This is a genomic window from Nostoc sp. JL31 (assembly GCF_017114965.1).
GTDB classification, from domain to species: Bacteria; Cyanobacteriota; Cyanobacteriia; order Cyanobacteriales; family Nostocaceae; genus Nostoc; species Nostoc punctiforme_A.
On the sequence record NZ_JABXKO010000081.1, the window covers coordinates 1 to 43,805 of the forward strand.

Sequence of the window (43,805 nt, forward strand, 5' to 3'; positions counted from 1 at the left end):
CGCACGGATCTAACTGAGAGGTGCGGGGAATAATATCCCCCATCGACTCAACCATCAAGATAGCGAAAATGGAAACTGGGGCGATCGCAGCTAAAATACTCAAAATTAATTTTCAGACTAAACCGTTTAGTTTAAAATAGTGATTAGTAAATTTTTGACTTACTTATAACTAATAATTTCTTGAGAAGTTACGATGAAATCACAATCGAACTTTAGTTAAGATATTTCCTTCCCAGGCAAATAAAAACATCAAACAGCAATGCCTCTTCCGTCGAATTTTACCAATTTATAGTAAATCTCACTTAGCAAATCCCATGCCACATCGTCATTATCCTCCCGCTTACTTACGCTATCTCAAAGCCAGGTTATGGAATCTAGGGCGGCCTGGTTTTTGGGGAACGGCGATTTTTTTATCTGTAGTTGGGCTAGCAACCTGGGAATACTGGTCAAACCCAGATATTTTCGTTTATAAGCAAAAAAAACCAGTCGTTTTACAAAAGTCTGCTGATTCTTCCCTGTCAGAAGAAAACAAAGCTATTGCAGCAGATATTGATAACCTACCAGTTTTATTTAATGACTTTGAGCAAGGAACTCTCTCATCAACGGCAAATGCGCCTGAACAACAGACTGAGGCAAAAAAGAGCAAAGACTCATTAGATGATGTAATTAACAAACAAAAGTCTGCTAATAATACCAAATTAAATCCTGGTTTAGTTGTTAACGGCGACACCTCCCCAGCCGCGAAAAATCCCTTTGTCCAACAAACAGACAATTTATTGCGTACTGGAACAGTTGATAGTAATAACCCGTTTCTAGGTCTTAAAACCTTAAATACGGCATCTGAACCAACAGGGGGAGACCAAACATCTTCTAGCTTGGGTGTTGGATTCACTAATCAAACCAATAAGAATCAAAATTCTCTCTCTATCAACCCTCTGCAAGCAGCGCTTAATCAATCGACAAACCAGAAATTGTCTAGCTTCAGTAGTAACACTGCAACTCAGACAAATGCTGTAGGGCAAGTCTCCGCTCCAGGAACAACCTTAATGCCACCCATCAATAGCTCAACCAGTCAGAATTCTCTACCAAACACTCGGTTAACTACTGGGACAGGTAACACATCAACGGGTACGAACTTACCACAAAATCCCTACAGTAATTTAAATAACGGTCAAGTAGTGCCTAATAATGGGTTAACTACGGGTACAAACTTACCACAAAATCCCTACAATCCCTACACTAATTTAAATAACGGTCAAGTAGTGCCTAATGTAGCACCAAGTAGTACTGTACCTTACTCTAGCCAAAGTCCGAGTCAAAGTGTTGTCACACCCACAAACCCTGTAGGGTATGGGAATTATGGCTTGCAGCAGCCGATGCAATCACCACAATCTACCTATGGGAATTATGGCTTGCAGCAACCGACGCAACCACCGCAATCTAATTATGGGAATTATGGCTTGCAACAACCGACACAACCACCACAATCTAATTATGGGAATTATGTGTTGCAACAACCAACACAGTCTAATTCCTTATATCTTCTTCGCCAACTTCGAGACAAGTATAAAAATCCGGGTCAAAACTGATTTTAAGTACGTTGGTTAGAAAAAGTCTAGCTAAGGTGATTGTGGGCTATTTGGAATCATCGGAACTTCTGGTGTTTCGGGTTGTTGCTGTTGTCGTTGCAAATATTTACTCAATACATAAGCCATATCCCCACGGGTTACGGGTTTTAATGGGGAAATATTGCCTTGAGCATCTGTATTCAGAAATCCCTCAGTAGCTACTGTAGCGATCGCTTTTCTAGCCCAAGTTGGGATAGACTTTTCATCTGGATGTGAAGCTAGAATCTCATTCACAGCGGCATCAGGAAACTGAAATACACCATAAGCCTGGGCAAAAATAGCCAAAGCTTCTGCCCTTGTCACCTTTTGGTTAGGGAAGAATTCATTGCCCCGATAGCCTTTCATGATGTCAGTTTTTAAGACTGTCTGTATATCATTAAATGCCCAATAAGAACGAGGAACATCTGGAATAGTTAAATTTTCTTTGGTAACAGCTTCTCTTTTATCTAGGCGAAATGCTTTTACCATAATCGAGGCTAATTCTGCCCGACTCAGTAACCTTTCTGGATAAAATTTGCCATCGGGAAAGTTTGTCATCCATTTGACAGCAGTTACTTGTTGAATGGAATCAGCTGGGATTCCAGAAGTAGATTCTGATACTTGAGCAATTGCTGGCAAGCTTTGTAGTACTGCCATTAAAGAGAGAGTAATTGAAAGCTGACGCATCATAATAACCACTTTTAGCTGCTAACGTGAATTTAAAAAACTACGTTACTGAGGTTAACGCAAAATTTAATCTCATTTAATTAATGACGAATTTTGGCTAGGCGATGTTGCATAGCTACGTAATGCGTTAGCTGGTTTTCATCATCAAGGGAGTAGAAATCAGTAAAAACTTGTTTTTTACCTTTGATGTTTTGACGTTATCCGCCCACTACTATGGACTATAGTCAGTTTTTCAGGAGTTTTGGGAATGACAACAACAGATCCCGTAAAGTTAATGAAGCAAGAAGTTGGCAAAGCCGCCGCCGCCCTAGTCAAATCGGGTTCCATTGTGGGGTTGGGTACGGGGTCAACTACAGCATATACGATTCAGTTTTTAGGCGATCGCCTCAAGTCGGGCGAACTCAAAGATATCATTGGTATACCTACCTCGTTTCAGTCAGAAGTGCTGGCGAAGCAGTATGGTGTCCCTCTCGCCACCTTAGATGCTATTGACCACATCGATATTGCCATTGATGGCGCAGATGAAGTCGATCCGCAGAAGAATTTGATTAAAGGCGGTGGTGCAGCACATACCCGCGAAAAAGTCGTAGACTACCTAGCAGAACAGTTCATCGTCGTGGTAGACAGTGGCAAGTTAGTAGAACGCTTAGGTTCTAGTTTCGCTGTACCCGTGGAAGTGATTCCAATGGCGATTACCCCTGTCACCAATGCCATCAAAAAACTTGGTGGCAAACCAGAACTCCGTATGGGTGTAAAAAAAGCTGGGCCAGTAATCACTGACCAAGGCAACTTTGTCTTAGATGTCAGATTTGACTCTATTGAAGATCCAGCCGGACTAGAAAAGACGTTGAATAACATTCCCGGCGTTCTGGAAAATGGTATCTTCGTTAACTGTGTCGATTTAGTTTTAATTGGTGAAGTCAAAGATGGTCAGCCATTAGTGCGGCAACTGTAAGAATTTTGGATTTTAGATTTTGGATTTTAGATTTCAGAGACTTCTAAAATCCAAAACTAAGCAAGATTCCAGTGAGTTTAAACAGAAATTTCCCAAAATTCGCCAGTTGTATTAATTCATTCTGAATTCTGACTCCTGAATTCTGTTTTGACAGTGAACTACCTACAGTGACGCTTCGCGTACACAGTAGGCTTCCTGCCCAACAGAAAGCGCAGTAGTGGATTTCTTGCGTCCTCCCTTACTGTGACTTACATCTGGGCGACAGGCTTTATCCCCCGTTCCAGAGGTCAAAACTTGTACTGAGCTTGTCCTGAGCGTAGTCGTTGGCGCAGCCTCTTGTAGAGAAGGGCGCAGTTGAAGTATTCGTAGACCCTTATCTCTGAGGTTAATACTTGCGTTCACATCTAAGTTATATAGAATAATTCATTGTAAACAACAACAACAACAAGACTAGCATGGTGTTTACATCGTGTACAGTGTTCTCATGGTAGAAATAAAATGGGAACGATATCCGCTTGTGGCTGAATCTACACAAGCTCGACTTTGGTTACAGATTCAATCAGATTTAGGTTTAGCAGCTAACACAGTAGAAGCGTATGGCAGAGGTCTAGAAGACTACATTTTATTTTGCAAGATTTCAAGACTCGTACCAGAAACAGCAACGAAAGAACACATTGCCGCTTATGTACGCTATTTGACTAAACGTCCTAATTCTCGTGGAGTCAATGTGATTTCTATGGATTCTGGAGTGGGTTTAGCAAACGCTACTATGCAATTACGAATAACAGTTTTGCGATTGTTTTATGACCATTTAATTGAAGAAGGTGTTCGGGAGAATAATCCAGTTGGCAGAGGTCGATACACCCCAGGTAAAGGGTTTGGTGGTCATCGTGACCGTAGCCTAATTCCTAGATACAAAAAGCTTCCTTGGATTCCCACTAATGAACAGTGGCAAGCAATTATTGAAGCAGCAAAAGAAGAACTACTTAGAAATAAATTGATGTTAGCAATGTCTTATGATGCTGCTTTAAGAAGAGAGGAATTATGTGCATTAACAACAAGTGACATAGATCCAGCTTTTAGGTTGATAAGCATTAGGGCAGAAACAACTAAAAACCGACAAGAAAGAATTATTCCTTACTCGGTAGCTACAGGAGGTTTATATAGCAATTATTTAGGATATCGTCGTCAGTTAAGTAAAGAACGAGGTGGATTATTCCTTTCCGAGTCAAAACGAAATCAAGGTCAACCTATCTCTATCTCCACTTGGTCAAAAGTAGTAGAACGAATAGCTAAACAAGCGTGTGTGCATCAATTTACTACCCATACATTTAGGCATTTATGTTTAACAGATTTAGCTCGTGCTGGATGGGATTTGCATGAAATAGCTAAATTTGCGGGACATCGCAGCATGGAAACCACTCAAATCTATATCCATTTAAGTGGACGTGACTTAGCTCAAAAACTTGAAACTACCATGAGTAGTGTTCATGCTTGGCGTATTGCAATGATGACAGAAATACTAAAATGAAAGCTCAAAAGAAAGTAACAGTAAGGCAAACACAAAGTAATAAATGGGAACTTCCTATAAACCCTAGTTATTATGACAAAACTCATGAACTAACTCAATCTGAAAAAGATGAGATTGCTTTTGTTGTAGAGAATAATTCAACATGGTATTCCAAAAGCTATGAAACCTTAAAAATATTATTAGATCCTCTTTATAATGCTTTAGATATAACAGGGGCTAATAAAACTACTCGTTCAAGCGTAATTAAAGTAATTATTCATGAAGCTCATAACCGCAAAATAAATTTCTGGGCTTGGAGCGAAGAAGATTGGAGAGAAATATTTTGCTATAGTGGTACTTGTTTTTTCAAAAAATATAAAGTTCCTAAAGATACGAGGAATCATTTAATAAGCATTGTTTAGCTTTTGGGAATTTTCCATAACCATCGTCCTTCAGGTAGTAGGATTTGTGCATATTCAGTAGCAACTAAAGTTTTTGGGGAAGAATTGGTTAACCAAGCTTGTGACAGAATTTTAGAAGCATACCTAGAACTTGGATATGGTAAAGATAGAGCTAAAGTTAGAATGCTTGGTTGTATTTGTGACCTATTATTAAAAAATCGAAGTCCATATATTGAAGACTTAACAATTGAAATTTTTAAGTCTTTGAGGAATGATGATAATTTACCAGTTTATATTAGAAGGGATTTATTACCAACATCTTGTGCTTTAACAAGTTTAGGAATTATTACTGAACCATTAACATCTAGAGTTAAAGAAGGAGAGCGTTTTGGCAATCATGACGCTACAGAGAATGTTCCACAAATTTGGCTTGAATATTGTCGGCGTTGGTACGATACATCTACTTTATCACCACGAACTCGACAAACTGATTATTATCAATTGCTAAAGATCGGACGCTGGTTATTTAAGAAGCATCCTGATATTATTAGTCCTGAGAAATGGACTCGTGATTTAGCCATAGAATTTATTGCAGATGTAGTCAAAATGAAAGTAGGGGAATGGGCAGATGCAACTAAAATGTACGAAAAAAATCTTGGTAAACCTCTTTCTCCTAGATCAAAAAACGCGCTCATTGGAACTGCAAGAAGATTTTTTATAGATTGTCAAGAATGGGGATGGATTAAAAGACATTTTAGCCCAGAGAGAGCTTTTGCGACTCCTCGTTCAATTAAAGGTTTAATTAGTCCAAATCCCAGGGTAATTTCTGATGATATTTGGGCGAAGCTCTTGTGGGCTGGGCTAAATTTTACTGAAGAAGATTTACCTCACTCCCAGTATCAAGATTTAAGTAATCGTGTTCCTTGGTATCCATTAGAAATGGTAAAAGCCATAGTAATTGTATGGCTATTTGCAGGGTTAAGATCCGATGAAATTTACCGCTTACGAGTAGGTTGTGTACGTTGGCAGAAAAATGATGTAATTATACCAGGGACTAATCAATTAGTTTCTAAAGATGCTGTTTGTTATTTAGATATACCTGTTCATAAAACTGGCACTGCATACACTAAACCTGTAGACAGATTAGTAGGCGAAGCAATTGAAGAGTGGGAGAAATTTCGCCCAAACCAACCTCCAATTATAGACCATAAAGACGGTAGTATTGCCCACTATCTTTTTTTTTACCGTGGAAGAAAAGTTGGGAAAGCTTACATAAACCATTCTGTTATTCCCATGCTTTGTAAAAAAGCAAATGCACCTGAAACAGATGCGAGAGGTAATATTACTAGCCACCGTGCTAGGTCTACAATTGCATCTCAGCTAGCTAATGCTAAAGATCCTATGACATTGCTTGAATTGAAAGAGTGGCTGGGACATAGGGATGTTGGGTCTACAATAAATTACACAAAAGTATCCCCTACTAAATTAGCTAAGTCATATCAAGACGCTGAATATTTTAAGCGTAATCTCCGCACTATTGAGGTATTAATTGACCAAGATGCTGTAAAAAATGGAGCATCGTCCAATGGTGAAGCGTGGAAGTTTTATGACTTAGGACATGGATACTGTAGTTATGATTTTTTTGACCAATGTAAGCATAGAATGGCTTGCGCTAAGTGCAGTTTTTATATACCAAAAGATTCTAGTAAGGCACAAATTTTAGAATCTAAAACCAATCTTCAGAGAATGCTACAAGAAATTCCCTTAACTGAAGAAGAACGTGCTGCTGTTGAAGAAGGTATAGAAGCTATGTCAATGCTAAGTGCCAAATTAACTGATGAACCAACGCCATCTGGTCAAACACCAAGGGAATTGGGTAACGTATAACTTACTGAACCACTATGTTAAAACGAAACACATCAGGATTACAGTCACACGCTAGGCAGAAACGAGATTCTGCTCTGATACGTACAGAGCAAGCAATTCAAAAGTTACATAAGGAAAACAAGAGTATTAACTTTGGTGTTGTGGCGCAAGAAGCGGGAGTATCAAGAACCTGGCTGTACAACCAAATAGAAATTCGAGAGAGAATTGAAGAATTAAGAGATAAACAATTAGTAAAAAAAACTAATATTCAGAAATCCACGCCAGATAATCAAATAGAATCAAGTGTCTCTAAAACAAATATAATCATTGAACTGCAACAACGTATCAATAAATTAGAAACTGAAAATTTGGTACTCAGACAACATTTAGAAGTGGTATATGGAATGTCTAATTCGGAGTTAGTCAGAACTGTCGAAGTGTTACAAATAGAAAAGGCTGAACTGAAAAGGCAACTTCAAGAACTTAGCAATAATAACGACGCTACTGCTGTATCCGAATTAATAAATCGTCAACTACATGAACGAATCTATACTCTAGAATCTGAGAAAGCAGAGATGTTACTTCAACATAAACAAGTAATTCAACAACTAGATAAATTGAATAGTGATTTGAATAACCAGGAGAATCTTAAGCTAACTAATCAAAAACAGACTGAAGATATTAAAAAACTTCAAACAGCGTTGGAGTCTACCAAAAAAGAATTAACAGAAGATCGACAAGGTTTAAACACCACTCATGCTAAACTAACTTCCATTGAGGAGGCTAAGAAAACTTTAAAATCTAATAATGTTCTCGACAGCAAGGTACAAGATAAATGTTCTGAATTAGGGATTAAACTAAATAAAAGCCTCATTGATTTGATTAAGTCTAAGCCTTATGAACAAGTTATTAACGCTTTATCAGTAGTCGAAGAAAGACTAGCTGTAGGTAGTAAAAAAGTTCGTTCCAAGTCTTCCCTATTCAGAACTGCTTTAGAAAATGGCTGGGAACCTAACGAATCTGACGTAGAACGAGAGGCTTACACGATTAAAACTAATTTTTTTGAGTGGTATGATCTAGCACGAAATTATGGGATTGTCCAACAGTTTAAAGAAGAAGAAGAAATGATTATAGTACAAGATAATACTGGTCAATGGATAAAATTTGAAATTATGTCTGCAAAATGGACGTTAGATTATCTCCGTCGGGTAGCACAGCCAAAATAAATATAATGTTTTTATTTTACTCATCTTGTATATCTTCTAAACATATTTCACAGAATCCATGCTCATACCAATCGTCTGAATTTTGGATTGTGAATTTTTCTCCAGGCTTAAGTGTTTGAAGGGAATAGCTTATTGATTCGCAACGCAAACAGCTTTCTTGAAAGAAGGAGTAACTAGTATGGCAAAGAAAACAATGAACTGAATCATCTTGAGTGGTAGGGTCAGGAATAACAACAGTTTCCTCTTCACAGTTTGGACAAATAACAAAGTCTGTACCGTCTAATCCTTTATATCTAGGATGTAATTCTATACCATTTTCAAGCATCCTTTTAATATAAAATAGATAGGCTCTCGATAAAGTTTCGTAAACTCCTTCCTCCACTGCATCTAGTTCTTTTTTAAGACTAATTTCTAATTCTGTTTTAAGAAATGATTCTAAAAAGTACATTGCTTGACCAACATAATTTATTATATCTTCACGATTACCGGAAAAACGGTAGTGTTCAATTTGATTTCTAACTACCTGTAAAGCATCTAAATTATTTTTATTAACTGTTGAAAAAATGATACCTTCTTTTTCCAAACATTCTCTTGCTTTGCTAACTGAGATAGTAAACCGAGATCCATCCTTCCTTTGCTTTTCAAAAATTAGTTCTGGATCTATCTTTGCTAACCTTGCTTTCAAAAATAGCTCAACAGCATGAAAAACATGAAGGATAGCATACTTGAGATAAGTTGGTCTTTCTTCGTCTAGAAAATGTTCAACAGCATGAACTAGGGAATCTATAGCATTACCCTCAAGTGTTAAAACAAAGTTATTTTCTTGGGAATAACTGTTCATAGCAAACCTAAATCTGTAATGCTATTATCCTTTAGTCAGTTTCGATTGAGTGTGATTGAAAACACAAGTATCCTTAAATTGAGCATACGGTAGTAGTATCCGTAGCCACAATAGTAATTTGGATTATATGTTAGCTATGTAAAAGGCTATACTGATAAGATTCTTAGTATATTAACTTAGTTTACAGGCTTCTTATCATAAATCTTTGTTTAACGTTATTAACATATAAACAATGTCAAATAGTGACTATACAAAAATTTATGCTGTTGTTGTTGACAAAAGTTTTAATTCCATATAATCCCTATCATGTTTAGTTTGGCATTTTTCACAAGCCCAGAATCTTACATCCAGTGGTAAACTACCAACTTGATTAAGACATACATGACAGGTCTTTGAACTAGGGAAAAATCTATCAACTTCTAGATAAATTTTCCCTGACATTTCTGCCTTGTACTTCAACATGGTGCAAAACATTCCCCATCCAACTTGATGGATGGCTTTAGAAAGTTTTCTATTTTGCATCATGCCTTTAACGTTGAGATTTTCAAGCACTATGACTTGATTTTCGTTAACTATCCTACGAGATAGCTTGTGCAGAAAATCTTCTCGGCAGTTAGTAATTTTTCTGTGAACTCTAGCAACTTTATTTCTAGACTTAATGCGGTTATTAGAGCCTTTTTGTTTTCTAGATAGTTGTTGCTGTTTAAGCTTTAAATTTTTCTCGTGTTTGTTGAGAATTCTGGGATTGTCAAATTTAGATCCATCACTAGTAACAGCAAAGTGAGTCAACCCCAAATCGATACCTATCGCTTTACCATCTGCTTTTGGCTCTGGTTTATCCTTGCCATCATCAAACAGAATAGCTGCAAAGTATTGATTAGAGCAGTTTTTAGATACAGTCACAGTTTTGATTTTACCCTCAATCGGTCTATGAATAATTGCTGAAACATCTCCTATTTTTGGAAGTGTTATAAACTTCTAGCCTACTTTTCTATAAAACCTCAAAAATAGCCTTAGAGGGTGTTTGAAAAGTCTAAATTATTACTAGCCTTGGCGACTAGAAGTCACGGCTACACAGACAAAACCCACCTACGTGGGTTAAAGAGTTTGATTTTGTGTTAGTCCGCGCAGGTGGTCACTGAGCCGGTCGTTGTGCGGACTTTGCTTGTGTAGCCGCGATTTCCAATCGCCCAAAACTTTTCAAACATCCTCTTAGCCCGTCTTCTGCTTTAAGCTTGCCGCACTCCCGCGTTATCATCTGAGAAAGATAAAACTGTTGTGATCGTGGGGAGGTCTTTCTCACTTCAGGAATTCCAATAACTAAATCATCCCGTAAAATAGACAGGCAAGAACCCTGCCCGATAAAAATATGGGAAAATTTTTGGGAAATCCCTCAAGACTCAGGACTCGCTACTTATCTGCTCACTCAGGACTCAGGACTCTTTATGTTAGCAGGCACAATTTTGCAGGATGGAAAATATACCCTAATTCAAGAAATAGGGCGGGGTGGCTTTGGCATTACCTTTAAAGCTACGCATCACTACTTGGGTCAGGAGGTGGTGATGAAAACCATCAATGAACGGCTGCGACAACATCCTGATTTTGCCAAATTCGAGCGCCAATTCCAAGATGAAGCCAGACGATTAGCTACGTGTATTCACCCAAATATAGTCCGAGTTAGTGACTTTTTTGTAGAAGCTGGACTGCCTTACATGGTGATGGAATACATTCCTGGCGAAACCTTGGGAGACGCATTTGTATTGCCAGGGATAACTCTGCCAGAAGCCACAGCAATTCATTACATCCGCCAAATTGGTGCAGCATTGCAGGTAGTACACAACAACGGCTTGTTACACCGCGATGTCAAACCGGATAATATTATTCTTCGTCAAGGAACACAGGAAGTAATACTAATTGATTTTGGCATTGCCAGGGAATTTAATGGCGGTGTCAGACAGACTCACACAGGTTTGGTTTCTGAGGGTTATTCTCCCATTGAGCAGTATATGACGCAAGCGGCGCGTACACCCGCCACTGATGTTTATGGTTTAGCAGCGACTTTGTATGCACTGTTGACAGCCCAAGTTCCCATGCCAGCATTATTGCGCGATCGCGAACAAATGCCTTCCCCCCGCGAACTGCAACCACATTTGAGTGCTGCTGTCAACCAAGCGGTAATGCGCGGTATGGCGGTAGAGTCTCGTTTTCGGCCAGCGACAGTTGCTGACTGGCTGCAATTGCTACCTGGAAATGGGGTGAATGGAACACCGCAAGTTTTACCCACTTACGCAGTGCCAACTGTCAATTTATCTGCGCAGCAAGCAGCAACTATAATTGGGAAAACTGCCCAAAATTCTATTTATAGACCATCTGTGCTGGCGCAACCCAACCCAGGCATCGCTAAGGAAAGTGTACTGGCTAAAAAGCTGGGATCATCTCAGGTACTTATTGGTATAGGTGTAGCCTTAGTTGCTGCTACAGCAGGTTTTGGGATCACAAGCATATTACCCAAATCTCAGCAGCAGCCGACTGCCAAGCCACTGGTTGAAAAGCCAACTCAAGAATCAGGCGCGAAAGCACCTAATTTTGATAGTACATCTTCACCCAGAGGTGAAGAGACTAACACTACCTCAAGAACCGAAACAGCACCTGGCTCTAATTCCAAGCAGCGTCGCCGCAATCGTCGTTCTTCTCAAGAAGAATCTACCAGCAGCCCTACAAGAGAATCACAAAGCGGTGATTCCGAACAATCCACACCTTCACCTAGCGTTTCCCCCACGCCTTCCTTAGTGGAGAAACTACGGGCAATCCGCTCATCTCGAAAAGCTTCCCCCGCACCATTGCCATTCCCACAAAATAACTTACCCGCTTCTAGTCAAAATCCTGCCTCCCCTCAACCCGTAAGTCCATCAAAACCTCTACTTATACCACCAGCAGCATCAACAGAATCCAAACAATCAGATCCTTCTGCTGTGGTAGTACCAACACTGGAAAAGCAAAATTCACCGACTAATAGTCAACCCCAGAATGTTCAGAAGTTCGAGGAAAAGCCACAAGATGACAATAACTAGTACCGCAAGGTGGAATTCAAAAGCTGTGATTGCCCAAGCCGGATAATGACTCCTATACTAATACCCAAATATAAACTAATGCTGATAAAACTAAATGAAAATACTCGCCCCAAGCTGCGATCTACCATCGTTCACTCCTCACACGATTGGCATTAGTTTATCCCAAAAATCTGTGTTGGCGGTGTATATTTTAGTGTTTTTTGATAAATATCGGACTACGTAAATATTGAGCGATAATCCTATCTCACTTGCAAATAAACACACAAGTTGCTCAATACCCTTTCTAAAGTTAGGCAAATTTCAGCCACATTGTAGTAAATTTTTAGTAATCTTTTGAACGGAGAGGGGGGGATTCGAACCCCCGTTGGGTTTCCCCAAAACGCATTTCGAGTGCGTCACCATGAACCGCTCGGACACCTCTCCAACTATTTATTCAGACATTTGAGTATCTATTGTACATTCAAATGCTGTAAAGTTAGGGAAATTTTGCTCCATTCCCTATACTACTATAGCATTATCGCTTTTTTTGCGTAATGCAATCTTCCAAGAACACCAATGGCAAATTAAGGTCTGTAGACATCGAAAAAGACATCACAAGATTCATGTTACTTACATTAGCATGGCTTAAAAATAACAGTACTCATATTATTCTGTGAAATATTTTTTCATCAGCATCCTCTTATCTCAACTACTCCAATAAAAGCGATCGCACTCCCGTTAATCCTTGCCTTCTATCGCTTAAACTACTGCTGTATCTACTTTCTACACTTTAACTCTTTTGTTAAGAAAGATGAAACTAATGCATATATCTTGAAACTAAAAATCCCACCAATCAAAAGGTGGGATGAGTTAAGTATTGAATTGGGTACAGGGACAGGCAGAGTAAAAATCTTAAATCTTTACTGTACTTAAATATTTAGCACTTTGTTTTTTCAGTAGCCGTACAGACAACAAAAATCCTACTAATTAGAATGATTGAAGTGCTTCTGTTTCACTGTCATAAGTCTCAAAAACTGTTATGAGTTGGGTTATCATCAGAATATCATTAACTTTCGGGGGAAGATTTGTTAATTTAAGTTTCCCACCCTGGTAATTTATTGTGGTATAACTTGATACTAACTCACCTATTCCAGAAGAGTCTATTGTAGTCACTCCACTTAAATTGAGCAAAATCTTTTTAGCACCATCTGCAAGTGCGCCTCTGATAGATTCGCGAAGGGTTACATCACCTTCGCCAATTGTCACTTTGCCTTTTACATCTAAAATAGTCACGTCTTTCACAGTTCTTGTTTCTATTGACATAGTTATGCTTCGTTAATAGTGTTGTTTTGCAAGAACTTATCACGGCTGAAAAATCGTTACAAGGACAGTTAAGACAGATAAGACACTTAAGGAAAAAAGATAAATAAGTTTAGAAAAGTTAGATTCTCGCAATCTATTTTCGTTTGGCGTTGTCGATGCTTTCACCTGTTGGGCGAATGTCGAATTTACTTTACTTGGTAGGCATAGAGACTTCCCAAATTCCTTGATTTCCACCATATTCGATAACATAAATCTTATTGGCAATAATCTCAGCATCAATGGGATTACTAAAACCTGTTACCAGGCGCGTAGCATTAAGTTTATAGTTGGTATTTCCTACTTTAGTTAATTTTAAATGCAGTAGGTCTTGGCTGGCATCTTTAAAAGGGCCTGTTAGTGTTTCGCCAGTGGGATCGCCTGCTGTCCAACTCAGCATAAATCCATCTCTGTTGAATTCTGGAATCATTACTCCTTGTGTATCAAAAACTAATCCTAAAGGAGAACGGTGTGTTGTAAAAGTGCTAAAAGTTTGTCCAAGAACACTACCATCTTTGATTTTTCCATCTACAGGGTCGCGGTAATTATCTGCATCCGGCCCAAGATTAGGAATTGGTTCAATCAAATTTCTAGTAGGCCGAATAGGAAAGGTTGGATCGTTACGATAGTAGCCTCTTTGGATCGCGTTAAATTGAGGGCTTAACAATCGGTCAGTGGCAGGATTATAATTGGGAAATTGTTGTGGATTGTCTGTCCCACCAATACGCCAAGGAAAGCCGTAATTACCACCTAAACGTAGCCAATTTAATTCTTCTGACATGTCGCGATCGGGGCCATTTTCTGTACCAAATAAATCCCCATTGGGTGCAAATGCCATATCAAAAGTATTGCGTGTTCCTTCTGCAAAAATATAGCCTGCTGTCTTTAAAGTTGCTCGATTGTTTGCCAGAAAGAGATTGTTACCATTGCTAGGAAGACGGAGTATACAGGCGGTTAATCCGACTTCGCGAGTATTGGGATATAGGCCATCAACAGATTGAACCTCACCATGATCGGTACGAGAACCGCTATTCACATAGATAAAATTACCATCCAGGCTAACAACTACGCCGTTAAAGCGATGGTCATAAGCTGTTTTGCTTTTGGGATAGGCTGCACTCTTAGCTAAGATAGACCAGATACGCTGTCCTGTACTCGAATTAACTACACCTTTAACAATAATTGCTTTAGTTTGGTTATTCACAAGGTCTGCATTACCAACTAAATAAATTGTGCCGTTAGGGCCAATGGCTATACCTTGAGTTTCACTTATATTATGATTACTAGAGTCGTACACAAGTGTTTTAGTAGAGGAGCCTAAATTGACTCGATAAATCTCACCATTTCGTTTGAGGTAATAGAGAGTATTGTTTCGTGGATCTTTTACAATCCGCACAGAAGGAGAGACTGATAACGTATTAGTAATATTGCGAACCTTAATATCAGGACGCAGGGCTTGAGGTACAACAGTTACTCCGATAGTGCTATGATTTAATAAAACTATCGTAAATAATAGTGTTATTGTAAATAACAACGTTTTAACAGCAAGCTTGCCGAAAAATCTGCCTTTGATTTGGTTAAATAATTTAGTGTTATTCATGATTTTCTTGAGAGAGTAGTCAATTAATTTTGTTGCTAAATCCTCTTGATGAGGGAAAAAATTTTAGAGATTACGGGGTGAAATAAATAATGGGTATTATTCTTATGCCAAACTGACTTCTAGGGTATAAGGAGCAGAGTTGCTGTCACTAGTGCCAGAAAAAGTTCCGCCATCTTGAGGAAAGAAAGCATATTTACTCACTGAAATGGAGTATCTACCTGCACCTAGTGAAGCAGTGATTAACGATCCAAAGTCGGGGCCACTGTCGTCGTCACTTTGCAGTAAAGTCCCAGCATTGTTAAACAGTCCAATAACTGTATCATCGGTTGTCATCGCACTGATGGTGACAGTTTTTGGATTTGCTAGAGAAAATGTAAAAAAGTCGAAATCGGGATTGTCCCCTGGTTGAACTGTTACTAACTCACCGGAAAGATTAACGTTTGAGCCAGATGATAAAGAACCCAATGCTTCAGCCCTAGCTAGGGTATTGTTTGTAGCTTGTCGAGCATTTTCCCGCTCGTAGAAGAAGAAGTCGTCACTATCAAGTCTGAGGTTTACTATGCCCTGGACAATACCTATAATTTCATCTGGCTCTGCTCCAGGTTTGTCTAAGAATATTTGTGTGTTGGCTCCAACAATTTGTAGGCGGTAGTCTTTTGGGGAGCCTTTGAGTTCTATTCTGTCTTCGCTACGGTTGAAGTCAGTAATCGTAGCCAAGTCTCCCAAACCAGCATTCGCAGTGTTTTTATCGTCGTAGTAGATATTTCTAGCGTCTCCAAGAGCAAATCTATCTAGCCCAACGCCGCCAGTTAAGGTATCAGTCTCTCCTAATCCCAGTGAAAGTAGACTACCGGGCCAAACACCAATGAGGATATCGTTTCCAGACCCACCATTGAGTATGTCATTGCCAGGCCCGCCCTGTAGGCGATCATTGTCATCCTCACCGTTGAGGATATCATTGCCTACATTACCGTCTAGTGTGTCATTGCCTGCTTTTCCATTTAGAGTGTTATTAAAAGTATTACCAAAGAGAAAGTTGTTCAGACTGTTACCTGTCCCGTTAATGGCGCTAGCTTCCCTCAATGTCAGGTTCTCCAGATTAGCGCCTAGTGTGTAGGTGACAGAAGACCGGACGGTATCTTTGCTTGAATTTACAGCTTCCGTAATGATATCAATAGCGCTGTCAATAATGTAAGTGTCGTCGCCTACTCCCCCATTTAAGCTGTCAGTACCCAACCCACCATCAAGTGTGTCATTACCAAGACCACCGATTAAACTGTCGTTTGCTGTTCCACCAAATAGATTATCGTTACCAGCCGCACCATTCAGGCTGTCGTTACCAGAAAGACTATTGGCGTTACCATCCTTAGCCCAACCATATATCGTGTCATCTCCCGAAGTCCCATTGATTATGTCAGGAGATGTAGTACCGTAAATAACTGCCATATTTATGATTTTTCCTGAATTCTAACTAATGCCTAAGTTTGGCCTCAGTCAAAGAACTTTTTATAAGTTCAATATTGATTAATTAAAACTGTAAGTTTAAATACAGATATCTTTACTAACCTAATTAATACCAATACACTGAGAAAATATTAGTTATTGATTTGGTTAATTGATTATATAGATGGTAAGTAATTGGGTCAAAATTAATCTAACTAATCTATTTTAATTATTTATTTTTTCCATTATTTTTGATTTTAACCCCTTCTATAATTATTTATTATCATAAGTTAAAGGTTACGTCAAATTATTTACCAAATCTTAAAAATGCAAATTATATGATTTTTAGTACTGTTAGAAAAATTCGTAAACTTTAATTAAGTATTTTTGAAAAAATACTGTTTTTTTAGTAGAAGTTACAAGCTTTTTTAGCTGAATGCGATATTCTCGTTAAGTTAGGTTTCAATATCAATTTTTCTTTGGGAAAAAAATACTTTTTATATTAGAGAAATATATCTGAAAATACATAAGTTAAATTGATAGATTATCCAAAAAATTTTGAGCTTAATAACAGTTAAGCTTTACATAAATTTTATATACTTATTGTGGGAAGAGATGCCCAAAAAATGAATCTAAACGTCAATTCCTTGTTGTTGTAAACTAATGGTGTCTTGAAGCGTTAGGCATAATTGTTTCTTGAAGATTTACGCCACTGAGGTTAGCTCCCCGAATATCGGCTCCTCTAAGGTTAGTTCCTCTGAGATTTGCTCCTGCCAAATTCGCGTCTCTAAGGTTAGTCCAACTCAAGTCAGCTTGACTCAAATCAGCTTCACTTAGATTAGCCCGTAATAGGTATGCACCACTGAGGTGAGCCTTGGTCAGATTAGCTTTGTACAGGTCAGCTTTGTAAAGATAAGCCCCTAAAACTTCTGCTTCGTATAAACTCGCCTCGCTGAGATCAGCCGCAATCAAGTTAGCTTCAACGAGGTTGGCAAAAGAGAGGTTAGCCCGCATCAACTTCGCTGCACCTAAATCGGCATCTCTCAAGTTAGCGCCTTTTAAGTCAGTACCAATTAGATTAGCAGATGCGATCGCAGCTCCTCTAAGATCCACCTCACTCAAGTCAGCTCCAATCAGATTAGTATAACTTAAATCTGCGCATCTAAGTATAGCACCACTCAAGTTAGCAACACTGAAGTTAGCTGCGCTCAGGTTAGCTTCATTCAGAAAGGCTTTGTAGAGGTTGGCACTACTGAGGTCAGAACCGCTGAGATTTGCTCGCACGAGTAAAGCATTACCCAAATCTACCCTCCTCAAGTTTACCCCCTGGAGGTTGGCACCTCTGAGATTATCGCCTTGCAGATTCGCGGCGCTGAGGTCTGGTTCAATGTGGGGATTTTTCTTTCTCCACTCAATCCATTTCACTGCACCTGCTTTGAGTAAAGTTAGATGCTCTCGATTTGCCATTTTTTCTCCTTTACTCCTGACGCCCACCCAGAGAATTTACCCGACCAGCGACACTTTCAATGGCCGTTAATGCTCCCGCTGCTCCTGCTAGAATATCCTGTTCTTGTCCACCTAAGTAAAGCCGTCCAAAACTACCTACAGCTTGAACTTCAAGAATATTAATCCTCGCTGCTTTCTCCGCTTCATTGGCAGCCAGTGCAGCGTAAGCAGCAGGCTCCACTTCTAATACATACAGCGTTTGACCTGCTAATAGTAGCTGTCCTCGGCGTGTGCGATTAATCAGTTGTGTTTGATAAGCATCGATGTTGCGGATAATCTGACTAGAAATAACACGCGGTTTCAGACATTCCTCTTTTTTGACTCCCAGTGCCGCCAAAATAGCTTGACCAGCAGCTCGCGTTTCGCCTTGGGAGCTAGAATGAACTTCCAATAGTCCGTATAGTCGTTCAACTACCTGCACTCCCGGACGGACAGAGGCAGATTTCAGGGCTATATCCGTAATCTTATTAATTTCGATACCAGGAGAGATTTCAATCCACAGTGATGTATCTCCTGGTAATGGTAAGAAGCCTTGGGCTACTGTTCCCATATATGCTGCATGTTGAGGTTGCAGGTTGTCGAGAAATACGAAACTGCGTAATTCTATGCCCAAGATTTTGCTCTCCAGTCGTGAGGGTAAAAGTTATCTATATACTGCAAGATATAAGCGCCTAACTTGACAATATAGGGTATAAAGGAGCGGAAAATCCGTCTAACGGATCTACACCCGTGTGTCAAATGGGAATTATAGAAGCCAATGCTTATTTAGAAGACCATCGTCGCCTTGGGATAATATCTACTTTGATCGGACGACATACTTTTTGTTTAACACAGCTGCTTTGTAAACATCTTGACCCTTTTACATTACCCCAGTTTTACCCCAAATATTTATTTCCCCAACATCTCCCAGGTGGAATCGCAAGGATTAGATCCCAATGAATATGGCTCTTTCTAGCTCAAGTTGTTTTTCCCAAAGTATTTTCATCCCGATCCCCAAATCAGGTAAATAAGCAGATATAAAGCACTTAAACACCTTGCCGTGGTTTGGGATTTCGGCGCGATCGCTAGGGATTGAGATTCACTCAGCAGTGACGACAACACGCTTTCCTCTGTTAAAAAAACTTCCGGTTCCTAGCGTCACTATCGGTGATTTGGAGGACTTTGAGCAATTGGCGGTTGAGTCTGATTTGCTAATTACTAACTCTCATGAAGTAGCGATCGCTCAAAGCTTCAAAATTCCTCTCTACCGTCAAGGAATTCCCATTTTTGATCGCTTAGATTATGGTCAGTTCTGCAAAGTTGGCTATCGAGGTACTATGCAACTTTTATTTGATATCGGCAATCTATTTTTAGAGCAGGAAACAAAGGTTAAGCATTAATATTAGTTATCATACCGATGTTTCCTTCAGTAATACAGACATTTTAAATAATGATGAAAAGGTTTGTAAAGTGGTGTGTTGAGTTTCCTTCTTGGTGGAATCTTCGCCAAAGTAGAAAGTCTCTTGTGTTTGTCGTTATGCTGACCTTAAGCATGGTGGCTACGATGATGTTGTCGTTCCCATTGAACGCTCAAACTAATCTGCCGTCAACGCAAAAATCTGAGTTAAGGGGGGTGTGGTTAACAAATATTGATAGTGATGTGTTATTTGAGCGCGATCGCCTCAAGGGATCTTTGCAGCGCCTTGATGAACTCAATTTTAACACGATATATCCCGCGGTTTGGAATTGGGGATATACATTGTATCCTAGCAAAGTTGCACTAAAAGTTATCGGGCGATCGCTCGATCCCACACCCGGACTCAAAGGGCGAGATATCCTCAAAGAAATTGTCGATGTAGGACATCAAAAAGGGTTAACAGTGATTCCCTGGTTTGAATTTGGCTTCATGGCACCAGCAGATTCTCTATTAGCTAAAAATCGTCCCCAATGGCTCACTAGTCGCAGCGATGGGACTCGGATTGTCAAAGAAGGGACACATAATCGCGTTTGGCTAAATCCTTTTCGCCCAGAAGTACAACAATTTATTCAAGATTTAATCGTTGAAATTGTTAGAAACTACAATATCGATGGGATTCAATTTGATGACCATTTTGGCTTACCATCAGAATTAGGTTACGATGCTTATACAGTAGCACTTTACAAAAAAGAACACCGAGGAAAAGCTCCTTCCAAAGACTCTAAAGATCCAGAATGGGTGCGTTGGAGAGCTAACAAAATTACCGAGTTTATGAAACGGGTATTTACAGCTATTAAAGCTACTAAAAAAAATTGCTTGGTTTCTGTTGCTCCTAATCCTCAACGTTTTTCTTATGACTTCTTTTTAGCAGACTGGCAGAAGTGGGAACGGCTGGGAATTATTGAAGACTTAGTTTTGCAGATATATCGGGATGACTTGAATGTTTTTGTGAGCGAATTAGAGTATCCAGAAGTGAAAGCGGCCAAAAGCCATATTCCAGTGAGTGTGGGCATTTTGGCTGGGTTGAAAAACCGATCCATATCGATGCAGCAGATTCAGACACAAGTCCAAAAAGCACGCGATCGCAATTTTGCTGGAGTCTCTTTCTTTTTCTATGAAACCCTCTGGAATATGAGCAAAGAAAAGCCTCAAGAGCGTCAAACTGGCTTCCAGAAAATTTTTCCTACACCAACGGCTTACCCGAATTTGCTAGCAGGCTGGAAACCGTAGAAATGTTGGGAGTGGTGAGTGGGGAGATAGGCAGAATTCTTCAAACTCCTAACTCCTAACTCCTAACTCAGCACTCTCTATCCTATTCCCAAACGCCCAGCCAAACCGGGAGTTAGGGGTAGAAGCGTTGTAATCATCAAGAATAGAGCCAAAAGCCCCAAAGCGGCTCTAGCGTCATCGGGTTCAGTGATTTCATTCAAGCTGGGGCGTTCTTGATCTCGTTGCAAAAAGAAAATCACGATCGCCCAGTACATGGCAATCATATTACCGAGAGACACTAACGCCAATAAAATTAAAGTTGCGATCGTTGCTCGTCCTGCGGTTTTGCGTCCATAAATCGCCTGAACAATCCGCCCACCATCTAGTTGTCCTGCGGGCATTAAGTTCAAAGCGGTAATTACTAACCCCAGCCAACCAATCACCACTAGGGGATGAACACTTACCAAGGGTGACTGCAACGCCGAACCAAGAACAACTCGCGCCAAACTTCCCACTAAAATCGACCCTTGGAAAAACTGATTGGGCAATTGAAATAAACTACCTGGGTGAGAAAGCAGCAAGCCTGTCACCAACATTAACAAAGAGACAATACCACCTGCGGCTGGCCCTGCCAAGGCGATATCAAATAATACCTTGCGGTTGGGCAACAGAGACTCAAAGCGGGTAATTGCACCAAAAGAACCAATTTGCACTGCGGGTAGAAAAAAGGGCCAGCTAAGGCGAATTTGGTGACGCTGTGCAAGTAACCAATGACCAATTTCGTGAGCTACTAAAATCGAAAATATTCCAGCGCCTATAGGCAAAGCTTCTTGAAACCGTCCTGGATTGCCAAAAAAATCAAAATTCAGCAGTAATCCCGCAGCTTCTAAATTAGTAGCAATGGTTGCTATCAACAGAATACCTGCAAAAGCTTTTTGCGATAACAACATCGGCCGAGGATCGTTGCGGCTGGGTAGGACAATCACCACAGGCCTACCATCTGTATTTTCCACCAAAAATAGGCGATATCGATCGCCAAGGCGTTGCCGTAAACTTGCAGTTAGACGGTTGTGAGTCTCTTCTGCTTCTCCCCGCAAATTGCCTTTGAAAATGGCTCCATCTTGGTAGGCGATGGTTTCTGTGGCAAAAAACGTATCGATACCGAAAATACCTTTAATTGCATTCAAGTCATCTTCCGGTATTGGCGGAATCTCCGCTTTGAGTTCTGCTGCTGTTGGTTGTGGGGAATTTGCTTCAATTAAGGAAGCAGCAGCAAGCCTTTCTGTTGCGCGTTGCTTGAGGATGTCATCTTGCCCAGCTGCGCGTAATTGTTTGCCCAAGTAGATGTACAATCCAGCGGAAGTCACTATTAAGAACAATATACCCGCTATATTGACGTAAATCCCTGCGGCAAACAATCCAAAAAACAGGAGCCAGGGAGTCATCAACACCACCGACTGTAACCAGGCTAAGATTCCCAGCTTACCAAAAGGTCTGGCGCGATAAAAGCCCCAGCCTAAAATGCCTAAAGCTACCAGTAGGATTGCCGCCAGGATAGAAGTTTCTGATAAAGTAAACATCTCCAAACCTTTGCTATTGAGACTAAGCCAGAACAAGTCCGGTATTGCAGATACACTTATTAATTTATAACGCCGCCTGTCGTCTGCCAAAATTATCTCGCTTTGAATGGGCGTAGCCAAACTCAGGTAGGTGTAAGTCGAACTTGTAAGTAGTCAGACATAATTAATTACACAATGTCATTGCGAACGCTCGCAATGACTGTAAATATTTTTGTCCGATTACTTAATAGCTCTATTTACAGCAGATTTCATCTTGGTGCAGTAGACAAACTATGTTTTAAAGGAAAGAAACCATTTATATGTGTTACGGCTTTAACCTGAAAAGAGAGCGATCGCATAATATATCAATCGCTCTCTTAACCAAATAATTAATTTGCTCAAACTCTATATGAGCGAAGTAGCCTTCTAAGTCCAATAAAGAATTTCAGCATTTGGAAAGCGCCTACTAATCTCAGTCTCAAAAAAGCTACGCAACGCCTTCATTGTGTCTTTCTCGTAAACGTACTTCGTGCCACCAAACTTATTACGCTTGACACTGCGTTTTGCCTCATCCATCTCTAATTTGGATTGCGGATACCAAGTTTGTAACACTTCTTTTGACCCTGGTGTGAACCGATGCGAGATTAACTCAAAGGTAAGGTTACAGTCAAAATCCAGTGCCTCGTTTATCTGGTCAAACAAACGACTATAGTGCATTTGCCAATCGTCTATCGGCATAATTGGCGCGATAACTAAGCCTATTGGATAACCGCCACCGCCACGCTCTTGTGGTAGCGCCAACCGTCGCAATGCATTCAGCCTAGATGCTACAGATGCTGTCCCACCTTCAAACTTACCAGAAATCGGTGCGGCATTAACGCTCATCCGACAGCGAGTATGCCCATTGTGTGGTAAATCGAGTAATCCATCCACAGCATCAAACTTCGATACCCAACGTAAATGTGCATTGGTACGAGTGCCAAAGTAACGGATACATTCAGCAAGACTTCCAGTTAAATGCTCAATACCCAAGGGGTCTGTGTAACAGCTAACTTCAAAACTTGTGGTTTTTCCCTGTTGCTCGTAGTTAGCTAAGTTCTCTAATATCTGCGGTAAATTGGCAAAAGCACGAATTACAGGTGGCCCCGACAAGCTACCAGCTAGGTAGCAGTATTGACAATGAGCCGGACAACCTTCGGCAATGTGAAACTGCCAATCCGCAGAAGGTGGGATGGGACTCAGTTTAAAAGAACTGGGTGGTGCAGTAACCACCGCTAAGGTACGCTTGGCGATGTTGTAAGTATCCCGCTCAGATTCACCGCGCAGACCCTTCAGGCGGTTCTGTGATAATTCTTCTATTGGTAAGTTGAGTGACTGCACACGTGCAAGAATCTGCTGCCCCCATACTTCATCTAAGGCAGCAGGTGTAAACAGTACCCGTTCAGGTATCCACAACTTTGGCAATTTTGTTTGTGTATCTGATACTGAAACTTGGTCTGTAATTGTATTCAGCAATATCTTTCTCCGTTATTTAGTTTGCTGATTTCTGCAATTAATTTTCCAGGACTTGCTTAATTCGTCGTTCTAACAAATCAAGATCCAAACTGCCTTCATCACGGTTAATTCGACGCACAGTGGAATTAACATTAGCCAAATTAACCAATAAATCTTGAAGAATTTCCTGCTGCTGACGGGCTTGAGTAACTTCGCGTGGTTCCTGTACTAAATCACGCACGATGGTATCTTCAGCGCGAGAGGCGATAATTGGATCGTTTTGCCCTTGAACGTGAACAAAGGTTCGTCGCCCTGGGCCTCGCTCCTCTTCTATTGGTATAACTGCTGTTACTTGGTCAGAACGCACATATTTGCCAAATCCCAAATGGACTAGCTCTGATGAGAGTATTTTCATATAATTGAAGCGTTATTTTTATGTCTTACTTATATTATAAAATCTAGAAAAGTGACTTAAAGCTATAGACTATACGGGTTGTACCCAATTAAAAGTAGTAGTTTCCTTTCCCAATTGCTAGTTGATATTTCTGTGTAAGTTACACTATTTTTACCAGCTTTCGGGTTTGTTCTAGGGTTTCACCAAACTCAATAAACTGGAGTTTTAGGTTAAAGTCCTAAGCTCGACTGTATCCATTTTTGATTTAATTACGCAGCGTAAACAGCAATATCTCTCAAACGCTCAAAGTAGGGGTACGATCGGCTACGCCTACGCAGACTAACTCTAATATTAATTAGTATTTTTTTACAAAATAATTTAGTAGTAATTTTGTTTTTGATTTGAATAAGTATAAATACACTAAAATCTACAGCTTTCATAAAATTTTCAATAACTTGCACTAGTCACTACACACAAACCAACAATGTTCAGTTAAGCTGTAAGCGCTATGATTGAGCTTTATTGAACGTTTTATGCATTGGTTGTTATCTGGGCCGTTGAGTACAGAAGCATTGACGGTTAACATTGCAGGGTTGCCTGCATCGTTACAAGGTAAAAAGCTGGTGCAGTTGTCAGATTTTCACTACGATGGTTTGCGGCTGTCGGAAGAAATGTTAGAAAAAGCGATCGCAGTGACTAACGAAGCTAAACCAGATTTAATTTTATTAACTGGTGACTACGTAACTGACGATCCGACACCAATTCAACAACTGATACTTCGACTCAAGCATCTGCAAAGTCGCTGTGGTGTCTATGCTATTCTTGGCAATCACGATATACATTACAGACAGGCAAAAGCAGAAGTTACAGAAGCCCTTACTAGCGTTGGAATTCACGTCCTTTGGAACGAAATTGCCTATCCACTAGGAAAAGAATTACCACTCGTTGGACTGGCTGATTATTGGTCACGGGAATTTCACCCTGCACCAGTTATGAACCAGCTAAACCCTGACACACCCTGCATCGTTTTATCCCACAACCCAGATACTGCGGAGATATTACGAACATGGCGAGTTGATTTACAATTATCTGGTCATACTCACGGTGGTCAAATCGTGATTCCCGGAATTGGCCCTGCGGCGTTGTTTTACGAAAAGCTTGTAAAAAAAATACCCAGAAAAGTGCGGCGTCGATTCCCATTTTTAGAGGTAAATGTTTCTGTAGTCAACCATTGGGAATGGGCGCAAGGTTTGCATCGGGTAGGTAAAAATCAGCTATATGTCAATCGTGGTTTGGGAACTTACCTCCCAGGACGCTTATTTTGCCCTCCAGAAGTTACTATAATCACCCTACAAGGTGAGTAGGTAATTCCAAATTCAAAAAAAAGAACGCAATTTCAGCAGGTACTCTGGCTAATGAGTGCCTGCAAACTCAGGCATAATCTGCTTACTTTCATCACAAAATTTAAATCCATGAATTAATTGTATCTGAAGTAGATGACAGAAATTATTGCATTTTATCAAGTTACATTTTTATTTTTGATAAGCTATAAGCGCTGGTATGAGGAGTATCGGTTAACTTATGCATTGGTTGTTTACGGGACATTTAAGAGTAGATAAAATAACGGTTAAGATTGCGAAACTTCCTGCATCTTTACAAGGTACAACGTTAGTACAGTTGTCAGATTTTCACTATGATGGTTTGCGACTGTCGGAAGAGATGTTAGAAAAAGCGATCGCACTTACTAACGAAGCTGAACCAGATTTAATTCTATTAACTGGTGACTACGTAACTGACGATCCCGCACCAATTCACCAATTGGTGCTTCGACTCAAGCATCTGCAAAGTCGCTGTGGTATCTACGCCGTACTTGGGAACCACGATATCTATTACAGCCACTCCAAAGTAGAAGTTACACAGGCGTTAACTAGCATTGGGGTTCACGTACTTTGGAATGAAATCGCCTATCCACTAGGAAAAGAATTACCACTGGTAGGACTAGCTGATTATTGGTCACGAGAATTCTACCCCGCGCCAGTCATGAATCAACTAGACTCGATGACACCGCGCATTGTTTTATCCCATAACCCAGATACAGCCAAGATATTGCAACAATGGCGCGTAGATCTGCAACTATCTGGTCATACCCACGGTGGTCACATCGTAATTCCCGGCATTGGTCCTGTAGTACTCTATTATAAAAAGCTACTCAAACAAATTCCCAAAAAATTGCGAAGTTGGCTAACATTTTGCTTAGGAGACTGCTCGAAAGTAGTCCGATATTGGGAGTGGGCGCAAGGGTTTCACAAGGTGGGAAAAAATCAACTATATGTCAATCGTGGTTTAGGAACTTATAAACCAGGACGCTTATTTTGTCCGCCTGAAGTGACTGTAATTACTTTAATTGGTCATTAGTCATTAGTCTAAATAAAGGACAAAGGAGAAATGACAAAGGACAGCCCTAACCGATCGGAGTGCAATTTCAAATGCATAACACTCAAAGCAGAAACCGCCTGAAGCTACGATGGATAAATCTCAATAGCTTGGGGCGGTTCCTTGAAGATTGGAGAATTCAGAAATGACTAACTTAAAATTTGGTGGACAGTATTCGCGATCGCTTTACTCAGAATTGCACATCCTTACATTCCAACTAGGCAGGCATTTTTTGGCTGTGCGTTCTAAAACCTCCAAAACAACTCATTGAACTTAAGGCAAAAACACATTCAACGGATGCCACAACCAATCATAGCGATCGCGAGAAGATTAGAGCAGGAGGCACAGGCTCTAACTTGAAAGTTTTTGTTTAACTTTTAACCTGTTTGTACCTTGGTCTTAATCTAGCATTGTGTTTGTTTAGCTACAAGACACCTTTACTAAACTTGAATCCCATTAATTTATCGCAACAATTCAGAAATATTGCTTAAAAATTGTCCCACTTGCTAATGTTGGCATTCACGCCAATATTATCAAGTGGGCTGAAAGTTCAGAAGCCTTTACTGACCAGAACCGCTATTAGATTTACTGTTTGACTGGTCTACTCCTTGAGGTGTAGTACTTTTAGAAGTGTCACTTTTCGTAGCAGGAGCGACAGTATTAGTAGAACTATCGTTCTGCGAAGCTGGAGTATTAGTAGTTGGACTCGTCGCCGGACTTTGTGCCGATGGAGGGGCCGGCTGCGTTACAGAAGGTGCTTTTTCTGCCGCAGGCTGCTGGGGTGGAATAGTAATGTTAATATCCGGTTGACGAGGTGCAGACGAAGGTGTAACTTGCTGTTGGGGAACAGGAACGGGAACAGGAACAGCGACTTCCCTAGTTCTTTCGATTATCGTTGTTTGTGGTTGAGGAGATGCACTGGGAGTTGGACTACTCTTACTCGGTACAGGAACCACGACCGGCACAGCATTGTTAACCGCTGCGTTATTCTGCTGGTTGAAGTACCAAACCCCACCTATAACCAAACCAAGCAGAGAAGTAATGATAATACCCAACAGCAAACCACCACTAGCATTGTTTTCATCACGCTGGGCTAAATCTGCTTGATTGCTACGCTCAGTATTTTGACCTTGTACGTAACCGTTTCGGTACGAGTTAGGATTAGCTGCGTTGTTCTTTACTGTTTCAGTGGTTTGCGTGAAGTCAGTGTGAGTATTGCCATTGATATCAGTGTAAGATTCTTGCTTAACTTCACTATTTTTACTTTCGGATTCATTGGGAATAGACATAGCTGTTGATTTCACTCCTCGATATGATGTTGACAAACTAAAAACTTTGTAAAAACAAGAGGTTTTACTGAGTTGAAAAATATATGTTGCTGTTAACTGTTGAGTTTTATTTGCTACGCGACTGTTGGTGATTCTCAGGATAACCTCTGAGATCGGAAAGTGGCTCTATCTGTAGGAAGTTAATACTTAATCAAGAGAAAGAGTGTCCCAAAGATGGATGTTATTATACTGGTAGATGATGAATTGATAAAAAATCTAGTAATTTACTGAAATCATCTAAATTTTTAATTTGTCGTTAGATATCGCATCGCCAAAGCTTAATGGTTATATCTCGACTACCGCTAACCAAAGTTTTGCCATCAGGACTGAAAGCGACAGAGTTAACTCAATCTGAATGGCTATCCAAAGATATAAAGTTCTTGTCCTGTGTTAAGATCCCATAGCTTCACAGTACCATCTGCACTACCACTAGCAAGATGCTGACCATCGGGACTAAAAGCGATTGCACAAACATGGCTGCGATGTCCGGCAAGGGTGTTAATTAGCTTACCTGTATTGATGTTCCATAGCTTGAGACTGTGATTCAGGTGGTGGTGTTGGCGTTGGTGGCATTGGCGGTGGTACATAATTTATATCAAGGCGATCGCTCATACTAAGAAATCAGTAGCAAATCTTACTAAATTTAGTATTCCCAGATATAAGCATTATCTAACTCTAGGTCTGGTGTCACCGCCTGAAGTGTCTTAAACTATATTCGCTACTTATCTCCAACGCCGATTTAGCCGCAGTAAACTTTTTATCCTCTGACAAAATCTTTCTAACAGAGGTCTAGGTTTTGATACATATCTAGGTGAGCGCGATCTACGTGCAGCACCCGGATTGCTTAACTCTTCTTCTATTTGCGCAGCTTTATTTAAATCTGAAGCGGCTCTATATTCGTATCCCAATTGTGAGCAAACTAGCCCACGATATTTATACGCATCAATATAGTGAGGATTGAGACGAATTGCGTGGGTAAAATCTGCGATCGCATCCTCATATCTTCCTTGAGTAGCATTTTCTACTCCTAAAGTATAGAAAGTTTCTGCATCCCAACGATTGACAGATATTTTTGGGGGATTTTTAGGCGAAGATGAAGATGGATTTTCAGGAATAGGAGGCTCAGATGGAATTTCAGATTTGAGCCTGTTGTAAGCTGCGTTGATTAATTTAATTTTTTCCTCAGCTTCCTGTTTTTGCCTTTGATCGACAAAGCGATCGGGATGCCAAATTTTCACCAGTTTACGGTAAGTTCGCTTCACCTGTGCTTGAGAGGCACCGGGTTTCAGCCCAAGAATTTCATAAGCATCATTGATATCAAAGACATCGCGCATACTGAAAAAATCGGCAACTATCTAAACCTATGTTAACTATTCCCATAAGTTCTCTCCAAACGCCCCATTCTGGTTATCACTGGGATGGCAGTAGCCGTCGCTTCTTTGAAGGCTGGTATTACCGCGTCACGTTGCCGGAAATTGGGCAAACATTCGCCTTTATGTACTCCATTGAAGATCCCATCGGCGGTAAACCTTACAGTGGCGGTGCAGCCCAAATCCTCGGCCCGGATGATGAGTACCTCTGCCGTACTTTTCCTGATGTCAACAAATTTTGGGGTAATCGGGATGTTTTGGGTTTAGGTCATTGGGGTAAAAATAATTTGCAAGTTTCTCCCCTATACCTCCTGCCAGCAGAGTTTGAATATCATGTCCAAGAAGGATATCAAGCTACAGCTACCTTGAATCAGGGAATAATTCGCGATCGCGCCACCAATAATTATTGCCGTTGGCAGTATGAAATTCAGCCAGTCTACGGTTGGGGCAATCAAAATGGCATTCAGCAATCAACCGCAGGCTGGCTGTCATTCTTGCAGATTTTTGAACCTGGATGGCAAATTTTGATGGCTCACGGTTTAGCCAGTGGGAAAATTGACTGGAATGGCAAAATCTACGAATTCACTAATGCCCCAGCCTACGGCGAGAAAAATTGGGGTGGTGCTTTTCCTCAAAAATGGTTTTGGCTAAATTGTAATTGCTTCGAGGGCGAACCCGACTTAGCATTAACTGCTGGCGGTGGACGGCGGGGTGTGCTGTGGTGGATGGAATCTGTAGCGATGATTGGACTGCACTATCAAGGCAAGTTTTATGAATTTGTTCCCTGGAATTCACAAGTTGAGTGGGAAATTCAGCCTTGGGGTAGATGGCAAATGAAAGCTAGTCACTCTAGTTATGAAATTGAATTAACAGGAACCACAGATTTATCTGGTACACCTCTACGTGCGCCGACAGCAGAAGGTTTAAGATACTGTTGCCGAGACACGATGCAAGGAAAACTAAATTTAGAGTTACGAGAACTAAATGGCAGAAAATCTAAAATAATTCTAAAAGCCGAAAGTTTTCTTTGTGGTTTAGAAGTAGGCGGTGGCTCTTGGGATAATTTTTGGCAGTCTCCCTAAAACTACTGCTATAATTATATATGCTTCGCAGTTGGGGTTGTAGCTCAGTTGGATAGAGCGGACGCCTCCTAAGCGTCAGGTCGTGCGTTCAAGTCGCACCAGTCCCGTTATCTTCAGACAATTCATATATACAGCAATTAATATGGTAAGAGCATTGCTGTGCCCCTAACAGTGGTACGCCAGTTCGCCAAAGTCGGGATATCCGCCCACGCGACTGGCTGCTGATTCCGTGCAATTGAGAACTACTATATAAAGTGGTTAGAACCCTTTGATGAATCGTCCGATATCGGTTAGGATAATCCATCAATTAGAGGAAGAACTCCAGGCACGCTTAATCGCGCTGCTACACGAAAACCAACCAAATTTATATTTGGGCAGAATTTGGGCAGATTCTTGGGAAGTTTGCTACTCTACTATCAATTGTTTTTTCTTATATCCAGAGAAAATTGTGAACTAAGTAAATTAAGTTATTGAGCCTTGAATAAGCTACTCTTTACAAATAAATCTTTTCGTTTTATGGCTTTTGTCCTACCAATATTTATGTGGTGGGGATACAAAGAAGTACAAAACCAATTTGTGCAGCCGCAAGCAGTTGTAGTGTTAGGTGGTTCAACGAGACATTTAGAGCGAGAAAAATTTACAGCAAAATTCGTTCGCGAGCATCCAAATATACCGATTTGGATTACAGGCGGCAGTCCACGTACATTCACCCAAAGAGTCTTTACCAAAGCTGGTGTTGATCCTCAACGTTTACACTTGGATTATGAAGCAGTAGATACAGTTACTAATTTTACTACTTTGGTAGATGATTTGCAAGCTCGCGGCATTAAGAGCGTTTATTTGATTACTTCCGACTTCCACATGCGCCGGGCTTGTGTCATTGGCGAAATTATTTTAGGTAGTCGGGGCATTTATTTAAAACCAGTGCCAGTTCCTTCCGAAAAACCCCCTGAATCTATCGAGAAATCTATTCGTGATGGAGCTAGAGCGGTAATTTGGTTAGCAACTGGTTACACTGGTGTGGATGCCGCTAAAAATAAACGGTAAATCCAACTAATTTTGGATTTTTAATCAGTCAAAATCCAAATGACTAATGACAACCGTCACTAGTCACTTATATGGTTCGGGAAAAAAAACACCCCAAATTTCCCCACAATTTGATACCCTAGCTTAAACAGATTTGAGTAAAGTTAAAGCGTGGAAATTCAACTTGGGCGGGGAAAAACAGCTCGCAGAGCTTACGGAATAGATGAAATTGCTCTAGCCCCTGGTAATAGAACACTAGACCCCAGTTTGGCAGATACTAAGTGGCGTATTGGCAATATTGAGCGAGAAATCCCGATAATTGCTAGTGCTATGGATGGCGTAGTAGATGTTCGTATGGCTGTACGTTTGTCACAGTTAGGAGCATTAGGTGTCCTCAATTTAGAGGGGATTCAAACTCGCTATGCCGACCCAGAGCCAATATTAGATCGGATTACCTCTGTGGGGAAAGATGAATTTGTTGCCCTCATGCAAGAACTCTATGCCGAACCAATAAAACCGGAATTAATTGAACAACGTATTCAGGAAATAAAACAACAAGGTGGCATTGCAGCAGTGAGTGCGACTCCAGCCGGTGCAAGTAAATACGGTGAGGCAGTGGCAAAAGCTGGAGCAGATTTATTTTTTGTCCAAGCTACGGTAGTTTCTACTGCACATCTGTCACCAGAGTCTTTAGTACCACTCGATTTAGCAGAATTTTGTCGTTCCATGCCCATTCCCGTGGTGTTGGGGAATTGTGTAACTTACGAAGTCACGTTGAATTTATTGAAAGCTGGGGCAGCTGGGGTATTGGTGGGAATTGGACCTGGTGCGGCTTGTACTTCTCGTGGGGTATTGGGTGTGGGTGTGCCACAGGCGACTGCAATCGCAGATTGTGCCGCAGCACGAGATGATTACTATAACGAAACTGGCAACTATATCCCCATTATTGCTGATGGCGGTTTAATCACCGGTGGCGACATTTGCAAATGCATCGCCTGTGGTGCTGATGGTGTGATGATTGGCTCCCCCTTTGCCAGAGCCGCAGAAGCCCCAGGACGAGGTTATCATTGGGGTATGGCGACTCCTAGCCCAGTCTTGCCCCGTGGCACCCGGATTCGCGTTGCCACCACTGGTAGCCTAGAGCAAATACTCATTGGCCCAGCAGGACTAGATGATGGCACTCACAATCTTTTAGGAGCCTTAAAGACCAGCATGGGTACTTTGGGAGTGAAAAATATTAAAGAAATGCAGCAGGTAGAAGTTGTGATTGCACCTTCTTTATTAACCGAGGGCAAAGTTTACCAAAAAGCTCAACAATTAGGTATGGGGAAATAGAATTTGCGACTGGGGACTGGGGACTGGGTACTGGAAAAGAGTTATTTTAATCCTAATTCCTAATCTCTAATCTCCAATAATCCTTCAATAAATTTTTCTGGCCCCTAAACAATTGCTGGAAAAATCCGATATGTCGCTTACAATAGAGATAGCGGAGACGCATGTTTCCGTTCACTCCTCACACCACACTCCGCCCGGACTACTGTTCGGGCGGTTCCTTATGTTTGTAAATAAATTCTAGAGCTTCTTTGCAAATGTACATCCTCGCACTCCCAAGCTGAGGTTTTTGCTATGGTAGAATTTTCACCAAGTTCAGATATTATTGGCGAAGGTTTTAGGCATGTCAACAGCCGCACAAGTTACCGATTCTAGTTTCAAGCAAGAAGTACTCGACAGCGATGTACCAGTTTTAGTTGACTTTTGGGCACCCTGGTGCGGACCATGCCGTATGGTAGCTCCTGTTGTCGATGAAATCTCCGAACAGTACAAAGGTCAAATAAAGGTCGTAAAAGTCAACACAGATGAAAATCCTAATGTTGCTAGTCAGTATGGCATCCGCAGCATTCCCACATTAATGATTTTTAAGGGTGGACAAAAAGTCGATATGGTGGTTGGCGCCGTGCCTAAAACTACATTAGCTTCCACTCTCGAAAAGCATCTTTGAAACTCAACCGGCAATAAAATCCTCTTGAGTTATCCATTTTGTTCTAACTTTAAGTTAATTTTCATAAACAAGTTTGAGAGGCACGAATTTTCTATCTCTCAAGCTTGTTTACATTTGTATACAGTTCCAGAATATTTTTAGGAGTTTTCTAGCTCAAAAACAACTCCCTAATTCCCGTACTACCAATTTCCACTGCTAGCGCCGCTAACAGAAAACCCAAAAGTTGAGTCACAATTACTCCACCTTCTGCGCCAATCCACTGGTCAATCAAATTTGCTAAACGCAAAATCAACCAAGTGATAAACATTGCCCCTAAGATACCCACCGCCACAGCAATATGCGGACTCTGGGATTTCGACATCAGCAACATCACCGTCGTCAAAGTCCCCGGCCCTGCTAGCAGGGGTAAAGCTAGTGGAGTAATTGCGACATCGTGTCCTTCTTCAAGAATTGGTTGATCTAATTCTCCCCGCAGCATTTGCAAAGCAATTAACAGCAACAATATTCCTCCTGCTACTCGCAAAGAGCCGATACTGATTTCCAAGTAATTTAAAATTATTTGCCCTGCAAAGGCAAATAGCAAAAGAACTGCGATCGCAATGATAATTGCTTTATCTATGACTTTGTTTCTTTGGTCTGGCATCATGCCCTTAGTCAAAACTAAAACAATCGGTATATTGCCTACAGCATCCGCCAAGACAAACACAGCGATAAATGTTTGAATGAGAATAGAAATATCCACAGGAGGTAGCCTTTATCAGGGTTTGATCGCAAACCTAATCTTTATCTTGCTCAGTTTGCTAGAACCCAGAGGAAGATTAAAAGCAGCAATAAAACAAGTCTGTTAAAGAAAAGGAACCCTGATGGATTTCTAATTAAGTTCCACAGATTTTGAAGTAGCGATATATTTTGATAATCTATCTTCCATAAATCAACTGTTTGTTGTTGAATCTATGAAGTCTTATTTAACCGCCGCTATTCAATTGACCAGTGTGCCCGATTTACATAAAAATTTGGCACAGGCAGAAGAATTAATAGAGCTTGCCGTGCGTCAAGGAGCTGAATTGGTAGGTTTGCCAGAAAACTTTTCCTATATGGGAGAAGAAAAAGATAAACTCGCACAAGGTGATGCGATCGCTCTTGAAAGTGAAAAATTTCTCAAAAAAATGGCCCAACGCTTTCAAGTTACGATCTTGGGCGGCAGCTTTCCCCTTCCTGTAGACAATACAGGCAAAGTTTATAACACTACTCTACTTATCGACCCCAGCGGTCAAGAGCTTGCCCGCTACTACAAAGTCCACCTATTTGATGTTGATGTCCCTGACGGCAACACCTATCGGGAATCAAGCACTGTTGTGGCTGGTACTGAACTACCCCCGGTGTATTTCTCAGAAAAACTCGGTAATCTAGGGCTTTCTATTTGTTATGATGTCCGCTTCCCGGAACTTTATCGTCATCTGGCAGATAAAGGAGCCGATGTTATCTTTATTCCCGCCGCTTTTACCGCCTTTACAGGTAAAGACCACTGGCAAGTACTACTACAAGCCAGAGCCATCGAAAATACCGCCTACGTCATTGCTCCCGCCCAAACGGGGAATAACTACGCCCGTCGTCTAACCCACGGTCACGCGGTCATTATCGACCCTTGGGGTGTAATTTTAGCCGATGCTGGAGAGAAACCGGGAATTGCGATCGCAGAAATCAAACCTACTAGGCTAGAACAAGTCCGGCGTCAAATGCCCTCTTTACAACATCGGGTGTTCTAGGGACTAGAAAGTAGAGAGCACGGGGAGCTGGGGAAGCAGGAGAGGCAGGGGGAGAGAAGTATTGCCCAATGCCCAATGCCCCATTCCCCATTCCCAGCCCTTATGAATACAACAAAAAACCGGGTATTTACCCGGTTTCTGACAACATTAAAACCCTCAGTTTTTGAGGAGCATAGCAATAATGCGCCCCAATTTATTTGTTGTCAAAGTTAAACTTTAGCAGCTGCTTTGGTAACAACGTTAAGTTCACCTTTAGCATACTTAGCAGCAAAATCTTCCAAAGAAATTTGCTTAATCTTGCTGGCGTTACCAGCTGTGCCAAATTGCTGATAGCGTTCAGCACAAACCTTCTGCATGTATGTAATAGAAGGCTTGAGGAAGTGACGGGGGTCAAACTCCTCTGGTTTTTTAGCCAAAGCTTCACGTACAGCAGCAGTAATAGCCAAACGGTTGTCGGTGTCGATGTTTACTTTACGTACACCACTCTTGATGCCTTTTTGGATTTCTTCTACAGGTACACCATAGGTTTCAGGAATTGCACCACCATATTGGTTAATCAGTGCAAGCAAATCTTCAGGTACAGAAGAAGAACCGTGCATTACCAAGTGGGTGTTAGGCAGACGGCGGTGAATTTCTTCAATGCGGCTGATGGCCAAAATTTCGCCAGTCGGCTTGCGGGTAAACTTGTAAGCACCGTGGCTAGTACCAATGGCAACAGCCAAAGCATCTACTTGGGTTGCTTCTACGAAGTCAACAGCTTCATCGGGGTCAGTTAACAGTTGAGAATGGTCGAGTGTACCTTCAAACCCGTGACCATCTTCAGCTTCACCAGCACCAGTTTCTAGAGAACCCAAACAACCGAGTTCACCTTCAACGCTGACACCCAAAGCATGAGCTACGTTTACAACTTCGCGGGTAACATTAACGTTGTACTCGAAGCTAGCGGGAGTTTTCGCATCAGCTTCTAAAGAACCATCCATCATCACGCTGGTGAAGTTGTTCTTAATTGCTGAGTAGCAAGTAGCAGGTGCATTACCATGATCTTGGTGCATGACAATGGGAATGTGAGGATAGGTTTCTACCGCTGCTAAAATCAGGTGGCGGAGGAAGTTTTCTCCTGCATAAGCACGAGCGCCGCGTGAAGCTTGTAAAATTACGGGGCTATCTGTCTCGACAGCAGCTTTCAGGATCGCCTGAATCTGCTCCAAATTGTTAACGTTGAAAGCTGGGATGCCGTAACCGTTTTCAGCTGCGTGATCCAACAGCAGCCGCAGTGGTACAAGCGCCATAGATAGTCCTCCTAATGTGGTTGTCAGCTAGTCGGTCTGAGAGAAGCGTAATCATTACGCTAAATCTTAAGAGTTTTTTCAACTTATAGGAAATTATAACTAGTGTGGTGTATCTATGTTGAAAAAGTTTACGCCTTAGTTACTATAAATATGTTCTATACTTGCTCTCTACTGTTGTACTATGTCCCAGAGTTGCTCTGTATTGCTGTACATTTAGCTACCCTACAACTAGTAGCTTTGGTAGCCTAGTATCCCAAATGCTTTTTACTAAAATTACAAAGAGGAGCGATCGCTTCTTTACATCATTTAATAAACTTCCGTATGGGTCGCCCGGGATTCGAACCCGGAACTAATCGGTTAAAAGCCGAGTACTCTACCGTTGAGTTAGCGACCCTTTCGCTGCATTTCGCAACTTTGCAATCATAGCATATACATCTGTAGATTTGTAAAGGGGTTTAGAAAAAATTGGCAGTCAATCTTACAGATGCTGTGTGGCTAGCTCTTGGCGCTAACACAGTCAGGTTATTACCAGTATTGAGAGAGTTACGAGTTGCACTCCAAGGTTCTAGACAGTAAAATTCTTTGCCTTTGACTGTCCAAAATACCAGATAGGTAGAGAAATCATCATAATCCAAGATGAGTTTTAACTTCCGGCTGCGGTCTATCGCGGTGGCCGATTGACTCGTTAGCTGTCCAAAGGCAAAATCAATTTCATCACGGCTAAAGTCAAAATTGCCGTCAAAAGAGTGAATTTCCTTAGTTTGATTGTCTTGATACTGCTTAGAGGGAATTTCAACCTCTAGCTGAGTTTTATCACCACACAAAAAGTAAGGATGGAAACCAGCCGAAAAGGGCATTGGTGTGGATGACAAGTTTTTATACTGCTGGCGGACTTCTAGGGTATTACCTTGAAGTTCGTAGGTGAAAGCTAGTTGAAAATCAAAAGGATAAACAGCCTTAGTTTGCTCATTGCTATCAAGGACAACAGTGAGACTAGCTTTATCTCCAGTTTCTTGTTCTGTTACTTTCCACGGCAATTCACGGGCAAAACCGTGTTGCTTGAGAGTATATTTTTGACCGTTATGAGTGTAAGTATTATCTGGTAGATTGCCACAAATAGGAAACAAAATTGGATTTCCACCTCTGACACTCAACTCAGGATGAGTAAAGCGTTCAGTATCCAGGTAGAAAATTTCTTGCCCTTGAATGCGCCAACGGGTGATGATTCCACCGCGTTCGGGTACGACTTCCAATTGAGAACCAGCGGCTTCATCAGAAAGAATATAAGTCTTGTATTGTTGCTTTTGAACTGCAATGCTAAACACAAATTTTAGTCCTGGGTATAGGGATAGTTAGGAGTTGTGAATTAGGAGTTAACAATTCATAACTTCTAACTCCTAACTCCTAACTTTGTTATTCGTCTTCTGCAAACACGAAACGATATAACTCGCTGGGGTCTGGTTCAGGACTGCTTTCGGCAAACTTAACGGCCTCGTCGATTACGTCCTGAATTTTAAGGTCAATGGCTTTGATTTCTCCTGCATCTGCGAGATTTTGCTCTAGCAAATAAGCTGCCAACTTTTTAATTGGGTCACGGGCGAACCAAAATTCTTTTTCAGCTTTGCTTCGCATTTCATCTGGGTCAGCTAAGGAGTGACCCCGGAAGCGGTAGGTAAGCGCCTCAATTAATGTTGGACCTTCACCTGCACGGGCACGAGCGACGGCTTCTTGAGCGACGGCTCGGACTGCTAGAACATCCATACCATCTACTTCCACGCCCACCATGTTAAACACACTGGCTTTTTTATAAATCTCTGGCTGGGAAGTCGCCCGTTCGTGAGACATCCCAATGGCCCACTTATTATTTTCGACCACAAACAGAATTGGCAGTTTCCATAGGGCTGCCATATTTAGTGTCTCGAAAAACTGACCGTTGTTAGCAGCACCGTCGCCAAAAAAGCAAGCTGTCACTTGGTCAGCATTTTTATCTCCCAGCACTTCGCGGCGGTATTTGCTTTGAAAAGCCGCTCCCGCTGCTACAGGAATTCCCTCAGCCACAAAAGCATAGCCACCCAACAAGCGATGTTCGGCAGAAAACATGTGCATCGAACCACCGCGCCCTTTGCTGCAACCTGTGGCTTTGCCAAATAATTCTGCCATTACCTCCCTTGCTGGTACTCCCGCACTCAGAGCATGAACGTGGTCGCGGTAAGTACTACAAACGTAATCTTCACCCGGTCGCATTGACTGCACAACACCACTGCAAACGGCTTCTTGACCGTTGTACAAATGGACAAAACCAAACATTTTGCCTCTGTAGTACATTTCAGCGCACTTGTCTTCAAACAAGCGCCCTAATACCATGTCCTCATACAACCGTAATCCTTCTTCTTTTGTAATATGCGTAGTGGCAGGATTAAATGTGGGTAAAGTACGCTCTTGAACCATTATTTTTGAGTATCCCTGTTGTACAACTTAAAGTTACGGTCTTAAATAAGTTGGTCTGATAACACCTCAGCTTTTAACAGGCTAGCGTTTGTAAGACTCAACAATCAAACTTTATTTATGCACCAAAAAAGGGTCTTAGGGAATAGCTGAATTTTTAATTTTTGATTTTTAACTTTTCAGCTCATACCCCGTGAGGATTTGACTCTAACGGCAATATCTGCCGCTTTAGGTTTTCTCTCTCACTATTCCCCTTCACAGACTAGCAATCAAGATAGACTGCTTTCTGCATATCCATTAACAATTTAAAAAAAAGTAGGCAAAAATCTATAATACCCAAATAGGTAATTGTAATGAAGGGTAAATTATGATATTATTTTTTTCTCCCGTTATCAGGGTAAATCCCCAATAGTTGGTATTTTTGTTACTGCATAGTGGGAAAGTCCCAAAAAAATAAATCATCAATAGATTCTTCCAACCACAATAATATATACCGTGATTAAAAGCGGTAGTTGTGGTTTGTGGTATCGAAGGCTGATAATAGTTGTGTTAAACAAAAATACTAAGAATTAAAACAAACAATTGAGGCTTTCTAGGCGAAAGCAAAAAATTAGTACTAAAATGTGACTCAAAATTTCGGGAAGGGACAAAACAAGTTGTTGCAATATACACTTGTAGAGTAAATTCTACACGGCATTTTTATGGCACGGTTTTACAGGCCTGGAACGCTCTAGGTGAATTATGTTGATCACGGTGCAGGGGAAGTAGGCTGTGCGAATTCCGCTAGATTACTACCGAATTTTAGGACTACCGTTAGCGGCAAGTGAAGAACAATTGCGACAGGCATACAGCGATCGCATTGTACAATTGCCGCGACGTGAGTATTCTCAGGCTGCAATTTCTTCTCGTAAACAACTCATAGAAGAAGCTTACGTGGTTTTATCAGATCCAAAACAACGCAGTACCTACGATCAGCTTTATCTTGCTCACGCCTATGACCCTGATAACCTTGCTGCTGCCGCAGTAGCACTGGAAAATCGTCCAGAAAGCACCAAAAGGGGTAGTGATACCCAGAGTTTGGGTATCGAAATTACTCAAGACGAGTTGGTTGGCGCTTTATTAATTTTGCAAGAGTTGGGGGAATACGAACTTGTACTAAAACTAGGTCGTCCGTACCTGGTAAATAAAAATGGTGCTACAAGTGCAAGAAAAGGCAATAATTTAGTAGACGAAGAAATACACGAAAGTGCTGAACATCCTGATGTTGTTCTCACTGTCGCCCTTGCTTGTCTAGAATTAGGTCGCGAACAGTGGCAACAAGGTCATTATGAAAATGCCGCCATATCTCTAGAAACTGGTCAAGAACTGCTAGTACGCGAAGGGTTGTTCTCCAGTGTCCAGGCGGAAATTCAGGCGGATCTTTATAAATTGCGACCATATCGAATTTTGGAGTTGCTGGCACTACCTCAAGGAAAGACTGCCGAACGAAGCCAAGGTTTGGAATTGTTGCAAAACCTCTTAGAAGATCGTGGCGGGATTGATGGCACGAACAATGATGACTCTGGTTTAAACATAGATGACTTTCTGCGGTTTATCCAGCAGTTACGCAACCACTTAACAGTCGCCGAGCAGCACAAGTTATTTGAAGCCCAAAGCAAACGTAATTCTGCTGTTGCCACTTACTTAGCTGTTTATGCCTTGATAGCGCGGGGATTTGCTCAACGGCAACCTGCTTTAATTCGTCAAGCAAGACAAATGCTCATACGTCTGGGCAAGCGCCAAGATGTACATTTAGAACAGTCTCTATGTGCTTTACTTTTAGGACAAACTGAAGAAGCAACTCGGGTTTTAGAACTTAGTCAGGAGTACGAAGCTTTAGCTTTTATTAGAGAAAAATCTCAAGACTCTCCAGATTTGTTACCAGGGCTGTGTCTATATACAGAACAGTGGTTGCAACATGAAGTATTTCCCCATTTTCGAGATTTAGCAAACCAGCAAGCGTTTCTAAAAGATTACTTTGCTAACCGACAGGTACAAGCTTATTTAGAAGCACTGCCAACGGATGCAGAAACAACTAATGAGTGGGCTGTAATTAACCCCCAAAATTTTCCCCAGCCACAGACAAATAATTCCCCTTTCCCTAAAAATTCAACTAGGACTCCAAAGCAATTTAACCACAGCAGAACACCTGACCTAGATTTACCAGACACACCAGAACATTTAAACTTCTCACCACCAATGTGGAATTCATCTGGAAGTGTAAAATCAGAGGTTCCTGCTGCTGAACGAACGAGCAGAGGCACTAATCAGGATTTGAACGGTTCAGCTAAAAGTGCTACACCTGCTCATAACCAAAAGCGTCGGCGGAGAAAACCTACTCCATCTAATATCGGAGAGCGTGTACCGGATAATCGTCCCCATTCTCGGCGTCCTCGGCGGCGGCGAACTTTTGCTAACACCATAGAAGGGAAAACACGGCTGGTATGGAGAATATTTATTTCTTTAGTGAGTATTTTAGTTTTCTGGGTGTTAGCCACAGCTACTTTTGGATGGTTAAAAAATCTGTTTTTTCCTACACGATCTGTACCTCCTTCACAGTTGTTTGTACAAATAAATCAACCACCAATATCTATTCCCCCTCCAAATAGTCCACCAGAAGGACTAGATGGCCCTTTAACAGATACTGCGGCAGAGCAAATCATTCGCACTTGGCTATCTACTAAAGCCGAAGCTTTAGGGCCGAATCATGAGATTAATAATTTAGAGCAGATTCTAACTGGTTCAGCTTTGTCTCAATGGCGGGCGATCGCTCAACAGGCTAGGTCTGACAACCGCTACCGCAAGTACGAGCATAGCGTAAAGGTTGAATCTGTAGAGAAAATTGATTTATTCGCAGATCGTGCCGCAGTGGTAGCTACGGTGAAGGAAGCGACGCAGTTATATGAAAATGGTCAGTTTAAAAACTCTTCTAACGAGAATTTGCGAGTTCGGTATGATTTGATTCGACAACGAGGTAAATGGCTTATTCAGAGTGCATCTGTTGTGAATCAGATAATTAGATAAGTTGGAATTTTTAGGTTTCCAATACCCCTAACAAACTCTTTAACATCAAATAAGCAGAAGTTCCTCCCGGATCTTGATGTCCCATACTCCGTTCCCCCAGGTAGCTAGCCCGTCCCTTTTTCGCTTGCATTGGTATAGTTTCGTGCAACCCTTTTTGAGCTGCTACTACAGCCTGTTGCATAGCTTCCAGCGTTCCCTTACTTTCTTCTACAGCTTGTCCAAAAGCGGCTACTGATGGAGACAGCACATCCACCATCGTTTTGTCTCCTAGTTGCGCTTTACCACGTTGCAGCACGCCGTCTAAGCCTGCTTGGAGTATTCCTAAAACATCTTGTTCTGTTAATTCTTGCTTACCAACTACTGCTGTACTGGCTCGTAAAAACCAGGTGCCATAAAGAGGGCCACTAGCACCGCCAATAGAAGAAATTAAGGTCATACTCACAGCTTTAAGAATGCTGCTAATGTCCTTGTCTGTAAGAGTTGGTAACTGAGCGCTTACTTTTTTGAAGCCGCGATCCATATTGATCCCGTGATCGGCATCTCCGATCGCAGCATCTAATTCTGTCAAATAAGCTTTATTCTGCTCTATCTCCGTTGCATAAGCCTGCAACCACTGTAATATCTGTGACTGACTCACCATATTAAAATAATTCGTAATTCGTAATTCATGATTATGAAATTCCCCAACGCCAACTTGGTGTTTTTACTGGTGCATCCCAGAGCCGGATCATCTCATCATCTAATTTCAGCAGGGTAATGGAACAACCTTGCATTTCTAGAGATGTGATGTAAGGGCCTATCAAGTTTCGCACAATTTGCAATCCTTGCTGTTCACAGATTTGGGCGAGTTTACGGTAAACAATATACAGTTCGGAAACCGGAGTTCCACCCATACTATTGACGAAAGCTAATAAGCGATCGCCTTTGGCAAATGGTAGACTTGTTAGTTCTACATCTACCCATTCTCCTTTGTCTTCATCCCACTCGCGAAGTGTGCGGCTGTATGGTGCATCTTCAAGGAGCGATCGCGTTAAAATTTCGGTAATCTCGTCTACTGCTTTGATGGCTGTGCGTTCTATTCCTGGCTCACCGTGGATACCGATACCTAATTCGATTTCGCGATCGCTTAATTCAAATGTTGGTGTTCCATTCGCGGGCACTGTACAAGATGTTAGAGCAATTCCCATACTCCGCCCATTCAGATTTACTCGGCGACATAAATTTGCTATTTGTGGCAAATCATACCCAGCCTCAGCCGCCGCGCCACAAATTTTTTCCGCCAGTATTGTTGTTCCTACACCCCGCCTTCCTTGGGTATAGAGACTATCTTTCACTGCTACATCATCATCGATCAAAATATTTAGCACTCGAATGCCTTCACCACGGGCTAACTCCGTTGCGATCTCAAAGTTCATCACATCGCCACTGTAATTCTTGACGATATAAAGGATACCTGAACCTCCATTTACAAGCTTTGCTGCTTCTAGCATTTGGTCTGGAGTCGGTGAAGTGAAAACCTCACCAGGACAAGCTGCATCCAGCATTCCTTTGCCCACGAAGCCAGCGTGCATTGGTTCATGTCCACTGCCACCACCTGAAAGAATTGCTACTTTACCCGGAATAGGTGCATTGGCTCGATAGACAAAAGCAGGATCGTAGTTCAGTTTAATTAAATCGGAATGAGCCGCCGCCATACCTTCTAGACTTTCCCGCACAAAGTCTTCCGGCTTGTTGATCAGCTTTTTCATAATCCGTGTTTGCTTAAAAGGGTGTTAAAACCCAGGTTATACCATTTTAGATTTTGGATTTTAGATTTTGGATTGGGAATTGCCTTGGTGCGT

The 43,805-nt window shown here is 41.3% G+C and carries 38 protein-coding genes, 3 tRNA genes and 2 pseudogenes; 19 read left to right on the forward strand and 24 right to left on the reverse strand.

Going from position 1 to position 43,805, the window contains the following annotated elements; all coding sequences use genetic code 11:
* Nucleotides 1–314 precede the first annotated feature (314 nt).
* Entirely contained in the window at nt 315–1,589 is a 1,275-nt protein-coding gene (locus tag HWQ43_RS18765; protein WP_292736833.1) for a hypothetical protein, read from the forward strand.
* A gap of 30 nt (nt 1,590–1,619) precedes the next feature.
* On the opposite strand, the gene HWQ43_RS18770 is transcribed toward HWQ43_RS18765, so the two are convergent.
* Nucleotides 1,620–2,294: an S-layer homology domain-containing protein gene (locus tag HWQ43_RS18770; RefSeq protein ID WP_292736898.1), complete on the reverse strand. Its 675-nt coding sequence runs from the start codon at nt 2,292–2,294 to the stop codon at nt 1,620–1,622.
* A gap of 247 nt (nt 2,295–2,541) precedes the next feature.
* Here HWQ43_RS18770 and rpiA point away from each other — a divergent pair, with 247 nt between their 5' ends.
* From rpiA to HWQ43_RS18795, 5 genes are all read left to right on the forward strand, one after another.
* The gene (rpiA, locus tag HWQ43_RS18775; RefSeq protein ID WP_292736835.1) at nt 2,542–3,249 is read left to right on the forward strand and encodes a ribose-5-phosphate isomerase RpiA; all 708 of its coding nucleotides are present in this window, start codon (nt 2,542–2,544) and stop codon (nt 3,247–3,249) included.
* A gap of 484 nt (nt 3,250–3,733) precedes the next feature.
* Nucleotides 3,734–4,780, forward strand: coding sequence for a tyrosine-type recombinase/integrase (locus HWQ43_RS18780; protein ID WP_292736837.1), 1,047 nt, complete (start codon nt 3,734–3,736; stop codon nt 4,778–4,780).
* Nucleotides 4,777–5,181 carry a hypothetical protein gene (locus tag HWQ43_RS18785; protein ID WP_292736839.1) on the forward strand — a complete coding sequence of 135 codons (405 nt, stop codon included), beginning with the start codon at nt 4,777–4,779 and terminating at the stop codon, nt 5,179–5,181. Before HWQ43_RS18780 ends, HWQ43_RS18785 begins: the two co-directional genes overlap by 4 nt.
* Nucleotides 5,182–5,184: 3 nt before the next feature.
* On the forward strand, nt 5,185–7,047 hold the full coding sequence (locus tag HWQ43_RS18790) for a site-specific integrase (RefSeq protein WP_292736841.1): 1,863 nt from the start codon (nt 5,185–5,187) through the stop codon (nt 7,045–7,047).
* Nucleotides 7,048–7,061: 14 nt separating this feature from the next.
* On the forward strand, nt 7,062–8,252 hold the full coding sequence (locus HWQ43_RS18795; RefSeq protein WP_292736843.1) for a DUF6262 family protein: 1,191 nt from the start codon (nt 7,062–7,064) through the stop codon (nt 8,250–8,252).
* 16 nt (nt 8,253–8,268) lie between these two features.
* Here the strand turns inward: HWQ43_RS18795 and HWQ43_RS18800 are convergent, their stop codons facing one another.
* Together HWQ43_RS18800 and HWQ43_RS18805 are read right to left on the reverse strand one after the other, a co-directional pair.
* On the reverse strand, nt 8,269–9,093 hold the full coding sequence (locus tag HWQ43_RS18800) for a DUF3644 domain-containing protein (RefSeq protein WP_292736845.1): 825 nt from the start codon (nt 9,091–9,093) through the stop codon (nt 8,269–8,271).
* A 258-nt stretch (nt 9,094–9,351) separates the two neighbouring features.
* Entirely contained in the window at nt 9,352–10,065 is a 714-nt protein-coding gene (locus HWQ43_RS18805; RefSeq protein ID WP_292736900.1) for a transposase, read from the reverse strand.
* A gap of 473 nt (nt 10,066–10,538) precedes the next feature.
* Here HWQ43_RS18805 and HWQ43_RS18810 point away from each other — a divergent pair, with 473 nt between their 5' ends.
* A complete protein-coding gene (locus tag HWQ43_RS18810) occupies nt 10,539–12,164 on the forward strand; it encodes a serine/threonine-protein kinase (protein ID WP_292736847.1) in 1,626 nt (541 codons plus the stop codon).
* Nucleotides 12,165–12,502: 338 nt separating this feature from the next.
* Here HWQ43_RS18810 and HWQ43_RS18815 read toward each other — a convergent pair.
* The 6 genes from HWQ43_RS18815 to HWQ43_RS18840 all read right to left on the reverse strand — a co-directional run bounded on the left by HWQ43_RS18815 (nt 12,503) and on the right by HWQ43_RS18840 (nt 18,664).
* A tRNA-Ser gene (locus HWQ43_RS18815) sits at nt 12,503–12,587 on the reverse strand.
* A gap of 543 nt (nt 12,588–13,130) precedes the next feature.
* Nucleotides 13,131–13,466 carry an STAS domain-containing protein gene (locus HWQ43_RS18820; protein ID WP_292736849.1) on the reverse strand — a complete coding sequence of 112 codons (336 nt, stop codon included), beginning with the start codon at nt 13,464–13,466 and terminating at the stop codon, nt 13,131–13,133.
* 190 nt (nt 13,467–13,656) lie between these two features.
* Nucleotides 13,657–15,102 carry a PQQ-dependent sugar dehydrogenase gene (locus tag HWQ43_RS18825; protein WP_292736851.1) on the reverse strand — a complete coding sequence of 482 codons (1,446 nt, stop codon included), beginning with the start codon at nt 15,100–15,102 and terminating at the stop codon, nt 13,657–13,659.
* Between the two features lie 102 nt (nt 15,103–15,204).
* Entirely contained in the window at nt 15,205–16,548 is a 1,344-nt protein-coding gene (locus HWQ43_RS18830) for a DVUA0089 family protein (RefSeq protein WP_292736853.1), read from the reverse strand.
* Between the two features lie 657 nt (nt 16,549–17,205).
* Entirely contained in the window at nt 17,206–18,012 is an 807-nt protein-coding gene (locus tag HWQ43_RS18835; protein WP_292736855.1) for a pentapeptide repeat-containing protein, read from the reverse strand.
* A 10-nt stretch (nt 18,013–18,022) separates the two neighbouring features.
* The gene (locus HWQ43_RS18840) at nt 18,023–18,664 is read right to left on the reverse strand and encodes a hypothetical protein (RefSeq protein WP_292736857.1); all 642 of its coding nucleotides are present in this window, start codon (nt 18,662–18,664) and stop codon (nt 18,023–18,025) included.
* 445 nt (nt 18,665–19,109) lie between these two features.
* Between HWQ43_RS18840 and HWQ43_RS18845 the strand changes: the two are divergent.
* A pseudogene (locus HWQ43_RS18845) lies at nt 19,110–19,430 on the forward strand (nitrogenase component 1); the annotation flags it as partial.
* 53 nt (nt 19,431–19,483) lie between these two features.
* A complete protein-coding gene (locus tag HWQ43_RS18850) occupies nt 19,484–20,737 on the forward strand; it encodes a glycoside hydrolase family 10 protein (RefSeq protein WP_292736902.1) in 1,254 nt (417 codons plus the stop codon).
* Between the two features lie 77 nt (nt 20,738–20,814).
* On the opposite strand, the gene HWQ43_RS18855 is transcribed toward HWQ43_RS18850, so the two are convergent.
* The 3 genes from HWQ43_RS18855 to HWQ43_RS18865 form a co-directional block, all read right to left on the reverse strand.
* Entirely contained in the window at nt 20,815–22,296 is a 1,482-nt protein-coding gene (locus HWQ43_RS18855) for a site-2 protease family protein (RefSeq protein WP_292736858.1), read from the reverse strand.
* A gap of 405 nt (nt 22,297–22,701) precedes the next feature.
* Entirely contained in the window at nt 22,702–23,724 is a 1,023-nt protein-coding gene (locus HWQ43_RS18860; protein WP_292736904.1) for a spore photoproduct lyase family protein, read from the reverse strand.
* A gap of 103 nt (nt 23,725–23,827) precedes the next feature.
* Entirely contained in the window at nt 23,828–24,184 is a 357-nt protein-coding gene (locus tag HWQ43_RS18865) for a hypothetical protein (RefSeq protein WP_104900334.1), read from the reverse strand.
* 512 nt (nt 24,185–24,696) lie between these two features.
* Between HWQ43_RS18865 and HWQ43_RS18870 the strand changes: the two genes are divergently transcribed.
* The 3 genes from HWQ43_RS18870 to HWQ43_RS18880 all read left to right on the forward strand — a co-directional run bounded on the left by HWQ43_RS18870 (nt 24,697) and on the right by HWQ43_RS18880 (nt 26,867).
* Entirely contained in the window at nt 24,697–25,527 is an 831-nt protein-coding gene (locus HWQ43_RS18870; RefSeq protein WP_292736863.1) for a metallophosphoesterase, read from the forward strand.
* 217 nt (nt 25,528–25,744) lie between these two features.
* Nucleotides 25,745–26,578, forward strand: coding sequence for a metallophosphoesterase (locus HWQ43_RS18875; RefSeq protein ID WP_292736865.1), 834 nt, complete (start codon nt 25,745–25,747; stop codon nt 26,576–26,578).
* Nucleotides 26,579–26,741: 163 nt separating this feature from the next.
* Nucleotides 26,742–26,867, forward strand: coding sequence for a hypothetical protein (locus tag HWQ43_RS18880; RefSeq protein ID WP_292736867.1), 126 nt, complete (start codon nt 26,742–26,744; stop codon nt 26,865–26,867).
* Between the two features lie 289 nt (nt 26,868–27,156).
* Here HWQ43_RS18880 and HWQ43_RS18885 read toward each other — a convergent pair whose 3' ends face one another.
* The 4 genes and pseudogenes from HWQ43_RS18885 to HWQ43_RS18895 form a co-directional block, all read right to left on the reverse strand.
* Nucleotides 27,157–27,885, reverse strand: a complete 729-nt coding sequence (locus HWQ43_RS18885; protein ID WP_292736869.1) for a hypothetical protein — start codon at nt 27,883–27,885, stop codon at nt 27,157–27,159.
* Nucleotides 27,886–28,180: 295 nt separating this feature from the next.
* A pseudogene (locus HWQ43_RS33835) lies at nt 28,181–28,237 on the reverse strand (hypothetical protein); the annotation flags it as partial.
* A gap of 46 nt (nt 28,238–28,283) precedes the next feature.
* Nucleotides 28,284–28,511 carry a hypothetical protein gene (locus HWQ43_RS18890; RefSeq protein WP_292736871.1) on the reverse strand — a complete coding sequence of 76 codons (228 nt, stop codon included), beginning with the start codon at nt 28,509–28,511 and terminating at the stop codon, nt 28,284–28,286.
* Nucleotides 28,512–28,646: 135 nt separating this feature from the next.
* Nucleotides 28,647–29,258: a DnaJ domain-containing protein gene (locus HWQ43_RS18895; protein WP_292736873.1), complete on the reverse strand. Its 612-nt coding sequence runs from the start codon at nt 29,256–29,258 to the stop codon at nt 28,647–28,649.
* 29 nt (nt 29,259–29,287) lie between these two features.
* On the opposite strand from HWQ43_RS18895, the gene HWQ43_RS18900 reads away from it, so the two are divergent.
* Together HWQ43_RS18900 and HWQ43_RS18905 are read left to right on the forward strand one after the other, a co-directional pair.
* Nucleotides 29,288–30,376 carry a tocopherol cyclase family protein gene (locus HWQ43_RS18900; protein ID WP_292736875.1) on the forward strand — a complete coding sequence of 363 codons (1,089 nt, stop codon included), beginning with the start codon at nt 29,288–29,290 and terminating at the stop codon, nt 30,374–30,376.
* A gap of 33 nt (nt 30,377–30,409) precedes the next feature.
* Nucleotides 30,410–30,483 (forward strand) — tRNA-Arg (locus HWQ43_RS18905).
* Here the strand turns inward: HWQ43_RS18905 and HWQ43_RS18910 are convergent.
* Nucleotides 30,465–30,680, reverse strand: coding sequence for a hypothetical protein (locus HWQ43_RS18910; RefSeq protein ID WP_292736877.1), 216 nt, complete (start codon nt 30,678–30,680; stop codon nt 30,465–30,467). The genes HWQ43_RS18905 and HWQ43_RS18910 overlap by 19 nt on opposite strands.
* Nucleotides 30,681–30,892: 212 nt before the next feature.
* Here HWQ43_RS18910 and HWQ43_RS18915 point away from each other — a divergent pair, with 212 nt between their 5' ends.
* The 3 genes from HWQ43_RS18915 (at nt 30,893) to trxA (ending at nt 33,401) form a co-directional block, all read left to right on the forward strand.
* A complete protein-coding gene (locus tag HWQ43_RS18915; RefSeq protein ID WP_292736879.1) occupies nt 30,893–31,423 on the forward strand; it encodes a YdcF family protein in 531 nt (176 codons plus the stop codon).
* A 150-nt stretch (nt 31,424–31,573) separates the two neighbouring features.
* Complete coding sequence (locus HWQ43_RS18920) at nt 31,574–32,737, forward strand: GuaB3 family IMP dehydrogenase-related protein (protein ID WP_292736881.1); 1,164 nt, start codon at nt 31,574–31,576, stop codon at nt 32,735–32,737.
* 340 nt (nt 32,738–33,077) lie between these two features.
* Nucleotides 33,078–33,401, forward strand: coding sequence for a thioredoxin (trxA, locus tag HWQ43_RS18925; RefSeq protein WP_104909616.1), 324 nt, complete (start codon nt 33,078–33,080; stop codon nt 33,399–33,401).
* Nucleotides 33,402–33,549: 148 nt separating this feature from the next.
* Here the strand turns inward: trxA and HWQ43_RS18930 are convergent, their stop codons facing one another.
* Nucleotides 33,550–34,143 (reverse strand): MarC family protein, encoded by a 594-nt coding sequence (locus HWQ43_RS18930; RefSeq protein WP_292736884.1) that lies wholly within the window; start codon nt 34,141–34,143, stop codon nt 33,550–33,552.
* Between the two features lie 211 nt (nt 34,144–34,354).
* On the opposite strand from HWQ43_RS18930, the gene HWQ43_RS18935 reads away from it, so the two are divergent.
* On the forward strand, nt 34,355–35,167 hold the full coding sequence (locus HWQ43_RS18935; RefSeq protein ID WP_292736886.1) for a carbon-nitrogen hydrolase family protein: 813 nt from the start codon (nt 34,355–34,357) through the stop codon (nt 35,165–35,167).
* A 209-nt stretch (nt 35,168–35,376) separates the two neighbouring features.
* Here the strand turns inward: HWQ43_RS18935 and fba are convergent, their stop codons facing one another.
* The 4 genes from fba to pdhA form a co-directional block, all read right to left on the reverse strand.
* Entirely contained in the window at nt 35,377–36,456 is a 1,080-nt protein-coding gene (fba, locus tag HWQ43_RS18940) for a class II fructose-bisphosphate aldolase (RefSeq protein ID WP_094346179.1), read from the reverse strand.
* A gap of 322 nt (nt 36,457–36,778) precedes the next feature.
* Nucleotides 36,779–36,850, reverse strand: a tRNA-Lys gene (locus tag HWQ43_RS18945).
* Nucleotides 36,851–36,911: 61 nt separating this feature from the next.
* On the reverse strand, nt 36,912–37,781 hold the full coding sequence (locus HWQ43_RS18950; RefSeq protein WP_292736888.1) for an aldose epimerase: 870 nt from the start codon (nt 37,779–37,781) through the stop codon (nt 36,912–36,914).
* Nucleotides 37,782–37,869: 88 nt separating this feature from the next.
* Entirely contained in the window at nt 37,870–38,904 is a 1,035-nt protein-coding gene (gene pdhA / locus HWQ43_RS18955) for a pyruvate dehydrogenase (acetyl-transferring) E1 component subunit alpha (protein WP_094348061.1), read from the reverse strand.
* 768 nt (nt 38,905–39,672) lie between these two features.
* On the opposite strand from pdhA, the gene HWQ43_RS18960 reads away from it, so the two are divergent.
* The gene (locus HWQ43_RS18960) at nt 39,673–41,964 is read left to right on the forward strand and encodes an IMS domain-containing protein (RefSeq protein WP_292736892.1); all 2,292 of its coding nucleotides are present in this window, start codon (nt 39,673–39,675) and stop codon (nt 41,962–41,964) included.
* 10 nt (nt 41,965–41,974) lie between these two features.
* Here HWQ43_RS18960 and dhaL read toward each other — a convergent pair whose 3' ends face one another.
* Both dhaL and dhaK read right to left on the reverse strand, forming a co-directional pair.
* Entirely contained in the window at nt 41,975–42,604 is a 630-nt protein-coding gene (gene dhaL / locus HWQ43_RS18965) for a dihydroxyacetone kinase subunit DhaL (RefSeq protein WP_292736894.1), read from the reverse strand.
* Between the two features lie 31 nt (nt 42,605–42,635).
* Entirely contained in the window at nt 42,636–43,712 is a 1,077-nt protein-coding gene (gene dhaK, locus HWQ43_RS18970; RefSeq protein WP_292736896.1) for a dihydroxyacetone kinase subunit DhaK, read from the reverse strand.
* Nucleotides 43,713–43,805 lie beyond the last annotated feature (93 nt).

What these genes read in the sequence shown, in the direction of transcription:
- dhaL (WP_292736894.1), bottom strand. Translation starts at nt 42,604, where the DNA reads ATGGTGAGTCAGTCACAGATATTACAGTGGTTGCAGGCTTATGCAACG.
- HWQ43_RS18910 (WP_292736877.1), bottom strand. Translation starts at nt 30,680, where the DNA reads ATGGATTATCCTAACCGATATCGGACGATTCATCAAAGGGTTCTAACC.
- HWQ43_RS18795 (WP_292736843.1), top strand. Translation starts at nt 7,062, where the DNA reads ATGTTAAAACGAAACACATCAGGATTACAGTCACACGCTAGGCAGAAA.
- trxA (WP_104909616.1), top strand. Translation starts at nt 33,078, where the DNA reads ATGTCAACAGCCGCACAAGTTACCGATTCTAGTTTCAAGCAAGAAGTA.
- HWQ43_RS18895 (WP_292736873.1), bottom strand. Translation starts at nt 29,258, where the DNA reads ATGCGCGATGTCTTTGATATCAATGATGCTTATGAAATTCTTGGGCTG.
- HWQ43_RS18935 (WP_292736886.1), top strand. Translation starts at nt 34,355, where the DNA reads ATGAAGTCTTATTTAACCGCCGCTATTCAATTGACCAGTGTGCCCGAT.
- HWQ43_RS18800 (WP_292736845.1), bottom strand. Translation starts at nt 9,093, where the DNA reads ATGAACAGTTATTCCCAAGAAAATAACTTTGTTTTAACACTTGAGGGT.
- rpiA (WP_292736835.1), top strand. Translation starts at nt 2,542, where the DNA reads ATGACAACAACAGATCCCGTAAAGTTAATGAAGCAAGAAGTTGGCAAA.
- HWQ43_RS18830 (WP_292736853.1), bottom strand. Translation starts at nt 16,548, where the DNA reads ATGGCAGTTATTTACGGTACTACATCTCCTGACATAATCAATGGGACT.
- HWQ43_RS18765 (WP_292736833.1), top strand. Translation starts at nt 315, where the DNA reads ATGCCACATCGTCATTATCCTCCCGCTTACTTACGCTATCTCAAAGCC.
- HWQ43_RS18770 (WP_292736898.1), bottom strand. Translation starts at nt 2,294, where the DNA reads ATGCGTCAGCTTTCAATTACTCTCTCTTTAATGGCAGTACTACAAAGC.
- HWQ43_RS18875 (WP_292736865.1), top strand. Translation starts at nt 25,745, where the DNA reads ATGCATTGGTTGTTTACGGGACATTTAAGAGTAGATAAAATAACGGTT.
- HWQ43_RS18780 (WP_292736837.1), top strand. Translation starts at nt 3,734, where the DNA reads ATGGTAGAAATAAAATGGGAACGATATCCGCTTGTGGCTGAATCTACA.
- pdhA (WP_094348061.1), bottom strand. Translation starts at nt 38,904, where the DNA reads ATGGTTCAAGAGCGTACTTTACCCACATTTAATCCTGCCACTACGCAT.
- HWQ43_RS18850 (WP_292736902.1), top strand. Translation starts at nt 19,484, where the DNA reads ATGAAAAGGTTTGTAAAGTGGTGTGTTGAGTTTCCTTCTTGGTGGAAT.
- HWQ43_RS18835 (WP_292736855.1), bottom strand. Translation starts at nt 18,012, where the DNA reads ATGGCAAATCGAGAGCATCTAACTTTACTCAAAGCAGGTGCAGTGAAA.
- HWQ43_RS18855 (WP_292736858.1), bottom strand. Translation starts at nt 22,296, where the DNA reads ATGTTTACTTTATCAGAAACTTCTATCCTGGCGGCAATCCTACTGGTA.
- HWQ43_RS18865 (WP_104900334.1), bottom strand. Translation starts at nt 24,184, where the DNA reads ATGAAAATACTCTCATCAGAGCTAGTCCATTTGGGATTTGGCAAATAT.
- HWQ43_RS18785 (WP_292736839.1), top strand. Translation starts at nt 4,777, where the DNA reads ATGAAAGCTCAAAAGAAAGTAACAGTAAGGCAAACACAAAGTAATAAA.
- dhaK (WP_292736896.1), bottom strand. Translation starts at nt 43,712, where the DNA reads ATGAAAAAGCTGATCAACAAGCCGGAAGACTTTGTGCGGGAAAGTCTA.
- HWQ43_RS18890 (WP_292736871.1), bottom strand. Translation starts at nt 28,511, where the DNA reads ATGTACCACCGCCAATGCCACCAACGCCAACACCACCACCTGAATCAC.
- fba (WP_094346179.1), bottom strand. Translation starts at nt 36,456, where the DNA reads ATGGCGCTTGTACCACTGCGGCTGCTGTTGGATCACGCAGCTGAAAAC.
- HWQ43_RS18885 (WP_292736869.1), bottom strand. Translation starts at nt 27,885, where the DNA reads ATGTCTATTCCCAATGAATCCGAAAGTAAAAATAGTGAAGTTAAGCAA.
- HWQ43_RS18870 (WP_292736863.1), top strand. Translation starts at nt 24,697, where the DNA reads ATGCATTGGTTGTTATCTGGGCCGTTGAGTACAGAAGCATTGACGGTT.
- HWQ43_RS18825 (WP_292736851.1), bottom strand. Translation starts at nt 15,102, where the DNA reads ATGAATAACACTAAATTATTTAACCAAATCAAAGGCAGATTTTTCGGC.
- HWQ43_RS18880 (WP_292736867.1), top strand. Translation starts at nt 26,742, where the DNA reads ATGACTAACTTAAAATTTGGTGGACAGTATTCGCGATCGCTTTACTCA.
- HWQ43_RS18900 (WP_292736875.1), top strand. Translation starts at nt 29,288, where the DNA reads ATGTTAACTATTCCCATAAGTTCTCTCCAAACGCCCCATTCTGGTTAT.
- HWQ43_RS18820 (WP_292736849.1), bottom strand. Translation starts at nt 13,466, where the DNA reads ATGTCAATAGAAACAAGAACTGTGAAAGACGTGACTATTTTAGATGTA.
- HWQ43_RS18915 (WP_292736879.1), top strand. Translation starts at nt 30,893, where the DNA reads ATGGCTTTTGTCCTACCAATATTTATGTGGTGGGGATACAAAGAAGTA.
- HWQ43_RS18810 (WP_292736847.1), top strand. Translation starts at nt 10,539, where the DNA reads ATGTTAGCAGGCACAATTTTGCAGGATGGAAAATATACCCTAATTCAA.